The 45,632-nt window shown below is 32.2% G+C and carries 40 protein-coding genes and 1 pseudogene; 6 read left to right on the top strand and 35 right to left on the bottom strand.

Annotated features, from left to right (window positions below; translation table 11 throughout):
• Positions 1-530: 530 nt before the first annotated feature.
• Both FOF46_RS21185 and dprA read right to left on the bottom strand, forming a co-directional pair.
• Complete coding sequence (locus tag FOF46_RS21185) at positions 531-1,376, bottom strand: tetratricopeptide repeat protein (RefSeq protein ID WP_167571907.1); 846 nt, start codon at positions 1,374-1,376, stop codon at positions 531-533.
• A 162-nt stretch (positions 1,377-1,538) separates the two neighbouring features.
• On the bottom strand, positions 1,539-2,642 hold the full coding sequence (gene dprA / locus FOF46_RS21180; RefSeq protein ID WP_109436155.1) for a DNA-processing protein DprA: 1,104 nt from the start codon (positions 2,640-2,642) through the stop codon (positions 1,539-1,541).
• 144 nt (positions 2,643-2,786) lie between these two features.
• Here dprA and FOF46_RS21175 point away from each other — a divergent pair, with 144 nt between their 5' ends.
• Complete coding sequence (locus tag FOF46_RS21175) at positions 2,787-3,791, top strand: HU domain-containing protein (RefSeq protein WP_143917821.1); 1,005 nt, start codon at positions 2,787-2,789, stop codon at positions 3,789-3,791.
• 170 nt (positions 3,792-3,961) lie between these two features.
• Entirely contained in the window at positions 3,962-4,474 is a 513-nt protein-coding gene (locus tag FOF46_RS21170; RefSeq protein ID WP_109436450.1) for an acyl-CoA thioesterase, read from the top strand.
• A gap of 5 nt (positions 4,475-4,479) precedes the next feature.
• Here the strand turns inward: FOF46_RS21170 and fabF are convergent, their stop codons facing one another.
• The 19 genes from fabF to porW all read right to left on the bottom strand — a co-directional run bounded on the left by fabF (position 4,480) and on the right by porW (position 23,211).
• Positions 4,480-5,727, bottom strand: coding sequence for a beta-ketoacyl-ACP synthase II (fabF, locus tag FOF46_RS21165; RefSeq protein ID WP_109436157.1), 1,248 nt, complete (start codon positions 5,725-5,727; stop codon positions 4,480-4,482).
• Between the two features lie 51 nt (positions 5,728-5,778).
• Positions 5,779-6,327 carry a TetR/AcrR family transcriptional regulator gene (locus tag FOF46_RS21160; protein ID WP_143917820.1) on the bottom strand — a complete coding sequence of 183 codons (549 nt, stop codon included), beginning with the start codon at positions 6,325-6,327 and terminating at the stop codon, positions 5,779-5,781.
• A gap of 115 nt (positions 6,328-6,442) precedes the next feature.
• A complete protein-coding gene (locus FOF46_RS21155) occupies positions 6,443-7,672 on the bottom strand; it encodes a murein hydrolase activator EnvC family protein (RefSeq protein WP_109436159.1) in 1,230 nt (409 codons plus the stop codon).
• Positions 7,669-8,445, bottom strand: coding sequence for a lipoprotein insertase outer membrane protein LolB1 (lolB1, locus tag FOF46_RS21150; RefSeq protein ID WP_143917819.1), 777 nt, complete (start codon positions 8,443-8,445; stop codon positions 7,669-7,671). The genes FOF46_RS21155 and lolB1 overlap by 4 nt, the downstream gene beginning before the upstream one ends.
• Positions 8,446-8,451: 6 nt before the next feature.
• Complete coding sequence (locus FOF46_RS21145; protein WP_167571906.1) at positions 8,452-9,798, bottom strand: tetratricopeptide repeat protein; 1,347 nt, start codon at positions 9,796-9,798, stop codon at positions 8,452-8,454.
• A gap of 66 nt (positions 9,799-9,864) precedes the next feature.
• Positions 9,865-10,881: a sugar phosphate nucleotidyltransferase gene (locus FOF46_RS21140; protein ID WP_143917817.1), complete on the bottom strand. Its 1,017-nt coding sequence runs from the start codon at positions 10,879-10,881 to the stop codon at positions 9,865-9,867.
• A 174-nt stretch (positions 10,882-11,055) separates the two neighbouring features.
• Positions 11,056-11,490, bottom strand: coding sequence for a dUTP diphosphatase (gene dut, locus FOF46_RS21135; protein WP_109436163.1), 435 nt, complete (start codon positions 11,488-11,490; stop codon positions 11,056-11,058).
• 30 nt (positions 11,491-11,520) lie between these two features.
• Positions 11,521-12,972, bottom strand: coding sequence for an oligosaccharide flippase family protein (locus tag FOF46_RS21130; RefSeq protein ID WP_143917816.1), 1,452 nt, complete (start codon positions 12,970-12,972; stop codon positions 11,521-11,523).
• Positions 12,973-13,021: 49 nt separating this feature from the next.
• Positions 13,022-13,513 (bottom strand): hypothetical protein, encoded by a 492-nt coding sequence (locus tag FOF46_RS21125; RefSeq protein WP_143917815.1) that lies wholly within the window; start codon positions 13,511-13,513, stop codon positions 13,022-13,024.
• Between the two features lie 150 nt (positions 13,514-13,663).
• Positions 13,664-14,170 carry a hypothetical protein gene (locus FOF46_RS21120; protein WP_143917814.1) on the bottom strand — a complete coding sequence of 169 codons (507 nt, stop codon included), beginning with the start codon at positions 14,168-14,170 and terminating at the stop codon, positions 13,664-13,666.
• Between the two features lie 162 nt (positions 14,171-14,332).
• The gene (gene atpG / locus FOF46_RS21115) at positions 14,333-15,193 is read right to left on the bottom strand and encodes an ATP synthase F1 subunit gamma (RefSeq protein ID WP_143917813.1); all 861 of its coding nucleotides are present in this window, start codon (positions 15,191-15,193) and stop codon (positions 14,333-14,335) included.
• 42 nt (positions 15,194-15,235) lie between these two features.
• The gene (gene atpA / locus FOF46_RS21110; protein ID WP_143917812.1) at positions 15,236-16,816 is read right to left on the bottom strand and encodes a F0F1 ATP synthase subunit alpha; all 1,581 of its coding nucleotides are present in this window, start codon (positions 16,814-16,816) and stop codon (positions 15,236-15,238) included.
• A gap of 74 nt (positions 16,817-16,890) precedes the next feature.
• Positions 16,891-17,418 (bottom strand): ATP synthase F1 subunit delta, encoded by a 528-nt coding sequence (atpH, locus tag FOF46_RS21105; protein ID WP_109436169.1) that lies wholly within the window; start codon positions 17,416-17,418, stop codon positions 16,891-16,893.
• Positions 17,419-17,424: 6 nt separating this feature from the next.
• Positions 17,425-17,925, bottom strand: a complete 501-nt coding sequence (locus tag FOF46_RS21100) for a F0F1 ATP synthase subunit B (protein ID WP_143917811.1) — start codon at positions 17,923-17,925, stop codon at positions 17,425-17,427.
• A 96-nt stretch (positions 17,926-18,021) separates the two neighbouring features.
• On the bottom strand, positions 18,022-18,210 hold the full coding sequence (gene atpE / locus FOF46_RS21095; RefSeq protein ID WP_167571905.1) for an ATP synthase F0 subunit C: 189 nt from the start codon (positions 18,208-18,210) through the stop codon (positions 18,022-18,024).
• Positions 18,211-18,241: 31 nt separating this feature from the next.
• Positions 18,242-19,318 carry a F0F1 ATP synthase subunit A gene (gene atpB, locus FOF46_RS21090; protein WP_143917810.1) on the bottom strand — a complete coding sequence of 359 codons (1,077 nt, stop codon included), beginning with the start codon at positions 19,316-19,318 and terminating at the stop codon, positions 18,242-18,244.
• A gap of 567 nt (positions 19,319-19,885) precedes the next feature.
• On the bottom strand, positions 19,886-20,149 hold the full coding sequence (locus FOF46_RS32970; protein ID WP_235010951.1) for an AtpZ/AtpI family protein: 264 nt from the start codon (positions 20,147-20,149) through the stop codon (positions 19,886-19,888).
• Positions 20,085-20,537 (bottom strand): bactofilin family protein, encoded by a 453-nt coding sequence (locus FOF46_RS21080; RefSeq protein ID WP_109436173.1) that lies wholly within the window; start codon positions 20,535-20,537, stop codon positions 20,085-20,087. Before FOF46_RS21080 ends, FOF46_RS32970 begins: the two co-directional genes overlap by 65 nt.
• Before the next feature lie 25 nt (positions 20,538-20,562).
• The gene (porW, locus tag FOF46_RS21075; protein ID WP_143917809.1) at positions 20,563-23,211 is read right to left on the bottom strand and encodes a type IX secretion system periplasmic lipoprotein PorW/SprE; all 2,649 of its coding nucleotides are present in this window, start codon (positions 23,209-23,211) and stop codon (positions 20,563-20,565) included.
• 326 nt (positions 23,212-23,537) lie between these two features.
• Between porW and FOF46_RS21070 the strand changes: the two genes are divergently transcribed.
• Positions 23,538-24,194: a DUF3592 domain-containing protein gene (locus FOF46_RS21070; protein WP_109436175.1), complete on the top strand. Its 657-nt coding sequence runs from the start codon at positions 23,538-23,540 to the stop codon at positions 24,192-24,194.
• 50 nt (positions 24,195-24,244) lie between these two features.
• On the opposite strand, the gene FOF46_RS21065 is transcribed toward FOF46_RS21070, so the two are convergent.
• The gene (locus tag FOF46_RS21065; RefSeq protein WP_109436176.1) at positions 24,245-24,940 is read right to left on the bottom strand and encodes an ABC transporter ATP-binding protein; all 696 of its coding nucleotides are present in this window, start codon (positions 24,938-24,940) and stop codon (positions 24,245-24,247) included.
• Positions 24,941-24,947: 7 nt separating this feature from the next.
• Positions 24,948-26,420 (bottom strand): annotated as a pseudogene (locus FOF46_RS21060) (DUF5687 family protein).
• Between the two features lie 105 nt (positions 26,421-26,525).
• Between FOF46_RS21060 and FOF46_RS21055 the strand changes: the two are divergent.
• Positions 26,526-27,578: a ferredoxin--NADP reductase gene (locus FOF46_RS21055; RefSeq protein ID WP_143917808.1), complete on the top strand. Its 1,053-nt coding sequence runs from the start codon at positions 26,526-26,528 to the stop codon at positions 27,576-27,578.
• A 37-nt stretch (positions 27,579-27,615) separates the two neighbouring features.
• Here the strand turns inward: FOF46_RS21055 and FOF46_RS21050 are convergent, their stop codons facing one another.
• From FOF46_RS21050 to FOF46_RS21040, 3 genes are all read right to left on the bottom strand, one after another.
• Positions 27,616-28,674 (bottom strand): glycosyltransferase family 9 protein, encoded by a 1,059-nt coding sequence (locus FOF46_RS21050; protein WP_333968575.1) that lies wholly within the window; start codon positions 28,672-28,674, stop codon positions 27,616-27,618.
• Complete coding sequence (locus FOF46_RS21045; protein ID WP_109436180.1) at positions 28,661-29,269, bottom strand: DUF4254 domain-containing protein; 609 nt, start codon at positions 29,267-29,269, stop codon at positions 28,661-28,663. Before FOF46_RS21045 ends, FOF46_RS21050 begins: the two co-directional genes overlap by 14 nt.
• A 256-nt stretch (positions 29,270-29,525) precedes the next feature.
• On the bottom strand, positions 29,526-30,446 hold the full coding sequence (locus FOF46_RS21040; protein ID WP_255412227.1) for a DUF6427 family protein: 921 nt from the start codon (positions 30,444-30,446) through the stop codon (positions 29,526-29,528).
• A gap of 125 nt (positions 30,447-30,571) precedes the next feature.
• Between FOF46_RS21040 and FOF46_RS21035 the strand changes: the two genes are divergently transcribed.
• On the top strand, positions 30,572-30,802 hold the full coding sequence (locus FOF46_RS21035) for a DUF6341 family protein (protein WP_109436182.1): 231 nt from the start codon (positions 30,572-30,574) through the stop codon (positions 30,800-30,802).
• A 119-nt stretch (positions 30,803-30,921) separates the two neighbouring features.
• On the opposite strand, the gene purD is transcribed toward FOF46_RS21035, so the two are convergent.
• From purD to FOF46_RS20990, 9 genes are all read right to left on the bottom strand, one after another.
• Positions 30,922-32,193 (bottom strand): phosphoribosylamine--glycine ligase, encoded by a 1,272-nt coding sequence (gene purD / locus FOF46_RS21030; protein ID WP_109436183.1) that lies wholly within the window; start codon positions 32,191-32,193, stop codon positions 30,922-30,924.
• A 106-nt stretch (positions 32,194-32,299) separates the two neighbouring features.
• Positions 32,300-33,577 (bottom strand): O-antigen ligase family protein, encoded by a 1,278-nt coding sequence (locus FOF46_RS21025; protein WP_208746803.1) that lies wholly within the window; start codon positions 33,575-33,577, stop codon positions 32,300-32,302.
• A gap of 176 nt (positions 33,578-33,753) precedes the next feature.
• The gene (locus tag FOF46_RS21020) at positions 33,754-35,106 is read right to left on the bottom strand and encodes an exopolysaccharide biosynthesis polyprenyl glycosylphosphotransferase (protein WP_109436185.1); all 1,353 of its coding nucleotides are present in this window, start codon (positions 35,104-35,106) and stop codon (positions 33,754-33,756) included.
• 6 nt (positions 35,107-35,112) lie between these two features.
• Entirely contained in the window at positions 35,113-36,093 is a 981-nt protein-coding gene (locus FOF46_RS21015) for a UDP-glucuronic acid decarboxylase family protein (protein WP_109436186.1), read from the bottom strand.
• Between the two features lies 1 nt (position 36,094).
• Complete coding sequence (locus FOF46_RS21010) at positions 36,095-37,408, bottom strand: UDP-glucose dehydrogenase family protein (RefSeq protein WP_109436187.1); 1,314 nt, start codon at positions 37,406-37,408, stop codon at positions 36,095-36,097.
• Between the two features lie 9 nt (positions 37,409-37,417).
• Positions 37,418-38,566 carry an MraY family glycosyltransferase gene (locus FOF46_RS21005; protein ID WP_143917805.1) on the bottom strand — a complete coding sequence of 383 codons (1,149 nt, stop codon included), beginning with the start codon at positions 38,564-38,566 and terminating at the stop codon, positions 37,418-37,420.
• Positions 38,567-38,621: 55 nt separating this feature from the next.
• Positions 38,622-39,815, bottom strand: coding sequence for a glycosyltransferase family 4 protein (locus FOF46_RS21000; protein WP_143917804.1), 1,194 nt, complete (start codon positions 39,813-39,815; stop codon positions 38,622-38,624).
• A gap of 9 nt (positions 39,816-39,824) precedes the next feature.
• Positions 39,825-41,411, bottom strand: a complete 1,587-nt coding sequence (locus FOF46_RS20995) for an alginate lyase family protein (RefSeq protein WP_143917803.1) — start codon at positions 41,409-41,411, stop codon at positions 39,825-39,827.
• Entirely contained in the window at positions 41,393-43,513 is a 2,121-nt protein-coding gene (locus FOF46_RS20990) for a bi-domain-containing oxidoreductase (RefSeq protein WP_143917802.1), read from the bottom strand. The genes FOF46_RS20995 and FOF46_RS20990 overlap by 19 nt, the downstream gene beginning before the upstream one ends.
• A 164-nt stretch (positions 43,514-43,677) precedes the next feature.
• Here FOF46_RS20990 and FOF46_RS32370 point away from each other — a divergent pair, with 164 nt between their 5' ends.
• Positions 43,678-45,471, top strand: coding sequence for a chitobiase/beta-hexosaminidase C-terminal domain-containing protein (locus tag FOF46_RS32370; RefSeq protein ID WP_143917801.1), 1,794 nt, complete (start codon positions 43,678-43,680; stop codon positions 45,469-45,471).
• Positions 45,472-45,632 lie beyond the last annotated feature (161 nt).

Raw genomic sequence — 45,632 nt, 5'->3', positions numbered from 1 at the left:
AGGAGAGTCGATGAGAAGAAAAAGAAAAAAATCGTAATTTTAACACTGAAATAAACACGCTTTTGGGAACTGTTTTGCTATGCTCTATTTAAACAGGAATACCCGGGTCAATTTCATAGGAATCTCCAGTTTATGCCTATTTTCATGGCATCGAATATCAAAGACCTAGTCAAGAAGAAGCTAAAATAGCCTTAGCAACCTCACATCAAAAAGCACAACAAAATTTTAAAACCTTTAAAAAATTTATAGCTCAGAAAAATATTGATTCTGCAAATACACATATTGCAAGTGCAATATCATTTTACGGAGAACTTAGTAATGACCAACTCTATCAGGCATCATTATATCTTGCTCCTTTCGAGAATAAACGTTCTAAACAAATCTGTAAAAACATTCTAAAAGTTCTTATCTGGAGGAAATGGGAGAATAGATTTAAAATAACTAAACAACCAGAATTTATTTCGTGGTATAATAAAAAGGAATGGTTAGAAATTACAGAACTCCTTCAGAAGAGTCAATAAATACTATTTTCAATCCTCAATATCAATTTCTTCCAGACCCAAACTATCAAAGAAAATATCGACATCAAAATCATTTTCAAAAGCTAATGTATAAAACATCTTAGCTTTTTCTTCATCTTTATCTACATCCTCTCCCATAATATACATTGCTGCCAATTGTCCTGCCGCTTTACCATGGCCTAGATTTGCAGCCTTAGTATAATATGCTATTGCCTTATTAATATCTTTAGAGATACTTTCATATCCTGTAGCATAATATGTGCCTAGATTATATATTGCTCTAATGTTATTATTTTCTGCTGCTTTAACACACCAATCTATTGATTTTTGTGAGTTCTGCTCTACTCCCATACCATAATGATAATAAATACATAGCTCAAACATTGCATCTGCATTTCCCTTTTTAACAGATTGCTGAAGCGCAAAAAAAGAAGCTTCCAAATTTTCGGTATATGCGTATCCTTGATTTAGCATATAGCCTTTTAGCAAATAAATCTCTCCGCTAGTATCTTTATCTTCGAGATCAGCGACTAAATCCTTAATTCTATCCGCAGGGATAGAAGAAAGCTTAGCGAAATATGCTATTCTAATATATTTAATCCACGCATCTATACCATATCCCAATTCTGCAGCCAATTTGAAGTAAGAAACTGCTTTTTCAGCATCTTGATCGACACCAATACCTCTATAATAAATCATACCTAACTCGTACCAACCTTCAGCATTACCAGAATTTCCTGACCTAGTATATAGATCAATCATTTCATCTACCATTTTGATATCCAAAATACCTATTACCAAATCTCCTCTCTCAATTTTTTCTTTAATTTCTTCAGCATTTTGATAATCTGTCATAGAATTTTTCTTTTTAGAAGTTGAACAAGAAACAAACAAAAACATTATGATTATACGTATTGATACTGATTTTATTATAAAATTTTTCACTTAAAAATCTTTAGTCTTTGTTTGTTAAATCTGATTGATTTGATGATTAGTTATAGAATAAAAAGAATGTTCTTAAGCCACTTCAAATAATTTACCAGGTAATGGTTTTATAACTCCCTTTAATTCCATATTAAGCAATACAGAAGCTACTTTAAAAGTGGGTAAATCACATTGCAATGCGATAACATCTAATATTTCTTTTCCATTTTTATTTAGAAAATTAAAAATTTTCTTTTCGTCCTGTTCTAATTCTACAAATAGTTGTTTTTGTATAGCAGGCTGTTCTTTTTCATCAAGTTCCCAATTAAGCATATAAATCAAATCTGCAGCGCTGGTTAGCATATGAGCACGCTGTGTTTTTATTAACATATTACAGCCTTTACTTAATGCATCATCTACGCGACCAGGAACAGCAAACACATCTCGGTTATACGAACTTGCAATTTCGGCAGTGACGAGTGAACCTCCTTTATCTGCACTTTCGATCACTACTGTTGCTTCACTAAGGCCAGCTATTATACGATTACGCCCCAGAAAATTTTTACGGTCAAAAGCATCTGTACTCCAGAAATCAGTAAAAAAACCTCCATTTTCTTCTAGTTGTGCTACATATTTCTTGTGCGCTTTGGGGTAAATTTGATTTAAACCATGCGCTAAACAACCTACAGTTTGAAGCCTATGTTTTATAGCAGTTTTGTGCGCAATAATATCCACACCATAGGCAAATCCAGATACAATAATGGGATTGATAGGAGCCAATGTTTCTATTAATTCTTCACAGAATTTTGCGCCATAACTTGTTACTTTTCTTGTACCTACTATACTTAATATTTTTTTATGTTGAAGGTTAATATTTCCCGAAGAAAACAATACTACAGGACCATCAATACAATGTTTTAACTTCTCTGGGTATCCTTCCTGATCATATATTTGGTAATTAATATTATTTTCTTCTATAAATTTTAATTCATTTTCTGCTGCTTTGCGATGTTGTGGATTATGTAAGTCTTTGATCTTTACAGTACCAATACCATCTATCTTAAGTAAGTTACTAGTTTTTTCAGTGAGTACTTCTTCTGCAGAACCCACCTCACGTATCAATCTTTTGATAGAGTTATCTCCTAAATTTGCTACCTTTTTAAGCGTTAGTAACGCCAGAAGTTTTTCAATAATCATGTAATGCATTATAAGTCAGTGCAAGAAACAAAAAAAAACCAAACTGTTGATAAATTCAGAAACTATAGTTTCGATGGACTCCATTTTTTCATACCTTTGAAATGACTAATCACATTGAAGAAACAGCATATTTAGAAGGGGGCAATGAATAATACAGCCAAATACATAAGTGAATTATTATATAGATATGAATGTGTAATCATGCCAGGTTTTGGTGCGTTTTTAACAAGACGTCAACCGGCTACGATTCACGAATCTACAAATGCATTTTACCCTCCTCAAAAACTGATTTCTTTTAATAGTCAATTACAGAATAATGATGGCCTGTTAGCCAACTACATCGCTTCTGCAGAAAACATTTCTTATACAGATGCTGTGGCTAAAATCCAACGTTATGTATTATCGCTTAAGGAAAAAATGGCTCAAGGTCAGCGTATAGAGCTAGATAAAATTGGTTCTTTATTTACTTCTGTAGAAAATACGCTTCAGTTCGAACCTTCTCAGGAAGTAAATTATCTAAGTGAAGCCTTTGGATTATATTCATTTGCTTCTCCAGAGATCAATCGTGAAGTTGAAATCGCCAGAGAAGTTTATAAAAAAGAAGTTGAAGCAATTGAAGAAGTCACTCCTCTTACCTTCACTCCAGAAAAACGTCGTGAGCGACCATATTTACAATATGCAGCCGTTGCAGCCATAGTATTAGGTATTGGTGGATTCTTTGGTCTAAAACAAATTAGTGACAATACAGTAAGCTATAATAATCAAGAATGGCAAAAAGCCAATCAAGAGATTGAAAACAGAATTCAGGAGGCTACTTTTGAAATATCTAATCCCTTACCTACCATTAGTCTCAATATCGTAAAAGAAGAACAAAACACAACAACGGCTAGTACTTATGAATCTATAGAAGTATTATCTGGAAAATATCATATTGTTGCTGGTGCTTTTAGAATTGAATCTAATGCTAATAAAAAAGTTGAAAGCTTAAAAGCTCAAGGTTTTAATGCTCGTTTAATTGGAGTTAACAAGTATGGATTACACCAAGTAGTGTATGAAACTTATGAAAACAGATCTGAAGCACTACAAGCATTAAGAAAAATTAAAAATCAGGAAAGCCCAAAAGCCTGGTTATTCATTCAGGGAAATTAAAAATTATTCTAACATTAGTTTTTTACTGCATTTTATGCCTATCCAAATAGGTATATTCTCTATCTATTCTTATCTCTAAGTATTTACTTTAAAGTTAAGGATTAAATACCCTATAACTTATTTTCTCATTACGGTATTACCTCATATCTTTGTCAAAAATTAAAATGCCTATGGAAGCTAGAACCCCTTCAGAATCTCTTGCAATACTAACCGACTTTGTATTAACTGGAGAGACCAACTCACTTAATAATTTGTTTGGGGGAGAGCTTTTAGCACGTATGGATCGTGCTGCTGGAATCGCTGCTGGCAGACATTCTAGACGTGTTGTGGTAACCGCTTCGGTAAATCATGTTGCATTTAACAAGGCAATTCCGTTAGGAAGTGTTGTCACTGTTGAAGCCAAAGTTTCCAGAGCTTTTACTTCCTCTATGGAAGTTTATATTGATGTTTGGGTAGAAGATCGTCAGAGTGGAGAAAAGACTAAAGCAAACGAGGCGATTTATACTTTTGTTGCTGTAAACGAAAGCGGAACCCCGGTAGCTGTGCCTTCAATTAACCCGCAAACAACTTTAGAAAAACAACGATATGATGCTGCTTTACGTCGTAAACAATTAAGTTTGGTGCTTGCAGGAAAAATGAAACCTGATGATGCTACCGAGTTAAAGGCGCTCTTTGTATCATAATCTTTTTACATTTTTTTAAAAACTGTTATTGCATTGTGCCCTCCAAAACCAAATGTATTGTTCATAGCAATTTCAATATTCTTGGATATTGCTTTTTGTGTTATGATATTTAAGCTTTGAGGAATTTCATCTGAAATATGATCTGTATTAATTGTTGGTGGTATAACTCCATCTGTGATAGCTTTAATACATAATATACTTTCTATAGCTCCAGCGGCGCCAAGTAAGTGCCCTGTCATCGATTTCGTTGCGCTTAACACAAGATTTTCAGGTGCACTACCGTATACTTTGGAAATTGCTTTAACCTCGCTTAGGTCTCCTACTGGAGTCGAAGTCGCATGAGTATTTAAATAATCAACTTCTTGCGGATTAATCTGCGCCTCTTGTAATGCCAGTTCCATTGCTTTTGCAGCTCCAAGACCATCTGGATGGGTAGCGGTCATATGATACGCATCGGCAGTCATTGAAGCTCCCACAACTTCTGCATAAATCTTTGCTCCTCTTTGTTTTGCATGCTCAAAGTCTTCTAGAATAACAGCTCCAGCTCCTTCTCCCATTACAAAACCATCTCTCTCTTTATCAAAAGGTCTTGAAGCTATTTCTGGATGATCATTCCTTTTTGACATTGCTTTCATCGAACTAAACCCTCCTATAGAAGCTTCTGTAATAGGCGCTTCAGAACCTCCTGTGACAAATATTTTGGCCTTCCCTAATTTTATATAATTATACGCATCCATTATAGCAGAATTTGATGTTGCACATGCCGAAACTGTAGTATAATTAATACCCATTAGATTAAATTTCATAGAGATCATACCCGAAGCCATATTAGCAATGAGCTTAGGCACAAAAAATGGATTAAACCTAGGATTTTTATTGTTTAATGCATACTCTTTTACTTCATTTTCAAAAGTATTCATCCCCCCTTGTCCTGTTCCCCAAATGACACCTACGTCAAATGGCGAAATCTTATCCATGTCAATTCCCGAATCTTCAAATGCTTCTGATGCTGCATAAAGTGCATACTGAGTAAATAGATCGCTTTTTCTGATTTCGTTTCGTTCCAGATACTTTTGTGGCTCAAAGTCATTAATTTCGCAGGCAAACTGAGTTTTAAACAAAGAGGGGTCAAACTTTGTAATTTTTGAAGCTCCACTTTGACCAAGGATTGCATTATTCCAAAATTCTTCAACAGAATTTCCTAGAGGAGTCACTGCTCCCAAACCTGTTATTACTACTCTTTTTTCGTTCATATTTGCATAAATTATACTTACTAATAAGTAAGTTTTATGAGTTAAAAAAAATTATACTCCTTTTAATATGGAGGCTTTTACTGATTTAAAAATATTCTCCCGAATTACTTTATCAAGGATAAGAGAAGAAAGTAGTGATGCTATGATAAGATCTGCTTTTTCATTAGGTTTTTCTGCAAAATTAAATTCTTTTTTGGCAAGTCCTTCTTTAAGCAACTCCATCATCCATATCCTAATCTCTCGACTCATTTCTGAAAGGTTATTTTGCATATTCTCTGGTAATGATTCATAGGATGATCCCAAAGCTCCAACTAAACAAACCAGATTGAGTGATTGATTTTCTTCATATAAAGCTATAAAATTATCTAATCTTCTCTGTGGTGAATAATGGCTCCATTCTTTATTTTTTAATTGAAATTTCTTTCTTGTTCTTTGAATAATTTCTTCTCCCAGATCAGATTTTTTTGGAAAATGGTAATGTACAGCAGCATTTTTTATTTGTAATGGTCCTGATATATCTCTATAGCTAAATGCATTATACCCTTTGGTTCTAATCAAATTTTCAGCTAGATCCAGTATCTCAATTCTCTTATCAGACATAGTTCCAAATATACTTACTTATCAGTAAGTATGCAACTTTAAAAATTAAGTTTATATTTCAAAAAAACCATCAAACTTAACTTTGACAACTTTTTTATACTGACCATTTAATAGATTACATCTTATAAATCCAACTTTGCGGGTTTAATCGCTTTGCATTTTGGTAGATTAAAAATTTCATGATTGCTCTACCTGTAGTTGGATTGGTACGTACTGCACCTATAGATTGTTTGGTTGCGACCTTATCACCCTCTTTAACTGTTATATTTTCTATATTATAATAGGTAGTGATATAATTACCATGTCGTATCTGAACTAATCGGCTGGCTCCTCTAAGTTTTTGTATTGCGATTACCTCTCCTTCAAAAATAGCTCTTGCCTTCTCTCCTGTTCTTGTTTCTATTTCTACACCACTACTATTGATTTGTATATTCGGTAGTGTAGGATGTGGCTGACGCCCAAATTTCTTAGTAATTCTTCCTGTTCCAACTGGCCAAGGCAATTTTCCTTTATTCGATGTAAAATTATCAGCCAATATCTTAGCTTCTGCAGTCAGAGCAAAGGTCGTTGCTGAACCTTTTTTGGTTACCTTTTTACCCGCTTTCTTATTTGCTCTGGCAATCGCTTCTCTAATCAGTTTTTCGATTGCTTTATCAATCGCACTAGCTTGTTCTTGTTTTTTCTTAATTTGTTTGGTATACGTTCCCGCTTTCTTCCTAATTGAAGCCATTAATATTTGTTGCTCCTTCTTCTCTTCTTTAAGATCTTGTTGTGCCTGTCTATTTTCTTCAATCAACCCTTGCTTATCCTTTTTTTGTCTTGAAAGATCAGTATTAAGCGCCTGAAGCTCTATCGTACTATTTTCAATCCGGTCTGCTTGTTCTTTTCGGTGCTCATTATACTGCTTCATATACTGCAGTCGTTTATAAGCCTGAGCAAAATCTGCAGAAGAAAGTAAGAACATAATTCGACTTTGATGAGATTTACTTTTATATGACTTGGTAATCATCTTAGCATAATCTTTTTTAAGAGCCTTAAGCTCTTTGCGATATGCATCTATCTTCTTAAAATTTGTATTAATCTCACGTGTCAACAAGTTTGCCTGCTGGTTTGTAATTTTAATCAAATTCTGACGTGTACTAATCTGTGAATTGATCGTTTCAACTTCATCCAAAACAGAGCGCTCTTTAAGTTTATTATCAGCCCGCAATTGTTTCATTTGCTCAATTTCTTCTCTTAAGCGTTGACGTTCTTCTTCTAGTTGTTGTTGCTTGGTGCTTTGAGAAAACAAGGGACCACAAACCAATAATAAACCAATAAAAAATATGACTTTTAAAAATCTCATTGAATAGTAACTTGCTTGTATCCTGATGGTATTTTAAACGGAAAACTTACCTTAGCATTGTAATCTACCGTTTTATATTCTATTTCAATTGTTGTTTTCCCTTTATCTTGTAAAGCTTCTATGTGAATTTCTTTAGGAAATTCTTGATTTCCTACCTTTTGATATGTTTTATAATAGATTGTTAAATCTCTATTTTCTGATGGTTGTTTAAGTTTTTGTTGAGCCATTTTAAAAGTATCTGGTCGTACTAAAAACAATCGCTCGAATAAAGCTAATTCTGTTTTAGGTTGTAATTGATAGGATTGATTCGTAATGGATGATTTATACTTATCATCCCTTAAGTTAAATAATGCTTGTCCCAAAAGCATTTGTTGTACTTTCTTAAAATCTAAGTCTGTTCCTAACCATTCACTTAACAACCTAAAATCTCCTTCGAAGTAGGTGCTATTGATTTTCTCATAATAACTTACTTTTTCTGGTGTAATTAATGCTTTTGCAAGTGTGATCCCTAACATTTTTACACTAACCCATATTCTTTTATCTTTTTCAAGACGTAACGTGGCGATAGGACTAAAGGATTGTTTCCCATCATCATATTTGACCTTTACCTTGGTATTAAGTGTTTCAAAATTGAAAGATCGGTTATAATGATTTGCAATGATTTTTTCTGCGCTTAATCTTTTTACACCTGATTCGGTCACACTTTTGGTACCTTTACAAGAATTGAGGGCAATCAAAGAAAAAAACAATAGACCAAAAAATATTCTGTTCATTAACTCTTATGATTTTTTCTGAAGTTGATTTACTTTTTCTTGATATTCTGAAGCTTTTGTTGCATCTCCAAGTTTTTGATATGCTGCACTAATTTGTTGATAAAAGTCTGATTCCATTTTAAGATCATCTATTACATAGTCTATACCTGTAGTGAGAATTTCGATCGCTTCTTCTGCTTTTTCAAGATGAATAAGAGATACTCCATTTACCAAATAGAAAATAGGTTGTGCAGGGAATAACTCTAAAGCTAATTCACTTCCACTCATTGCTTTTTCATATCGTTTTAGATCCAATTGTAAAAGTAGAATTCTTCTTAATAACGAAAAATCATTAGCATTACTTTTTATACCTCGTTCATAAAAATTAAGTGCTTGTTCTTTATCGTCCTTTTTAAAGTAATAATTTCCAAGTTCTGTAAATACTACTTTTCCATTCTCCTGACCATTAGAAAGCAAAGCAATAATATCGGTTAATTGAGATGCATACTGTGGATTTTTATCAATGAAGAGAAGAAAATCATTGACCACTTTAAATTTAGAATCCATATCTATTTTATTGCTTTTTAGTGCAATTTTCATAGATTGAATCGCTTCTTCTGTTTTATTTCCTTCTAGATAAAACTTATACAATGCCAAATGTACCAATTCTGATTTTGGCTTTTTCTTTAATAATAAAGTTGCAACCTCAAATGCTTTTTCTTTTTCCCCACTTTGACTATAAAGATAGATAAGATTAAGATAGTTTTGTTCTACCTTAGGCTTGTCTTTTATCATCTTTTCTAATCTGGAGATTTGATTATTTGGGTTTGTTATTTTTGAAGAAATGCGTTTTCGTAATCTACTTCTATACCCATCAACACCATATTCTTCATCCAGCTCATCAATTAAAACCAAAGCTTCATCATAACGTCTTTCAAGAAAATAAAGATTTGCCAATTGTTCTTTGAACATAGAATTAAAAGTAACCAGCTTTTCTACAACTCCTGTAGATTCTTTGTATTTTCGTTGTTGAAAATACACTTGAAACAATAGTTCCAATACAAATTTGTCATTAGGTTTTACCTCTATTACTTTCTTAAAATTATCTTCTGCCTTTTGGTATAACTTTAACTCTAAATAATTTTTTCCCAGTTCAAAATACAGGTAATTCGGCTCTGGATCAATAGCAATACATTTCTCTAAAGCTTCAATCGCCTTATCATAGTTGGTGATTGCTTTTTGCTTTAATGCTTCAAAAAAAGATTCTTGAAACTCATCTGAAACATTCCCCAAATCATCAATATTAATCTCTTGTTTGGGTTCTATATCCTGAGTATAACCAACATTATGCCCTAATACAAAGAGTATACTCAAAATACAAATATGTTTCCAATAATTAATCATATAAAATTTACTGAAGTACTTTTACTTCATCACAAATTATTCCAAAATAGAATAGTCTCCTATGCTTACTGTAGTGAAGTTTCCATCATACACAGCATTATTTCCTATCATAGCATTGTCTAAGTTAGCATTTTTTATGACAGTTTTGGTTTGAACCAGACTATTTTTGATAGCTGTATTCTCGATTACACATCCATCTCCTATTGAAACGTTCGGTCCAATTGTTGCATTTTTCAGGGTTACTCCTTCTCCTATATAACATGGACTAATAATGGTAGAATTTTCCTGTTCTACCTGATCACTAACCAATTGCTCTCCATCATTCTGTAAAAACCCAAGCATCCTTGTATTGGTTTCTACAGTAACATTTTTATTTCCGCAATCCATCCACTCATCTACTTGTCCGGTTACAAAAACTTTACCATTACTCATCATTCTTTTGATACCATCATTAATCTGATATTCACCACCATTAATAATGTTATTATCCAATACATATTGCAGTTCATTCTTTAGCACTGCTACATCTTTAAAATAATAAATTCCGATCACTGCCTGATCCGAAACAAACTCCTGAGGTTTTTCTACCAGTTCTACAATATGTTTGTTTTCATTAAGTTTTACCACCCCATATGCTTCAGGTTGTTCTACCTGTTTAACCCAAATTACAGCATCTGCCTCTTTATCGAGATTAAAATCTGCTCTAATTAGTGTATCTGCATATGCAATTACTGCAGGGCCTGAGAGGGATGCTGCAGCACACATAATTGCATGTCCGGTTCCTAAAGGTTGATCCTGTCTGTAAATAGATGCTTTTGCCCCCAGTTCTTCTGCTAATTTAGTTAAACTCGATACAACATCCTCTCCAAAAAAAGCAGGATCACCAAGTACAAAGGCAATTTCATCAATTGGTTCTCCCAAAACCTTAGCAATATCAGATACTAATCTGTGTACAATTGGTTTCCCGGCTACCGGAATTAAAGGCTTAGGAACAGTAAGTGTATGAGGTCTTAGTCTAGAGCCTCTTCCTGCCATGGGTACTATGATTTTCACTTGATTATTTTTTTAATGTTATTATTTTTTGTCTTATGGCATACATAACATATACCTATGTGCTAAACTATTTTCTTTAATCCAAAAACCTATTCTAGATACATTTTGTATTCTGTCATCTAGAACAGAGTCGAGAGATCAGTACTAAAAACGTCTAGAATAAACAGTTTTTAATTATTTAACTCCAGTACTCCCAAAACCACCTTCACCTCTTGATGTCTCAGAAAGTTCTTCTACAACCTGCCATTCTGCACGTTCATGTTTGGCTATTACCATTTGAGCAACCCGTTCTCCATTTTCGATGGTAAAATTTTCGTTAGAAAGGTTTACTAAAATCACCCCTACTTCTCCTCTATAATCAGCATCGATAGTTCCTGGTGCATTAAGTACAGTAATTCCTTTTTTGGCTGCTAATCCGCTACGAGGTCGAACCTGCGCTTCATAACCTACTGGTAGCTCGATAAACAATCCTGTTTTTACAATCGTTCTCTCCAAAGGTTGTAACGTAATAGATTCTGTTATATTGGCTCTCAAATCCATCCCTGCAGAAGCGATAGTTTCATAATGAGGCAAATCATGTGATGATCGGTTAATAATTTTTATTTGCATAGGTACTTTACACTTTCAACCAGAAGTTGTTTATTTTTTTAAAATTTGTTTTAACTCTCTCTTTTCTGAGGCGTACAAAATTACTAAAAACACGAGTAACAATGGAATAGAAATCATATAATTACTATCAAAAATGTAAAACGAAAGAATCGAAAAACTGATAGAAAGCGTAAGATACATTCCTATCTTTTTTAAATTATAGGGGATTGGATAATATTTTCTTCCAAAATACCATGATAATAACATCATAGAGCCATAAGCAACTAATGTCGCTATTGCCGATCCAAGATAACTATACCTTGGTATTAAAATAAAATTTAAAAGCAATGTAAGTCCTGCTCCTACAACAGAAATATAGGCGCCAAATTTAGTTCGATCCGTAATTTTATACCATACCGAAAGATTGTGATAAATACCAAGGCATAAATTAGCCAATACTATTATAGGAACAATTTTTACAGCTTCCCAATATGCCTGGTCTCTAATAATGAATACTTTTAAGATGTGAACAAAAATAACCACTCCTAATAAGATAAGGGCTCCAAAGGCCACAAAGTATTTTGTAATTCTCGCATACGTTTCTGGAGCATTTTTATTTTCAGAATAGTTAAAGAAAAAAGGTTCTATTCCCAGTCTAAAGGCTGTTGAAAATAACGTCATAAATAATGCCAGTTTATAACAGGCCGAATACACTCCAACAACATGTTCTGCAGTATCTTCTGGTAACAAATAATCAAGTATAATTCTATCGAATGTTTCATTGATTGAAAATGCAACTCCAGCTATTAAAATTGGAAGTGAATACTTCATCATCCTTTTCCATAATGCTTTATCAAAACGGTATTTAAGATTGATATAAAAAGGAACCAATAACAAAAGTGTTAATCCACTTGCCACCAAATTTGAAATGAAAATATAATTAATCTCATAATTATCAATGACAATACTTTTTAAGCTTGAAAAATCATCAGATAGTTTTTTTAGATATATCAATAGAAAAACATTCAATCCAAGATTAATAAATACATTTAAAATCTTTATAAATGAATATTTCATCGGTCTTTCATTTGCTCTTAGCCAAGCAAAAGGAATAATCACTAAAGCATCTAACAAGAGTATCCAGATAACTAAGACAATATAATCTTCTTTTATCCCGGTTAACATCGCAATTTGGTCCTTAAATAACAGCGCTAATGCAAAAAAGCCAAAAGAAGATATTAAGAGAGATATTGTCGAAGTACTAACAACTTTTTGTTTATCTGATTCTTTATTAAAAAAACGAAAAAAAGCAGTCTCCATGCCATAGGCTAGTATCACATTGAATAAAACGAAGTATGAAAATATGATAGAAACTTTTCCATATTCATTTGTCGGCAATACATCGGTATATAATGGAACTAATAAAAATGACAACATACGAGGAAGCACTGTCGCTACTCCATAGATAAAAGTCTGCTTAAAAAGTTTTTGAAATATGCTCAATTGGTGAATCTAATTGTAGTCGTAAAAGTACAATTTTTTATCGCCTAATTTACATAGGAAAGTTCTTTAAAACTATTTGTTTGAGGTTCTCTATTTTGAACAGTTTTTCTTCTCCGTTTTGGATGTATTGAAGCATACATTCATTTGCTTTAAGCTCGAAAGGGATTTTCCTTTCTATTTCTGGTAATTGGTTTTTAAACTCTTCTTTAGAATCACCGCTCATAATCAGGTCTTGCATTTTAGCCGGATACACGTAATTACCTTCATATATATTTGGATTTGAATTCGTCTTCTTCAATTCAATTTTTTTACCTCTAAAAAAAGCATAAGTAAGCTCAACTTCATTGTTTTTTTCAATTTCAAAACTTACGAACAAGGTGGTGGGGCCATCAGCCATTCCCGAAGGAATTTCTTGAAAATAAGAGTCTTTGATTTGTAGAGAAGCTTTCATGTCTATTTTTTGACTACTTGCACATTGTGTAAAAGTAACTACTACCAAAAGCATCAATACCTTAATGCATAATGTTTCAAAGTTTTTCATAGTATTCTTTATTTATCTTATTTAAAGACAAATCTAATGCCAAAATTATTTTAACATTTGATAAAGATAGAAAAACGGCAGTATAATACCCAAAGTAAAGCTTAAGGATAAAGTCTTCAAATTTTTCAGGTATCAAGGTATATTGGATATTTATATTACACTTTCTTGGTAAAATGAGGTATTGCACCAAGCCTTTTTCTGTGATACAACCTTATATCCCAAAAATATCCCATTGAATCCTTGTAAATATTTAATAGTAAAAACCCTCCTATCTTCTGATAAACTAATAATTTCGATTCCAAAATCTATTAAGTTTTCTTCTTTAATAAATTCGGTATTTAAATTTATTTCTTCCGTAGAAAACCCCCAAGTGATTTCGCTACTAGCCACATTATCTTCACTCCCATTATAGATCCTAATTTCATCTATATTTTGTACAGAACTCTTATCCAAATCCAATGAACAATACACTGTACCAGATATGCCTGCATCTCCTAAAATGATTGATCCACGTAAAGGTCTGCCATCATCATTAGAACAAGAAAGAAGAAAAACCATACAACATTGAAAGATGATCAATAAAACTACCTTATTTTTTAATCGAGATGTTGTCTTCGGCTGAGGGTTAATTATTGCTGATTTATTATGTTTTTTCATGCTAACCATTTTGATTACGTATTAAGTCTTTTCATTTAAATAGTCTTAAATACATACAAATGGTTGCGTAAAAGGAAATCATAAAATACAGTCACAGGTATAATAATAAAGCCCACCAAAAAAGGGTGGGCTTTATTATTATACTAAAAACTTAATATAGTATTAGTTATTCAATGCTTCTGCACCACCAACAATCTCAAGGATTTCATTGGTAATAGAAGCTTGTCTTGCTTTGTTATATGACAATTTAAGTGCATCTCTAAGCTCTGTAGCATTATCAGTCGCTTTATGCATTGCAGTCATACGCGCACCATGCTCTGATGCAAACGAATCACGTAACGCTTTATACAATTGTGTTTTAAGCGACTTAGGTATCAATTGTTCTACAATCTCTTCCTTAGAAGGCTCAAAAATATAATCCAAATTTGCAGTTTCCTGACCAGCTACAGGCACAATAGGTAAAAACTGTTCTGTAGTAACATCTTGAGAAGCAGCATTTCTAAATTTATTGTATACAATTACGATTCTATCATAAGAACCATTAGTAAAATGTTCCATTAATTCTTCAGCAATTGCTGCAACATTAGTAAAAGTAAGATCATCATATACCTCACTTTTATTTGCAATTACAGTATGCGTTTTAGAAACTACATCATTAACTTTTTTACCAATCGTCACAAAATCTACTTGCTTACCAGCATATTCATTCTCATAAAGCTCTCTTACACCTTTAACGATATTAGAGTTAAATGCTCCCGCTAAACCACGATTAGAAGCAATTGCCACAACGAGCACTTTATTTACTTCACGTTGTTCTGCATATGTACTAGCGTTATCTCCTTCTAAAGAAGCGCTTAAACTCTGCAACAACTCAGTAAGTTTATCAGAATAAGGACGCATTGCAGTAATCGCCATCTGTGCTTTATTCAACTTTGCAGCAGATACCATTTTCATGGCACTGGTAATTTGCATCGTTGATGATACAGAGGTGATTCTACTACGTAATTCTTTTAAATTCGCCATTTTTTATACTTATGAATTCAGAATTCTTTATTCAGCGTTTAATTATGCTTTGTATTTTGCTGAAATCTCTTTACAAGCAGAAAGTAATACATCTGTTACTTCGTCTGTCAATTTTCCAGCCTTTAAAGTGTCTAAGGTGTCTCTATGTTTTGCATTAAGATACTCTATAAAATCACTTTCGAATTCTTTTATTTTATTTACAGGTACGTCTCTTAACAAGTTTTTAGAACCTGCATAGATGATCGCAATTTGATCTTCTACGGTATATGGATCATTTTGAGCTTGCTTAAGAATCTCTACGTTACGCTTCCCTTTTTCAATTACATTTAAGGTAGCAGCATCAAGGTCAGATCCAAACTTAGCAAATGCTTCTAGTTCACGGAACTGTGCTTGATCCAGTTTTAATGTACCTGCAACTTTTTTCATTGATTTAATCTGAGCAGATCCCCCCACACGAGATACAGAGATACCTACATTAATTGCAGGACGAACCCCAGAGTTAAATAAATCTGATGTTAAGAAAATCTGGCCATCTGTAATAGAAATTACATTGGTTGGGATATATGCTGATACATCACCTGCCTGAGTTTCAATAATTGGTAATGCCGTTAAAGATCCGCCTCCTTTTACTTTGTCTTTTAAAGAATCAGGAAGGTCATTCATATCTTTAGCAATATTATCATCTGCAATTACTTTTGCAGAACGCTCTAATAATCTTGAGTGAAGATAAAATACATCTCCAGGATATGCCTCACGACCTGGTGGACGACGTAATAACAAAGATACCTCACGGTATGCTACGGCCTGCTTAGATAAATCATCATAGATAATCAAAGCTGGACGTCCTGTATCACGGAAATACTCTCCGATTGCAGCACCTGCAAATGGAGCATATACTTGCATAGGAGCAGGATCAGAAGCATTTGCAGCAACGATAGTTGTATATGCCAATGCACCTTTATCCTCTAGTACTTTAGCAATAAGCGCTACTGTAGACGCTTTCTGTCCAATAGCAACATATATACAATATACTGGCTCACCAGCATCATAAAATTCTTTTTGATTTAGGATAGTATCAATACAAACTGTTGTCTTACCAGTTTGACGGTCACCAATCACCAACTCACGTTGTCCTCTTCCGATCGGTACCATAGCATCAATAGACTTGATCCCTGTTTGAAGTGGTTCGTTTACCGGTTGACGAAAAACTACACCAGGAGCTTTACGCTCTAATGGCATTTCGAAAGTTTCACCTTCGATAGCACCTTTACCATCAATAGGATTACCTAATGTGTCTACTACACGACCTACGATTCCTTCTCCAACATTGATAGATGCAATACGCTGAGTACGTTTTACAGTTACCCCTTCTTTAACTTCTGTTGAAGAACCTAAAAGTACTACCCCAACATTATCTTCCTCAAGGTTAAGTACAATACCTTCTAGTCCTGATTCGAATTCTACTAATTCCCCATATTGAGCATTAGACAATCCGTATACACGAGCGATACCATCACCTACTTGTAATACTGTTCCTACCTCTTCTAATGAAGCTGATGCTTCAAATCCAGATAATTGTTGTTTTAATATTGCTGATACTTCAGCAGGATTCACTTCTGCCATTTTATAATAGTTTAGGAGAACGAGTACAAACTCTCATTCTCTTATTATTAAATTTATATTTTAAAACGTATGTATTAATTGCTTAATTCTCTTCTTAAATTCGTAAGCTTATTTGCTATACTAGCATTATATTGTAAATCACCAACTCTTAGAATAAATCCACCAATAATAGCTTCGTCGATTATATTTTCTATTGTCGCCTCGTTACCTGTCAATTCTTTTACTTTGCTTAAAACTTTAGCCTTTAATCCTTTATCCAAAGGAACAGCCGTAGTCACTTTTGCTACCTGAGTATTATTTAATTGGTCAAACAAAACGATATATTGCTTTGCTACATCCCCTAATAAATCAACTCTTTTGTTTTGAACTAAAGTATCAAAAAGTTTTTGTGTAATATCCCCAGCGCCTTTAAATATCTCACGTAGTGAAGCTAGTTTTACTTCACTTTTGATCAAAGGACTACTCAATACCATTCTGAGCTCGGCGCTATCGCTAACAGTAGCGATAATACTTTGCATATCTTTCTGAACATCTTCAGTGGCTTTTTTATCTTGAGCTAAACTCAAAACTGCCTTCGCATAACGTATTGCTGCTCTACTCATGTATGATTAGTTTAAAGTAACATCTCCTAACATAGACTCAACCAATTCCAATTGTTTGTCCTTGTCAGCTAATTCTTTTCTCACAACTTTTTCTGCAATCTCTACAGAAAGTCCAGCTACCTGGCTCTTAAGATCAGCAATCGCTGCTTTCTTTTCACTTTCTATAGTTGCTTGTGCTTGTGCTACGATTTTATCTGCTTCAGCTTGTGCTTCTGATTTTGCATCGGTGATCATATTTTCTTTAAGCTGTCTTGCTTCTTTAAGCATACCATCACGTTCTGCTCTTGCTTCATTTAAGATACGTTCGTTATCTGCTTGAAGGTTTTGCATTTCTTTTCTAGCTTCTTCTGCAGATTCCAGTGCATTTTTAATACCCTCTTCACGATTATTTACAGCTTCTAATATAGGTTTCCAAGCAAATTTTCTCAATAATAAAAGTAAACCTACAAAAAGTAATATCTGCCAGAAAAACAGACCGAATGAAAAATCATTTAATAACTTATCCATAATTAATTATGTTATCTTTTTATCGTCTAATTTTTAAAAACTTAAAATGAACAACTGCAACCAACCGTTGCAGTTGTATCATCTGTACTAAATGGATTAAGCAAATAAAGCTGCAAATCCAATACCTTCAATAAGAGCGGCAGCAATAAGCATCGCAGTTTGAATTTTACCTGAAGCTTCTGGTTGACGTGCGATAGCTTCCATTGCAGATCCACCAATTTTACCAATACCTAGACCTGCACCGATTACGATTAAACCTGATCCAACAATTTCTGGAATTTCCATAATTATATAATTAAAAATTAAACGTTCAAAACTAGTGATGTGCCTCTTCAGTTGCCATACCAAAGTATAGCGCAGACAACATCGTAAATATATATGCTTGTAATGCAGCTACCAATAATTCTAATATTGATAATGCAAACGACAATCCAAATGATAATGGGCTACCAATCCAACTTTTAAATAAGAACATCATACCGATGATACTCATGATCACTACGTGACCCGCAGTCATATTCGCATACAAACGAATCATTAACGAAAACGGCTTGATAAAAACTCCCAACAATTCTATTGGTGCTAAAACTACTTTCATAAAAGTAGGTACTCCCGGCATCCAAAAAATGTGACCCCAGTAATTTTTATTAGCAGTAAGGTTAGTGATTAAAAATGTGATTAGTGCCAAAGCAAATGTTACAGCAATATTTCCAGTGACATTGACTGCCAATGGCGTCATTCCTAAAAGGTTTAATAACCAGATAAAGAAAAACACTGTAAGCAAAAAGCTCATGTATCTTTTATAATTTTTCTCTCCTATATTTGGAATAGCGATCTCATCTCTAACAAAAAGTACAAGAGGTTCTAAAAAACGCCCAACTCCTGTAGGAATACCATTATTTTTCTTGTACGATTTAGCCAGACGGCTAAACATAAAAAACATAAGTAAACCAATCAACAGAATACTCACAACGTTTTTTGTAATTGAGAAATCTAATGGTTTTGTATTCGTTGCATGGTGATCCTCATCATAATTGATTGTACCAGATGCATCTGTTTTATAAATCTTTGAATGGTATAACTTATAATAATTGCCATCAACCTCGGCAACAGTTTCTCCATGATGAAATTTGGAAGAAGAGAAAAGCTTTAAACCATTATCCCATAAAATAACAGGTAATGGAAACCCATAATGCTTGTTTGCTTCTTTATCAGAAAATAATGTGAAATCGTGTGAGTCTTGAAGGTGATGATCTATAAATTCTTTGATTTCTGTTTTTAAATCTCCTTCTCCTTCGTTCCCCTCTTTTTTAGACTCTTTTGCGAATAGATTTGAGGTGGCAAAGGCCAAAGTAAAAATCAATAAAATTTTAACTACAGTACGGTTTTGCATTACACGTAAAATTTCGGTTCCTAAATTTCGGTGCAAATGTACATAATTAAGTTTAGATTCTTAAACTATTTTTAGTAAATAAGTTCGAGATTATTACAAAAGAAATAAAACATTGAAAATCAATTATTTAATCGTATTCAAAATCTTGGAAACACAATACACCTCGAGAGCTAAACAGATTGCATAGGCAATAAAGAAATCCAGAAACACATTTTTATTGATATCCAAGTTGTTTAGATTACTTATCAGCAAAAAAACTCCAATCTTTACTAAACTTCCTGCCATAAAAATAAAACCTAGTTGGTCTTTAAACTTTTTACTGAGCACCATAATTGCAGAGGTAAAAATCAATGTAAATATACCATTGAAGACATAGGAAAAGTTAATGATATCAGTATTCCTTTCTAGCGAAAAATAATTGACGATGCTGGTATGAGTAAAATAACCACCGATGATGATTATAACAAAAAGAAACAAAAAACGAACGAAGTTTTTCTTCATATACTTAATAAAATCTTTTGCTAATATAAACTGTATTGAACGAATGAAAAGTACAATAAGAAAAAATTAACGATCAGATTTATTAATTCTATTGAGTTGTTTAATTACCAGGTATATTGAAGCAGTTACTCCAAAAAGGACAAGACCCATCGTGAACCATTGTTTTTCTAGTTCATAATAGGCGTCCAATTTTTTACCTCCGTAAGCACATAGAAATATAGTACCCCCCATCTGAAAAGCTATTCCAGAAAGAGCAGCATATTTTCTAAGCTGACTTCCCTTGTCCTTGGGTTGCTGATTGTGCTTGTGGTTGTCCTGTTTTTTGCTCACTTTTTCCTAAAGATTTAACAGCTCCTTTCATAGAACAAGATGCATTAAAGTTTGCTCCTGGCTCAACGGCCAACTTACCTACAGTAACTTCTCCTTCAATATGTGCCGTTGGCTTTAATGATAAAGTATTTGAAACATTAAGAGTTCCTGCAAACTTTCCTTCAAAATCTGCATCAGAACATTCTAGTGTTCCTTTAATAAAACCAGAAGAACCTACTACTACTTTACCTGTAGTTTTGAATGTTCCTTCGATAGTACCTTCGATTCTAAAACCTCCTTCAGAAATAATATCGCCAATGATTTTAGTTCCTTCAGAAATTTTATTTTGATTGCGAGAAAAATCTGTGCTGTTGCCGTAGTCTCTTCCTTTTTTATTGTCTGAAAACATAATATACAGGGGGATTAAATAATTATTATTCGGTTTCTTCTTGTTCGGTTTCTATTGGTTTATATTCTTCCAGATTTTTATGAATCTGAAGAATTCGATAATTAGGAGATGCTATAATAAAAAATGGAGCATCTACTTTTTTATAATATTTCTTTTTTCTATTCCATTTGGTTAGATCAGCTTCTCGAGTATCTTCGGTTTTACCCAAAGAAAGGAGTTCTGCAAGACCTTCTGCTGCTAACTTATCACCTCTTGTATGTACAACTACAAATTGTTGATCTTTATTATATACATCAAACGAAACTTTCATTTTTTCGTACCTCAGCTCTTTAAGGATATTTTCTAAATGTTCCTTTAAACCTTGCGCCTGGTTATCCCCAAATGTTGAAAAAGGATAAATCAATTTATGATTTTTTTCTTCTTCCAAACCAGTTAAAAATTCACTATTCTGTACCTGAGGTATAGTAATTTGATAAATTAACTGCGCCTTTTTACCTTCTGGACTTTGTGGATAGTTAAGAGACACATAATTAAGCGCTTCTTTATATGCTTCAAACCCTCTGTAGCGACCTACAGCCTGAGCTTTTAATAACTCAAATTTAGGTAAGAATTCGTCATCTCCTCCAAATTTTGTAATTAATACATCACTCTCTTTAATAACCTCTGCATATTTCTGCTTTTGAAAATCATGGTACAATCTATTATACATAGATTTTGGGCTATTTTTATCATCTTCTAAAGTAGCATCTGGATTTTGAAGAATTTTAGCATACCTTGATTCGCTATGATTATTAATAATATCCTGTTTATAAGTATTTGACTTTGTAATATTTCCTTGTAATAAATAAATTTTATACAGGTTATATTTTGAAGGTATAATTAAGCGCTCTTCGGGATTACTTTGTAGCAAATTTTCTAACTTATCTGTAGACAAATCATACTCCTGAAATTTCTCTTTATATATTATACCTAATTGATAGTACGCAAAGTTTCTCTCTGTTTTAAGACTATCAATTACCACTGGATCGGTTGGTAATTGTGCTATATAGGTTTGAGGATCAAAAGCAGGATCTGTGTCAATAGAGTACTCTTCTTTAACCTCTTGCTCTACAGCAGAAACTGCACTTGGATTAGAAATACTTGAAACTCTCCAGTTATCTAGTAATTCTCTATTTCCATATGTTCTTTTAAAAGCTGTCTTCCCAAAAGCTACTGTGGTTTGATTATAAAAATAAAACGGACCTTCTTTACCCTTAGCACCCTGGGCTTTATTTCCTATTCCTGTGCCTGTACCAGGTTGATTAAATCTTTGCTCTACAGGTAATCCTTCTTTTATTTTTGCTATTTCTTCTGCTTTTGCTACCAGAACAGCTTTTAGTTTTATCCTTTCTGTATACTCTGAATAATATGCTAATCTTTCTTCTGGGGACATCGCTGCGATAGTAATAATACTATCATTTGTTTTGGCTATTCCTTCATACAAGATAACATCATCCAGATTATCACGCTTTTTCTTTAAAACTCTATATCTTTTAGAATCTACCACCATTCGTTGAAGTGTACTATCATAATATGCCCCTGAGGCAGCATATTCTTTATTGTCAAAACTAATATCTCCTAAAGTGTAATAGTTTATAGATTCTAGATATTTGTCATCAGAATTTGTACGTAATGATTTATTATAATACGCTACCGCCAAATCAATAGAATCTAATGTTTTAAAGTATACAGCCTTTTGATTATAAATTTTATCTAGAAAAGGTCTGTTTTCTCGATTCTCTTCGAGGTCTGTTAGTAATTCAAGAAACTCTTCCCTATTACCTGTTTCGTAATTAAAATTTCTAGCTTTAGCCATATATGCATTCAGCATATATTTTCTAGGTGCTTTTCGATTGAGTTCTATTACCTGATCAAAAGCATAGTTTGCACTATCTTTAAACCCAAGTTCATTTAGCAATTGTCCTTTGATATAAAGGTATCTCCCTTTTTCTTCGTTTTTCTTGGTATGAACTGCTGCTTTGGAAATATAGCTAACCGCAGAATCCTTTTGTTTAAGGTTAACATATGCCTGAGCTATCATAGCAATAGCATCTGCATAATCCTGAGGTTTCATATATTCCTGTGTTATCATTCTGTCGAGATCTTCGATAGCTTTATCATTATTATCGAGACGAAGATTTGCTTTAGCTCTCCAGACTTTAGCATGGTTAATTGTATTACTTGCAGGGTATTTATACAAGATGTAGTTAAATGCCTCTAATGCGGGCACAAAACGCTGCTCAAAATAGCGTGCTTTACCTAACAACAAAAATGCTTCATCAATCTTCGGATTACGTTCCTTTCCATCAATAAGCATACTGTGCTTTTGGATTGCTTTAACCGCTTTTTCTTCTGCTTTATCAAAGTTTTGATTAAGTATTTCATTAGGTAAACGAACATCTTCGCTCACAATCATTCTTTCTATAGGAAGAAGTTCCCAAAAATTATCTTTATAAGATTGTACAATGTCTTCTTTACCTGTATCAAAAGCCAAACGACCATTATACAAGGTATTATTTTTTGTAGTAACATCATGCCATGTACGATTCACAAACTTGTCCTTTTTACGAGAACAGGCAAATCCTACTATAATCAAAAGTAACACAAGGGTGATTTGTGATATTTTTTTTCCCAAACCAGATAATTTATAAGTGTGATAACTAAAAAAAAATCTTTTTAGTGTGTTTAAAGTGCACAAAAATATAATGTGCGTCGTAAAAATACATTTCTTTCGTTAAAAAACAGGTTGTTAACATATTTTTCTCCAAGGAGAAATGATTTTTATTGTATTTTCTTAGGTTATTAACAATCAACAGTAACTCATTGTATATCTCAAATAGCCATACCAAAAAAATAAATTTCACCGAAAACAGGGTAGTCCATATTCTTTTTCTTTATGATTTTTATCCCTTTTTGTAAAACTATTAATTTTTTAATTCAGTTTTTTAATTCAACCGCATCATGGACAGTATTTCTTTGACAAAAAATGATATTCAGCATATAAAAAGACTGCTTGATGCTAATAGAAAAATTGAGGCTATTAAATATATAAATGAAAATTATAAACTAGGTCTTAAAGAATCAAAAAAAATAGCAGATCTTGTAGAAAAAAAAGGTGATTTCCAATACAATTCAACTTCTTCTCAAACCCTTTTTATTGATCGTGAAAAAACAAAATCTAACAGAACAAATTCCATTGTTTTTCTTATAATATCTGGTATAGGATATGCGCTATTATTATTGGGATTATATCAGTTAACAGATAAATTACTTTTTATATCAGAAGCTAAGAAAGTTGATGGGATCATAATAGCTTATGATTCTCACCAAAGCCGTTCTGATAATAAAGTGACTACTATGTATACTCCAATTTTTGAATTCGAAGTACATGGAAAAAAATATAAACGAAAGACAGATACATCTTCATCTGCTCGCGAATATGTGGTAGGAGAAGAGATATCATTATATGTCAGTAATGATTTCCCAAAAAACAAAAAAGTATGTCTCGATGAATTCTGGGAAAAATTTGGACTCGCTACTGTAATTCTAATTTTTGCAAGTGCTTTTATCGGCATTGGATATATTTCCAAAAATGCTTTGGGGAAAAACTTTCCTTAATTAACGGTTTCGCACTGCATATAATTTAGTCTTAGAAGAAAATTAACGTATTACTTATTGAAATGCTCTTCTAGTTCTTTGAGTGTTTCTTCTGATCTGGCAATATCTTTTACTACTTCTCCTTTATCCAAAACAACGATTCGATCACAGACCTCGGTTACATGCATAAGATCATGACTAGACACTAAAACTGTGATTTCTGGATCTGCCGATAATTCTTTAATAATTTTTTTTAATCGTATCTGAGTCGTTGGATCCAAATTAGCAAAAGGCTCATCGAGAACAATCACTTCTGGATTTCCGATTAAGGCTGCAACTATACCTGCCTTTTTTTGATTTCCTTTAGAGAGGTCTCTAAGATACTTTTTTTGGCCTAAAATTTCGCCGTGAAAGAAATCTTCGAACTGAGAAAGCAGTGCATCCACATCTGCTTTGTTTTGTCCTCGCAATTCTCCAATAAAATAAAAGTATTCTTCTGCTGTTAAATATCCGATTAAAAATGTTTCATCAATAAACGCAGAAGTGATGGATTTCCATTCTTCATTCTCGTTAACTTTGATCCCTTTATTTTCAATGTACCCAGAAGTAGGCTGAATTAGATCTAATAAGGCACTAAATAATGTTGTTTTACCCGCTCCATTATTACCAACCAGGCCAAAACTACCTCCCTTGTGTATCTCTAGGTGATCAATATTAAGTACTGTATTTCCTGTATATCTTTTGGTAAGATTATGTATTGTTATCATCCTTTACTTACTTTTTTTGTTTGTATGCCCAGATCGTTTTATACTTTTCTGTTCTATATATTTTTTCAATTTTACTAAAAACCGCATTTTTAAAGGCAAACCCTGCTACCCCAGCAACAGCAACCACAGCATACCCAGCATATGGACTATATGCATAATGGCCAATGGCATATAATATCATTGGTAGTGCCATTTTTGGAAGTGATAACAATAGTGTTTTGGCATTAAAAGCTTGTTTATCGCCAAATGCCTTCTTATTACTTGTTAAATCAATTGGTGTTTTTACATACGCTCCTGCCCATAGGACTACATGAGAGTTTACACCAATATTATAAATAGCACCTACAATAATTGCCAAATACACATCCCATCCATAGTATAAATATCCAGATGCTAAAACAGTAGAGATCAAAGTTGCAATGACCATCAACCACCATTTTGAAGATAAATATTCTTTATACCGAATATTCTGGCTCATCATTAGGGGATAATATGAACTATCCCAACTAGGTACAAACTGCCCAAAACTTAATAGAAATCCTCCTGTAACAAAAATTGCTGCAAAAATTCTCCAAACAGGGCCTTCATAAGTTTCGACAGCCCCTGTAAAGAATAATAATCCATAAAACAGAAACAAAACACTCACCATCACGGTAGATCTTGCTCTTTTATTTCTCTTGATTAACTTGATATCATTCTTTAGAAAAGTTGCGGTTTTACCAAATCGATTTAACCATTCCAGATTCTCAGTTTCAACATTTTTTGCCTTTGTGGCAAGGCCAGCATCCAGGTATAAATCTTTTACAAAAGATCGAAAAGATATGATTACCAAGAATACTAATAGACTGATAGGAATTAGCACTAAAAAAGGAATGTTATATAATCCTTCAAAAAACGGCGCTGTATACTTTGTAATATCAAAATATCCAAAATACTATAATCCAATGCATAATGCTAAAACGCCTCCTATAATAAATATGAGATTGTCTTTTTTATTCAGAATAATATTTAGAAAATTACTACTATAAATCAACGCTATCAGTCCTATATTCCAAAGTAGTACATTAGCAATTGGATAATCCTGTTGTACTAATACCACAGAGAATGGTATAAAAAAGAAGGCATGAATAATATTAAAAAATGAGAATATGGTTTTTCCAAAAGCGAAAGAGACTATTTTTCTTTTGTTAAACGGAAGGATTAATAATGGTTTTATATTAATCACGGGCATTTTTTGTAGCGCATATCTAAATATGAGATCCATTACAATCCAATACACCATCAATTCATTTATAACCACTAAAGGATCTAGATTAAGTTTTTCCTCGATCAGGAAAAAAGCTCCTACTCCTCCAGACCCCATCATAACAATAAACCATAAAGCCCAAAACCCCATAAATAGTTTCATAAACAATCCTGAGCTCATTGAAGCTGATCGCCAGAAAGATTTCCATTGTAAAGTGATGAAGTGGGTTATCATAATTTAAGATGTATTTAATTATTTAGTAATCAAAAACATCATTTTGTTACAAAAATAGGCAGATTACTCACCTTGCATTTGTTATTTTTGCCAAAAAAAAGTGCAATGCCCGATTTTCATAAATTATCAATACAACAAATTACACGAGAAACTCCACAAGCTGTTTCTATAGGATTTGAAGTCCCTTCTGATTTAAAGAATACCTATTCATTTATTCCCGGACAATACATTACCATAAAAACAGATGTTAACGGTAAAGAAATACGTAGGGCATATTCTATTTGTAGCACACCAAAAAGCGGAGCATTAATAGTGACCGTTAAAGAAATACCAGAAGGAACGTTTTCTGTTATTGCTAATAATCAACTAAAAGCTGGTGATATATTAGAAGTACACCCGCCTGAAGGAAATTTTATACTTACAACAAACGCTGAAGCCAATAATACGTATGCGGCTTTTGCAGCTGGAAGCGGAATTACTCCAGTAATGAGTATGATCAAAACTGTACTCGAGGAAGAACCAAATAGTCGCTTTGTGTTGGTATATGGAAATAAGACTCCTAAAGAAACAATTTTTCAAACTTCATTATTAGAATTACAGTCAAATTATCCTGAACGTCTATTCATTGAATTTGTGTATAGTAGAGCTCAAGAAGAAAATGCTCATTTTGGCAGAATTGAGAAGCCTACTATAAATTATGTTCTTAAAAATAAATTTAAAGACACTGTTTTTGCTGGTTTTTATCTATGTGGTCCAGAAGAAATGATCAATACTGTAACCAGTATTTTAACTGAAAATGGTATTGAAAAAGATAAAATTCATTTCGAACTCTTTACAAGTAGCACCGAAGAAGTAGAGATTGATGCTAATCTTGATGGAAAAACTAATATTACTGTAATCGTAGATGATGAGGAGTTTAACTTTGTTATGGATCAGAAAAAAACTATTCTTGATGCAGCCCTAGATGAAGATATTGATGCTCCTTATTCTTGTCAAGGTGGAGTATGTAGTTCTTGCATTTGCAAGGTTATTGAAGGCAACGCTGTAATGGAAAAGAATAGTATTCTTACTGATGGGGAAATAGCAGAAGGGCTAATTCTAGCTTGCCAGGCACACCCTACTTCTAATTTGGTAAAGATAGATTTTGACGACGTATAACCTTTCGATTTCGCTCAGGGTAAAGATTATAAAGTGATTATAGTTTATTCACTGCATCCACCACTATTTCTGGTTGGATTGTGTGCATTACTTTTTCATACCCAGGAGGTACTTTGTTTCCATAAATTGATGTCGGAATCTGATCATACTTAGCCAGATTAGGTAAGATAGCATGTTCTATTGGCTGTCCAAAAGGCATAAAACCAGCAAAAGGATGTGTTACTCCCCACAAAGTAATCGTTGGTATACCATACATTGCAGCAAGGTGAGCATTACCACTGTCCATAGATATCATTGCGTCTAAATTACCAATCAATTTTAGCTCATCTTCAAAAGATAATTTACCTACTATGTTCGTCACATTCTTGTATTTGCTTCCAATATTGTTTAAGATATCAGCTTCTCGTTTTCCTCCGCCAAAGAGAAAAATCTCAAATTTATCTTGATTATCTATGGTTTCAATGACCTTAATCATCAATTCCAAAGGATACGTCTTGCTTTCGTATTGAGCAAACGGTGCTATTCCCAACCACTTTTTGGTAGAATTCTGTGTCAATGAAAGAATATCTTCTGTTAATGGTTGTTTTTTGGGAAACTTATGGGTTTCAAGGTCAATAGGATACCCTAAAGCCGAAAATACATCGGCATATCTTTGATGCGTTGTTTTAAGTTGTTTAAATACTTTATTCTGTGATCGAGTTAATGCTTTTTTCTCAGCTCTACCTTTATCTATTTGTGTAACTTTTATTCCTTTTAACGAGAATATTGTTTTCAATACGTTTGATCGTAATACATTATGTAGATCAGCCACACTACTTATCCCTAGTTTACCCAACTCATTTGCCAAACGAGTTAATCCTAAAACACCTTTATGTTTTCCTGTTACATCCGCATGATAGACTTCAAGATTTTCAATATCAGAAAATATGGGTTCAAAAAACTTTCTTGTAAGCACAGTGAGTTTTACATCAGGGTAAGTCGCTCTAAAAGTTCGAAGAACAGGAACAGTCATAGCAACATCACCCATTGCCGAAAGTCGAATAACCAGAACGTTCGTTTCAGATGTAGTTGGCTGTCCAGTATTACTTTTCTCCACGTAATACTGGGTTTAATTCATCATCATTATACATCTTCATCTGCTTATATACTTTCATATATTTATCTCCTTCTTTGATATCATTTAACAGGGTATCGATAGCTGTAGACAAATCTACTTGCTGTTCTAATAGTATATTTAATTTATTTTGACATGTAGCTTTATGCTCTTCTGAAGCTCCATCTCGAATGGTCTCTACATGCATATGATATACTTTTAACGCCAAAATAGACAATCTATCTACTCCCCAAGCTGGGCTTTCGGTATTGATAGTCGCATTATTTTTTGGGGTTACGTTTTTATATTGTTCTAAAAAATAACTATCAATATACTCTACCATATCTGTACGATCCTGGTTAGAAGCATCAATCTGTCTTTTTAACGTAAGTGCAGCAACTGGATCAATTTGTGGATCTCGTATGATATCTTCATAATGCCATTGCACGGTATCAATCCAGCATTTACGATATAACAAATGCTCAATAGCTTGTGATTTACTATCATATGGATTAGAGAATTCTTGATCCACACTATCAATCACGTGGTATTTTTCTATAACTTCTTTAAAAATGGAATTTGCTTTATCAGTAAACATCTGCGTTTTTATTTTTCTAAAATGTGTAACTATTCTATTGGTTCTATCCCTTTATATTTTTGATGTATCGCTTTATCTACTATACACCTCATATATACTGATGCAAAGGTATTATATTTTGCAATAGTATTTAGCATCTTCTATTTCAATCTGTACTGTAGAAAATTATATAAAGTCTCAAATATTGAATATCGTCTTCTATCCTTCTAATACGTATGTCTCTACTATAGCATTCGAGTACATTTGTTCTCAAAAATCAAAACAGTAATATGGTAAACGGAATTAATATAAATATCCAAATATTGACTTCTTTGGCAAACCGATTATAATTCATCTCAAGATATGTAGTCCCAATCAACGCAAGTGGTGTCGCCAAAAAAAATAGCTCTGAAGTATCTTTTTCTGGTGCAATAACGGCTATTGCTATAGCAATAATTAAATATGCAATAACCACTCTTAATATTGGTTTTGTATTAGCTGTTTTTCTTCCAAATTTAATAAGGTAGATAGAGAAAAAGAATACGATACAAATAGATAATACTCCTACAGAAAAAAGTGATTCTTTTGTGAAATATTCTCGAAATGAGAATGAAACAGAATCAACATATGTGGTAAAAGTAAAGAATGAATCATAAAAGAATAATGTAAAACAATTTGCAAATACATAGATCATTATAATTCCAATACCAGGTATTAACCAGTTTCTATAGTTATTGGGTTCAAAATACAATATTCCCAAAAAAACCAATGCTATAAATCCAATGCTCCAAAAATACGCTAGCGATGCTAAACCGATACATATAGAGGCATTAAAAATTTTAGCTTTTATATGTTTTTCATTTCTTAGGTGTAGAATATTCTGTACGGCTAATAATATCAAAATATTAGATAACAAAATCGGAAAACTTGTTAGTGAACTTGGCAGTATTGTGGTAAGAAAAGCAAACAATAGTATGGTAAATGTTCCTTTATTTGTTAAATCATTCTTTTGAGCTACAAAATTAAGTGCCAGCATAGGTAAAATATACAAAAAGACGCTCGCAATGACTTTTAAAATATAGGTACTTTCTACCTCAAATCCCTTTTTATAGTGCGCTATACTAAAGAGTACTCCCATGTATAATGCCACGGCAATGTAATTAATGGGTTTTGATTTACTAAAAAAGCTTGATAACACTACTATTTTTTATATTTTTGCATCAAACAATTATTATAATTGTTTTTTATGTATTACAGAACTAATGTATAAAAAGTTTTTAGTTTACTCTTTAGACTTTTAAAAAAGAAAATATAGAACACATTATGAAAGATTTTTTTGGAGCTATCGAATCCCTATTTGTAGATGTATTGTTTGCACCTTTTGATGCATTAAGAGCATTAGAACTAGAAAGCTGGACTGCTGCTAATGTACTTAACTGGGTTTTTATGATTATTGGTTCTTTGGCTTTTCTTTATTGGATGAAAGAATTGAAGAAATTTAATGACAATGATGAAGAAAATAGAGATCCTAAAGCACATTCATTCCTAAATTAAACATCAGAAAAGTTTTATTTATATTTGGAGATATAAATCGGATTATCAATTTATATAAAAGTCCCTATAAAATTTATAGGGACTTTTCTTATTTTAATCTTTTTGATGTTGATACTATATTATAAATCAAACCCCAGATCTTTCCTATAATACATATCTTCAAAATGAAGTTTCTCAATATTTTGATAGGATTTTTTTAATGCTTCTCTAAAATCTTCGTCAAACGAAGTTATTGCGATAACTCGCCCTCCATTTGTAACAACCTTACCATCATTCAAGGTTGTTCCTGCATGAAAAACAATAGATTCTGAGATCGTATCGATACCTGTAATCTCTTTTCCCTTTTGATACGCTTCAGGATATCCTCCTGAAACAGTCATTACGGTTGTAGCACTTCTTTTATCCAATTCGAGATTAATTTTATCCAATGATTGAGATCCGACATGGTTAAACAATTGAACTAAATCGGTCTTGACTCTTGGCAATACAGCTTCGGTTTCGGGATCTCCCATACGTACATTATATTCGATTACTTTTGGATCATCACCTACTTTAATTAGTCCGATAAAAATAAAGCCTTTGTAATCGATTTTTTCTTTTGCCAAGCCATCAACTGTAGGCTTAATAATCTGTTCTTCGATCTTTTTCATAAACACCTCATCGGCAAAAGGAACCGGTGAAATAGCTCCCATACCTCCTGTATTTAAACCTGTATCTCCCTCTCCTATTCGTTTATAATCTTTTGCAGTTGGTAGCGTTACATAATGTTTCCCATCTGTAAGTACAAAAACACTTAATTCAATGCCATCAAGAAACTCTTCGACAACTACTTTTTCACTTGCAGCGCCAAATTTTTTATTGGTTAGCATGTTTTCTAATTCAGCTTTGGCTTCTTCAATATCTTGTAAAATTAACACTCCCTTACCCGCTGCCAAGCCATCTGCTTTTAGTACATATGGTGCATTAAGAGTTTCCAGAAACTGTTTTCCTTCATTAACTGTTGTAGCTGTAAAACTTTGATAAGCTGCTGTGGGAATATGATGTCTGAATAAAAATTCTTTGGCGTATTCTTTGCTGCCTTCTAATTGCGCCCCTTCTTTAGAAGGGCCTATTACTACAATATCATTAAGTTGACTATCTTCTACAAAAAAATCACTTATCCCTTGTACCAGAGGGTCTTCTGGTCCTACAACAACCATTTTAATATTTTCTCGTAGTACCAAATCTTTGATTGCAGGAAAATCTGTTACTGCAATAGGCACATTGGTTGCAATAGCAGCAGTTCCTGCATTACCAGGAGCTACAAATAAAGTATCACAAAGTGGACTTTCTACAATTTTATAAGCAAATGTATGCTCTCTACCTCCTGATCCTAGTACTAAAATATTCATGATTTGATATAGCTTGTATTTATGCGCTCAAAAATAGTTTATTCGTAGTTGTATTGCTAATTGTTTTGTATAAAAACTTAAGATAATGGTATCAAGTCTATACGAACTAATTACGAATAATCCTGCTACTTAAAATACTCCTCTTTTTTAATAGTAGCGGTATCACAATAGAAAAGAATACAATTCCATTAAACCGAACCAGCATCGATTCAAACAATAATGATACGAACACAATCAGAAAGACAGAAAATTCATTTCGACTTCTTTTCATGCGCATCCCCAATACAATAAAAATAATAAGCAAAACGCTAAAACCTATAATACCGCTTTGAAGATACGTTTGCAAAAATTGATTATGGGCATTATACTTGTTTTCATGATTAGGCATATACCCTAACTCTTTATACTTTTTCATTAGAACATCATTTGCATCTCCTACTCCATAACCTAACATAGGGGCTTCCTTAATTAACTTAACACTAGCGTCCCATGCCAATATTCTGGATTTTTCTAAGGTTGTAGTTTCATAAGCTGCCACTTTACTAAAATCTTTTACCCTCTCATAGAAATTAGTCACCCTAGGGTTCCCTAAAAACAATGCGACACCCATTATAAACACAATGATCATCATATACTTTTTTTCTTTATCTACAATATTGAAAATCAACAATAAAGACATCACAAACAGTATTAAATATGCCGCTATAGATGCTAATAAAAAAAGATAAAGAAATAATAATGTTACTACTACTAACTGAAATCGAGACCTTAATTTATTTTTAAGGTAATAGCTAAGTACTAACAAGATATATATTGAAACATAATTAGCATTTACAGATCTGGAAAAAACAGACCCTACAAAAAATTGAGACCAATTTTTTACTATCTCTTCTAAAAACATGAATACTCCAGTAATTTCTTTTATATCAATAAGGTATCGATATAAATTATTTGAAGCAATACAGATATTGATAAAAAAAGATACAATCAAACCAACAAGTAAAAAGTCAAATAACCTTTTTACGGTATTAGCATCCTCTTTAACAAATAAAAAAATAATTGGAAACAATAGTAGGGATAATGATCTCTGTACTAAATTCAATCCACTGCCCAGGTCGTCAGTATAAATTAAACTTAGAGTCATTATAGTAAAATACAAAGGAAAGAGAAGTACCGATTTATCCAATACAAATTTCTTTTGTGGTCTAAATATCATCATAATTCCAAAAACGATCGAAATTATAAAAAACGGAGTAGGGAGTGTAATACCTAACGGCATTAAAAAAAAAGCAATATAAAGACTGTTCCAAAAGGTCATTACTACCCAATGGTCTTCTTTATAGAACATACTGGTTGCCTGAGTTAGTATCTTGCCAAATTGCACTTGTTATATAAATAGATTATGAAGTGTTTAACGTTTTTTGAGGTTTTGAATTGTATTGTACTTACATAATCAAATGTACAGTATCTCCTGTTACAAGCAAAATACAAAAAGCTTCTGTTTTTTTAGATTATAGCTTTTTTATTATTCTGTTTTTATAATTAACCCTTCAAAACATACTAATATGCTTTTTCTTGGCCTTTTATAATATTAATTATAGTATCTAAAATAATTTTTAAATCAAGAAGAACAGACCAGTTTTCTATATAAAAAATATCATGTTTAATACGATTAACAATCTCCTCATCGTATTTTACTTCTCCTCTATATCCTTTTATCTGGGCTAAACCTGTTATGCCAGGTTTTACTGCATGGCGAAATACAAAATTATACTTATCGATCTTTTTTGCATAATCTTTGGTGTATGATATCATATGAGGTCTAGGACCAACTACAGACATATCACCTAGTAAAACATTAAAAAACTGTGGAAGTTCATCAATACTAGTTCTTCTCATGAAACGCCCTATTCGGGTTACCCTAATATCTTCTTTTTTAACCTGATCAAGCTCGACATGTTTCTTATATCTCATAGATCTAAACTTATAACATATAAACTCCTTATAGTTAATTCCATTTCGTTTTTGACTATAAATTAATGGCCCCTTGGATTCTAATTTAATAAATATGAAAAGTAATGGAGTTATCCAGGATAAAATTAATATGATAATTAAAATAGAGAAAATAATATCAAATCCTCTTTTAATAGTCCTATTAACTGCGCTATTTAATGATATCTCTGGAATTGATAATACTGGTAAATATTCATAATAATCTGTTGTCAATCTTTTAGAATAAATACGTTGTGAACTTGGGATAAATTTTAACACACAATAATTCTGATCTACATACTTCACGTATTCATTCATAATGTCGTCTGAAATTTCATCAATAGCACAATAAATCTCGTCAACCTCCTCTTCTTCCAAAAAATCAAAGCTATCTTTTATGGACTTTGAAAGTGTATCAGAAAACACCCCTAATACTTGATAACCCAAGTCTTTTTTTTCCTCAAAAATGGCCTTAAGTTGATTAGCACTTTTATTATTACCTATGATAATAACCCTTCTATTATTACCTCCCAAATATGATCGATATCTTTTTAAAGCATAGTATGATATTACTTTAATTATTCCAACTGTAGAAATAACAATAATAATGAAGTAAAGTGGTTCTTTACCAGAAAAAAGGTTGATCCTTAGAACTCCTAAATATGCATATATAAGTATTAGGATTACCGTTGCCTGGCGAAACAAAAGCGAAATAATTGTAATAGCTTTTGTAAATCGATATACTTCATAAAAATCGAGTAAATATGCTGATACTAGCCAGATTGTCCCCAAAAAGACATAGAATTGATTAGAAACAATACTACTTAAAAGGTAGTAAGAGGAGATAAATAAAATAATCAGATCTATAACAATAAGTATTGGCCTAATTAAGTATGAATATCCCCCTCTTTTGTGATGCATTGGTTATTAAGAATAAGACGAAAAATCTTTATGATCGCTTTTCTGAAGTTCTTCTTTAGAAAACCCTTTAAAATATTCAAGTGTTAGTTTCATTCCCTCTGACCTGCCCATTTTGGGTTCCCAGTTTAATATTTCTTTAGCCTTAGTAATATCCGGTTGTCGTTGCAACGGATCATCAACTGGTAGTGGTTTATAGATTACTTTTTGATCTGTTTCTGTAAGTCTTACTATTTCTTCGGCAAATTCTTTAATAGTGACCTCATCAGGATTACCGATATTAACTGGGTAAACATAGTCACTAAGAAGCAACTTATAAATCCCTTCTACTTGATCGTCGACATAACAAAAAGATCGTGTTTGCATACCATCTCCAAATATTGTTAAATCTTCTCCTCTTAATGCTTGTCCGATAAATGCCGGTACTACACGGCCATCATTTAACCTCATCCTAGGACCATAGGTGTTAAAAATACGCACTATTCTTGTTTCAACTCCATGATAGGTATGGTATGCCATTGTTATTGATTCCTGAAAGCGTTTTGCTTCATCATATACTCCTCTAGGACCAATTGTATTAACATTACCATAATATTCTTCATTTTGAGGGTGTACTTGAGGATCTCCATATACTTCACTTGTCGATGCTATTAAGATTCTCGCGTTTTTCTCTTTTGCCAGTCCTAAAAGGTTGTGTGTGCCTAAAGATCCAACTTTTAATGTCTGAATAGGTATTTTAAGATAATCTATCGGACTTGCTGGTGAAGCAAAATGTAATATATAATCGAGTTCACCTGGTACATGAACAAATTTGGTAACATCATGATTATAAAACTCAAACTGTTTTAATTTAAATAGATGTTCTATATTTTTTATATCCCCTGTAATCAAGTTATCCATGGCAATCACATGAAACCCTTCTTTGATAAATCTATCACAAAGATGAGAACCTAAAAAACCCGCTGCTCCTGTAATTAAAACTTTTTGCATTTTATAATATTATATCTTTTCTACCAATAGAAAAATAAGAAACTCCTTCTTTTTCGACATCACTAATGTCATATAAGTTCCTACCATCAAAAATAACATTCTCTTTTAGGCTATCTTTTATTTTCTTGAAATCAGGAGTTCTAAAAATACTCCATTCTGTACAAATAATCAATGCATCAGTATTATCAAGTGCTTCATACATTGTTTTTGAAAATTGAATTCTATCCTCATATTTTCTTTTAACATTATCCATTGCTTCAGGATCAAATGCTTTAACCTTAGCTCCTGCATTTAATAATTCATCAATAAGATATAATGCTGGTGCTTCTCTTATATCATCGGTTTCTGGTTTAAAAGCCAGACCCCAGACAGCAAAAGTTTTATCATCCAAATCATTATCAAAATATGTTTTTATTTTTGGGAGTAATGCTGTTTTCTGCTTTTGGTTCACTTTAATTACTGAATCTAAAATCTGAAAGTCGTAGTCTACATCTTTTCCTGATTTATGAAGCGCTTTTACATCTTTTGGAAAACATGAACCTCCATATCCGATACCTGGAAACAAAAATCTTTTCCCAATCCTTGAATCTGTTCCCATTCCTCTTCTTACTTTATCTACATCTGCACCAACTTTCTCGCAATAATTAGCAATCTCATTCATGAATGTAATTTTTGCTGCCAGAAACGAATTAGCTGCATATTTAGTAAGTTCTGCAGACTTCTCATCCATTATGATAATTGGGTTACCTGATCTAACAAAAGGTTTATACAGTTTTTCCATTAGTTCTGTTGCTCTTTGAGAGCTAGATCCTACCACAATTCTTTCTGGTTTCAAAAAATCATCTACCGCAAACCCTTCTCTTAAAAACTCTGGATTCGAGACAACGTCAAAATCGCATTTTGCATTTTTTGCAATAACTTCCTGTACTTTTTCTGCTGTACCTACAGGTACTGTACTTTTATCTACAATAACTTTATATTCTGTAATTCTTTTTCCTATGTCATCTGCTACACCTAAAACATAAGATAAATCAGCCGAACCATCTTCATCTTCAGGAGTTGGTAATGCTAAAAATATAATTTCTCCATGCTCTAAGCCCTCTTCCAAAGATGTCGAAAAAGTAAGCCTGCCTGCTTTTATATTTCTATCAAAAAGTACATCAAGGTGTGGTTCATAAATAGGCACTTCACCATTTCGCATTTTCTGAACTTTTTGTTCATTTATATCCACACAAACTACTTCATTACCAGTTTCTGCTAAACATGTTCCTGTAACCAAACCTACATATCCGGTACCTATTACTGATATTCTCATTTATCTTTTTTACTCTTTTTTACTCTTTTTTACTTTTGGTTTTAAATTTTCTTTCATAGCATCTACCTTTCTTTTAAATAAAATTTTTTGCTTTAAAGAGGTAAAATTATAATTAAACCTAAAAAAAATAAAACTCAAAATTATTACGCTAACCAACAACACTATAAATAATAGTAAGTTCTTGGTAGTACTCCCCAAAATAATAAATAATACTACAAATATTAAATTAAAACCACCTATTAAATAACTAGCCTGTTTATGAGATAGACCCCAGTAATCTATAAGAACATGATGTGTATGATTTCGATCAGGTGAAAAAGGACTTTTCTTATTTGCAATTCGTATCGTAAAAACTCTGGCCGTGTCAAAAAGTGGTACGATAAGAATACTTATTGCAATTAATGGAATGTTTTCCAGAAAAAAAGGTAACTCAGCTGAGGAAGAAGGCTTTAAAGCTAAAAATTTCAATGTCATTATACTGATAATAAAACCAATAATTAATGAACCCGTATCTCCCATAAATATCTTTTTATTTGCTGATACATTATATCCAAAGAATGCGAGTAAACATGCATTTAAACTTATCGTAATCAGTGCATAAAAATATTCTTTAGTGAGATAAAAAATTGTGGTATAAATGATCAAAATTACAATTCCAACAATCGAAGCTAATCCATCTATCCCATCAATAAGATTATATGAATTTATTATAGTAACCATAATAAAAACGGCTATAAGAAAATAAATGTAATACGGTATTTCTTCTATATTAAAAAATCCATTAAGAGAATGTATGGTAAAGCTATCACTTACTACAACAAAAGATACTGCTAGAAACTGGGCTATTAGTTTTGAACCAGGGGATAAAACTACTAAATCATCTTTAAGACCAATAATAAACAAAATTGTAAGGCCAGGGATGATATGTATAATTTCACTATTTGTGTCCCAACTACTAATAAAGAATAGACCTATAATCAATGTATAGTAAAACGCTACTCCTCCTAAACTTGGTGTTTGTACTTTATGAGAACTTCTATTATTAGGAGCATCCATTAACCTTTTGTATGAGACAACCCCAATAATTTTGGGTATTGTTAAATATGTCAACAAGAATGACCCTATAAAAATTAATATTGCTGTTTCTAGAAAATTCAATTAAGTATAGCTTTTGAAAATATGGTAAAAATAGAGAAAGTTTTTATATTAAAATTTAATCCTTAATAAACATCATCATTTTTTTTGCCAAATTCTTTCTATCAAAGTCTGTAGTTAGTTTCTGAAAATTTTGAGTATTGGTATTTTTTGTTTTCAATACCTCTATTTTATTCAAAAATTCTTTTTCATTTTCCGGTTCAAAAGCTTCTCCTATACTATATTGTTCCACCAATTTTTTTGCTTCTCCCTCAACTCCTAATAAAATTGGTTTATGCATAGCACTTAACTCAAATATTTTTGATGGTAAGACATGTTTAAAAGTATCTGATTTTTTAAGATTTACAAGAGCTATATCAATAATTGAAATATAGCCTGCAACTTGTTTTTTAGATACTGAAGGTAACATAGTAACATTATCTAGTTTTAATGAATCTTTGATTTTTAACAACTCCTCTTTTTTAGCTCCATCTCCCAAGAAAAGAAAATGTATTTGTTTGTCTTTAATCTTTTTTGCACAATACAAAATAAAATCCAAGGCGTGTGCCATACCATGAGTACCGATATATCCAATTATAATTTTATCTTCAAGTTTTAATCTTTTTAATATTTTCTTATCTTTTTCAACAGGAGAAAATAATGTTGTATTAACTCCATTCTTAATTATTTCTATTTTTGATGCATTAATTTTGTGTTTCTCACATAAGATTTCTTTAAACGAATCTGTTACCACTACAATTTTATATGCTTTATTGTACATTTTTTTCTCTAGAAACTCAAAATATTTTATTGCGGGGTTTGTTTTCATAGCACCGACAGCTTTTATTGATTCTGGCCATAAATCTCTAACCTCCATAATCCATTTCTTTCGTTTCCAAAACGCTAGCCACCTGCCAGAAATTGCTGTAAAAAACTGTGGTGATGTTGCCACAATAAGATCTGTTTTAATAAATAATCCTACAAGAAAAGAGCTGATCATAAAACTTACATAATCAAGAATTCTTTTTAAAAACCCTTTATTAGCACTGATGTATGTCCATACACGAATAACTTTTATGCCTTCAATAATCTCTTTTTGAAATAATTTATTTTTGTATCCCCCAAACACCTTTCCTTTTGGAAAATTTGGAGCACAAGTAATCACGGTAACATCTATACCATCCTTTACCCATTCTTTGCAATGCTCGTATGTTCTGGTCGCAGGTGCATTAACTTCGGGAGGGAAGTTATCAGTTAAAAAAAGTAACTTCATTTTGCTAATTTATAAATCTATTCTGGTTGATAAGGTAGTATTGAAATATACTTTTATTTTTTTTGCTTTCTTAGTACTATTAAAACCTAGGCAATATTGATATTCTTCTTCTTTAATAACAACCTCATTACCTTCAAAATGAATGATTATTCCATTATTTATCAACTCGATTTTGTTATTTAAAATACGTATTTCTTTTACATCAGGATGAAAATGAAAAAATGCTACTTGTTCTTCATCAACTTTTTTAGAAATTATATCTTCTATCTGTATTATGTTAGTTTCATGAGTCGAAAATCTTCTTGTATGAATAATCCCCAAATTCTTATATCCATTATGAGCGGCTTCAATTGTATTGTCTATCTCTTTTAACTCGATGATTTTTGCTCTCTTCGCTATTCTAAATCCATCCCAAACTTTTGTTTGGTCTTGATTTCCTATTTTCACAGTATTATGATATGAAGTACCTCGTTCTTTTAATCTTCTATCATTTTTCTCATAAGTAGAGATTCCTGGGTCTACAAGTATTGGCTTACTCCTTACATATAACTCAAAATTAAAAGTATCAGAATGGGCATGACCAGGTTGATAATCTGGTCCGACATTACCAACATCTATAAATAATTCATAGTTTTTACTTCTAAACATTCGATATCCAGAAGCTCTAAGCTTTTCTTTTTTTCTTTCTAATCCTATTTCTTCTGCAAATTGAAATAATTGGTCTGATTCTGGAGCAATCCTATATGCACTATCATTTACCATTGGGATAACTCCATTACAAAAAGTAATCTCTTCTAACCAAGAACGCATAAGTGATGCTTTTCCTTTTAAGAATAAAAGTAGGTTATCTTCCTGCCATTTATTTAATTGAATAAGACGAATACAATCTAGTATACGATGAAATAAAATCTGATGATACATAGGTGATAATTCAAAATGCGCACCATCACTTAAGATTTGTTCGGTAAGCTCTTCAGTTAGAATTTGCTTTGCCTTTTTATATAAACTTTCATCTTTAAAATAATATGCTCCAAACAATAAGGAATATCCATTTTCTAATAAATGGTTTCCGAGCAGATGATATTCTAGGTTATGAATTAAAGTCTCGTAATGATTATATAATGTTTGATTAATTTTGACCTCTGAGATTTTATTTTTGGATAAAAATTTAATCCAATTGATACCTCTCAGAGAAATAGGGTAAGGTTCTTTTCCATCCTTTAAATTGCTTTCGTTTTCTATATAATCATTAATTAATTTTAAACCTTCGCCAGCAGAACAATCTTTTTGATTTAAAAAATCAAAATAATTCAAATTATAGGTCCAAAGTTTTCCAAAGTCGGCATAATTCCAATTTATTTTATCTGTAAACTGGTGAGGCAAATTAAGAAACGTAAACCTATTCTCTTTTATAAAACTATTGGTGTATAAAAATGAATCATGCCAATTTAAAGGATGAATTTCTTTTTTTAATTCCTTTACATAAATTCTTTTAAAAAACTTATTACGAATCAAATAATATAACTGATAATAAATCTGCTTGAATTTAAGGTGTTTTACGGTCTGTAGGAGCAGTTTTATTTTATTTCTATCCATTTTCCTTGTTTAAGAGATTCGATTGCTGCAAACGAAGCTCTTGTAGTATTCACTATCTCATCAAAAGAAATAATTGGATTCCCTCCCTTTTGTTGTTGTTCGATAAGTTCATTAAATTGATTATAATGTCCTTTATCTTGTTTGGATGAGGTATTTCTTCCTCCCTTAAAGCCAAATGCTTTTAACTTTCTCCAATTATCCATAATCAAAGTACGTTCTTGAGAGTATATCTCTACTCTTTCTTTAGAATAGGCTTTACTTCCATTTGCAAAATAATTGATCACTGCATTGGTTCCATTTTCATATCTTAATAGAATACTTGCGTTATCTGTATTTTCTTCTGGATTAGCTCCCATTGCATTCATACAAACTGCTGTTATTTTGCTACCTGCAAAGTATGTACAGAGATCAATATAATGACATGCTTCACCAATGATTCTTCCTCCACCAACTTCCATATCATGAACCCAAACATCAGCAGGGATAAAACCAGCATTCATTGTAGCAACGATATTAATTGGTGTCTTGTCGTTTCCTAAAAGCTTTTTCATCTTTTTTGCCAAGGGAGCAAAACGTCTATTAAATCCAACAGAAACATTTACATTTTGTGTATTATATTCTGCAATGATATCTTCTAATTCTGAATTAGTAAGCGCTAATGGTTTCTCTACAAAAACACTTTTAGAAGCTTTAAGGCTTTCCAAAACCATTGAAGCATGCATATTGTGTTGTGTAGTAATCAATACTAAATCAACATCATTGTCTTCTAAGATTTCTTTATAATCAGAAGTAGAATTTGCAATATTATGACGTTTGGCCATTATTGTAGAAGACAAACCACCAGAACTTGCAATATATTTTACATCAGCATTTATTTTTTTGAGGTTAGGAAGTATTGTAGAGCTTGTAAAGTTTCCTGCACCAATGATACCAATAACTCCTTTTTTACCTTCAAAAGATTTTTGAGCTATGGTCACAGTAGAAGTAGCTTCTTCTGTGCTATTATACTCAAGAATCGAAGCTATCGATCTTGAATTTTTCATATCGCCATAAATCTTTTGATACTCTTTTAAAGGTATTCGCTCTGTGATTAATGGTTTTACATCTAATGTTCCTTTGGAAATTGCTGTTAATATGGCCTCAAAGTTTCTTTTCTCTGTCCATCGTACATACCCGATCGGGTAGTCATTTCCTTTTTGCTCATATTCTTCATCGTATCGTCCTGGTCCATAAGAACAAGATACCTGAAAAGAAATTTCTTTCTCATAAAAATCTGCTCTGCTTATATCTAAACCTATAACACCTACCAATATGACTCTACCTCTTTTTCTGCACATATTGGCAGACTGGGATATAATTTCATTACTCTTATTAGAAGCGGTAATAATAACGCCATCTGCACCGATTCCTTCTGTATATGATTCTACAAATTTTACCTGATCTGTACCCTCAGCAGGGTTTATGGCTATAATGCCTTTTGCTTTTGCAATTTTTACTTTCTCTGGATCAAAATCAAACCCAATAACATTACATCCATTAGCAAGCAATAATTCTGCAGTAACAAGACCTATAAGTCCTAAACCCACCACAACCATAGTTTCTCCAAAAGTTGGATTTAATAATCGTATTCCTTGCAAACCAATAGAACCTATTACGGTAAAAGCGGCTTCTTCATCTGTTACGTTACCAGGGATTTTAGCTACTAAGTTTTTGGGAACATTTACATATTCTACATGATTACCATTAGAGGCTACTCTATCACCCACCTTAAACTCTGTAACTCCTCTACCTACAGCAACAACTTCACCAACGTTACAATACCCTAAGGGCAATGGTTGGTTCAACTTATTAAAAACTGCATCCATTGTAGGTTTAAGCCCGTCTGTCTTTACTTTGTCTAAAACCATCTTAACCTTATCTGGTTGCTGGCGTGCTTTCTGAATAAAATTTGCCTTACCAAATTCTACTAACATCCTCTCGGTTCCTAACGAAACTAATGATTTGGTGGTTTTGATAAGCACATGTCCTGATTTAACCTTAGGCACTGGTACTTCTTCTAAAATCGTTTCTCCGTTTTTAAGATCTTGTATGATTTGTTTCATCTTGATTTAGTAGTCTTTTCAAAGATTTTGGCAAAATTACAGTTTAATCAAATAAACTAGTCAATTTCACTATAATAATTTTAAATTTGTTTGTTTAACTATAATTAATACCCCATCCTATTAGTATTATATTATTATCAAGTATAAACTAATTGTTTTATATCATGAAAAAAACACTATTTCAAATTTTTATTCTACTTTTTACAATATCATGTCAAAAAGATGAACTTGATCAAAAACATAACATTGATGGGTTTGTACAAAAAGGGCCTTTTATTCAAGGCGCAGAAGTTAGAATTCAGGAATTAAGTGTAGATCTAATTCCTAATGGTAAAACATATTTTACAGAAACGAATAATGATTTTGGATCATTTAGTTTAGATAATGAAATTACAGAAGGTTATACTGAATTTGTTACAACTGGATTTTATTTTAATGAAGTTACCGGGAAATTATCAAATGCACCTATTTCCTTAAGAGGTATTGGTTATGTAAATAGTTCTCAAAAATTTAATTTAAATATTCTTACAACCTTAATTGCAAAAAGAATTAAGCATTTAATTATAAACGAAAACTATTCTTTTGGTGATTCTAAAATAAAAGCACAAAAAGAGGTTTTAAAAGTTTTTTATATAGATTTTTCAGATGATACTATCCTCTCCTTTGAAGAAATGGATATCTCTGGGAATGAAATAAGCAATTCTATTTTACTTGCCGTTTCTTGTATCTTACAGTATGATAATTCTGAAGCAGAGTTATCAGAACTAATTCAAAAAATAAGTTCTGATATAGAAACTGATGGTGTTTTGGATTCTGAATCTATCCTCAATGAAATTAAAAGTAATTCTATGTTATTAGACATAAATTCAATAATAACTAACTTGGAAAGCAGATATAATCATTTAGGTATACAAATTACTATTCCATCTTTTACAAACTACATTGATAAGAATGGCGATGGAATAATAGGAATTCATGAAGTGGCTGACCCTGAATATATTTTTGATGGTACTCATGAAGATCATCAAAATACAGGTCCTTATATTGATGATATCGAGTTAACAATAAAAAGTAATACTGAAAATGCGAAAATTTATTATACTCTTGATGGACAAGACCCCACTATCAACTCAAATCTATATACGTCTCCTATAATTATTAAAGGAGATCCAGATGGTAATATGACAAAGACAACAATAAAATCATTTGCTATAGCAGAAAATTTAGAAGCAAGTAACATAATTGAGCAAACTTTTGAAATTCTATATCCAGATGTTAGGGCTCCATCATTTAATTATTTATCTGGCACTCACAATAATAGTTTGTCAATTGAATTAACTTCTCCTTTTCCTATTTATTATACTCTTGATGGCTCTACTCCAAATACCGAATCTAAGTTATACACTACCCCTATACCCATCAATTGTCTAGATTGTATTTCTGTAATAAAAGCGATGGCTAAAAGTCCTGGGCAAAGGCAAAGCATTGTATCAACAAGTATTTTTAAAATTGATGAGTCGTTTAACCCAAATGACCCAGATATCATTTTGTCAAACCTCGAAGAGGCAAAAACAAAACTTCTTGGTACTTGGATAGGTTACGTAGAAAATCCATTCATTAATAAAAGTTACGGCGTGAAAATTGTTTTTAATTCTGATAATACATACAATACCCAAGTATTAGGGAATAATGAACGTGAATACCTTACTGTAAGTTATGCAAGTGTCTTTCATTATGACGATATCTTTGAAAATGATCCTTCCTGGAGTCGATTCTATGAAATCAATACTTTATTTGATACCAATTCAAAAGTTAATGGAGAAATAAAGGTAGGTCCAAATGATATTAACATATTAGATATTCGACTTTCATTTAACAATAATTTTAAAGGTTTAAATTTGATTGCAAAATTTAAGAATGCATCCAATTTAATTTATCATTTAAGTAAATTAGAATAAATAGTCTATTGTATCTGCGATAACAGCTTTTTATAATAACCCGTTGTGCATTTAGAAAAAGTTGCGCAAACTGCTAAAAGGCAGTAAATTGTAGTTACGACACTATAATTCATATGCACAACTTTCAAGCAAATTACGATAAAATACTCAAGGTTTTAAAA

The sequence above is a fragment of the Aquimarina algiphila genome (assembly GCF_007489275.1).
Classification (GTDB): Bacteria; Bacteroidota; Bacteroidia; order Flavobacteriales; family Flavobacteriaceae; genus Aquimarina; species Aquimarina algiphila.
The sequence above is the reverse complement of the archived record's forward strand: the minus strand, read 5'-3'. Positions and strand labels throughout refer to the sequence as shown.

Bases quoted from the DNA above. Each gene is read 5' to 3' on its own strand.
- purD (WP_109436183.1), bottom strand. From the start codon at position 32,193: ATGAATATTTTAGTACTAGGATCAGGAGGTAGAGAGCATACATTTGCT.
- FOF46_RS21175 (WP_143917821.1), top strand. From the start codon at position 2,787: ATGAATAATACAGCCAAATACATAAGTGAATTATTATATAGATATGAA.
- FOF46_RS21055 (WP_143917808.1), top strand. From the start codon at position 26,526: ATGCCCGATTTTCATAAATTATCAATACAACAAATTACACGAGAAACT.
- FOF46_RS21010 (WP_109436187.1), bottom strand. From the start codon at position 37,408: ATGAGAATATCAGTAATAGGTACCGGATATGTAGGTTTGGTTACAGGA.
- FOF46_RS21080 (WP_109436173.1), bottom strand. From the start codon at position 20,537: ATGTTTTCAGACAATAAAAAAGGAAGAGACTACGGCAACAGCACAGAT.
- atpB (WP_143917810.1), bottom strand. From the start codon at position 19,318: ATGCAAAACCGTACTGTAGTTAAAATTTTATTGATTTTTACTTTGGCC.
- atpG (WP_143917813.1), bottom strand. From the start codon at position 15,193: ATGGCGAATTTAAAAGAATTACGTAGTAGAATCACCTCTGTATCATCA.
- atpA (WP_143917812.1), bottom strand. From the start codon at position 16,816: ATGGCAGAAGTGAATCCTGCTGAAGTATCAGCAATATTAAAACAACAA.
- FOF46_RS21160 (WP_143917820.1), bottom strand. From the start codon at position 6,327: ATGTCTGATAAGAGAATTGAGATACTGGATCTAGCTGAAAATTTGATT.
- FOF46_RS21125 (WP_143917815.1), bottom strand. From the start codon at position 13,513: ATGAAAAACTTTGAAACATTATGCATTAAGGTATTGATGCTTTTGGTA.
- dprA (WP_109436155.1), bottom strand. From the start codon at position 2,642: ATGATTATTGAAAAACTTCTGGCGTTACTAACGCTTAAAAAGGTAGCA.
- FOF46_RS32370 (WP_143917801.1), top strand. From the start codon at position 43,678: ATGAAAAAAACACTATTTCAAATTTTTATTCTACTTTTTACAATATCA.
- FOF46_RS21020 (WP_109436185.1), bottom strand. From the start codon at position 35,106: ATGCATCACAAAAGAGGGGGATATTCATACTTAATTAGGCCAATACTT.
- FOF46_RS21045 (WP_109436180.1), bottom strand. From the start codon at position 29,269: ATGTTTACTGATAAAGCAAATTCCATTTTTAAAGAAGTTATAGAAAAA.
- FOF46_RS20995 (WP_143917803.1), bottom strand. From the start codon at position 41,411: ATGGATAGAAATAAAATAAAACTGCTCCTACAGACCGTAAAACACCTT.
- dut (WP_109436163.1), bottom strand. From the start codon at position 11,490: ATGCAAATAAAAATTATTAACCGATCATCACATGATTTGCCTCATTAT.
- FOF46_RS21015 (WP_109436186.1), bottom strand. From the start codon at position 36,093: ATGCAAAAAGTTTTAATTACAGGAGCAGCGGGTTTTTTAGGTTCTCAT.
- FOF46_RS21185 (WP_167571907.1), bottom strand. From the start codon at position 1,376: ATGACAGATTATCAAAATGCTGAAGAAATTAAAGAAAAAATTGAGAGA.
- FOF46_RS21070 (WP_109436175.1), top strand. From the start codon at position 23,538: ATGGACAGTATTTCTTTGACAAAAAATGATATTCAGCATATAAAAAGA.
- FOF46_RS21155 (WP_109436159.1), bottom strand. From the start codon at position 7,672: ATGAGATTTTTAAAAGTCATATTTTTTATTGGTTTATTATTGGTTTGT.
- FOF46_RS21120 (WP_143917814.1), bottom strand. From the start codon at position 14,170: ATGAAAAAACATAATAAATCAGCAATAATTAACCCTCAGCCGAAGACA.
- atpH (WP_109436169.1), bottom strand. From the start codon at position 17,418: ATGAGTAGAGCAGCAATACGTTATGCGAAGGCAGTTTTGAGTTTAGCT.
- FOF46_RS20990 (WP_143917802.1), bottom strand. From the start codon at position 43,513: ATGAAACAAATCATACAAGATCTTAAAAACGGAGAAACGATTTTAGAA.
- atpE (WP_167571905.1), bottom strand. From the start codon at position 18,210: ATGGAAATTCCAGAAATTGTTGGATCAGGTTTAATCGTAATCGGTGCA.
- lolB1 (WP_143917819.1), bottom strand. From the start codon at position 8,445: ATGAACAGAATATTTTTTGGTCTATTGTTTTTTTCTTTGATTGCCCTC.
- FOF46_RS21065 (WP_109436176.1), bottom strand. From the start codon at position 24,940: ATGATAACAATACATAATCTTACCAAAAGATATACAGGAAATACAGTA.
- FOF46_RS21100 (WP_143917811.1), bottom strand. From the start codon at position 17,925: ATGGATAAGTTATTAAATGATTTTTCATTCGGTCTGTTTTTCTGGCAG.
- FOF46_RS21035 (WP_109436182.1), top strand. From the start codon at position 30,572: ATGAAAGATTTTTTTGGAGCTATCGAATCCCTATTTGTAGATGTATTG.
- FOF46_RS21170 (WP_109436450.1), top strand. From the start codon at position 3,962: ATGGAAGCTAGAACCCCTTCAGAATCTCTTGCAATACTAACCGACTTT.
- fabF (WP_109436157.1), bottom strand. From the start codon at position 5,727: ATGAACGAAAAAAGAGTAGTAATAACAGGTTTGGGAGCAGTGACTCCT.
- FOF46_RS21000 (WP_143917804.1), bottom strand. From the start codon at position 39,815: ATGAAGTTACTTTTTTTAACTGATAACTTCCCTCCCGAAGTTAATGCA.